At 43.2% G+C, this 57,671-nt stretch carries 57 protein-coding genes, 3 pseudogenes and 1 riboswitch (1 of these 61 running past the window's edge); of the genes and pseudogenes, 34 read left to right on the top strand and 26 right to left on the bottom strand.

Going from position 1 to position 57,671, the window contains the following annotated elements; all coding sequences use genetic code 11:
* On the top strand, window positions 1-173 hold the end of the coding sequence (locus B3Q46_RS09355) for a multidrug effflux MFS transporter (protein WP_034705661.1). The gene continues 1,039 nt to the left of window position 1, outside the view; the window shows 173 of its 1,212 coding nt (coding positions 1,040-1,212); its start codon lies beyond the left edge, outside the window; the stop codon is at window positions 171-173.
* A gap of 79 nt (window positions 174-252) precedes the next feature.
* On the opposite strand, the gene B3Q46_RS09350 is transcribed toward B3Q46_RS09355, so the two are convergent.
* Window positions 253-960, bottom strand: coding sequence for a nitroreductase (locus B3Q46_RS09350; protein WP_286714947.1), 708 nt, complete (start codon window positions 958-960; stop codon window positions 253-255).
* Between the two features lie 927 nt (window positions 961-1,887).
* On the opposite strand from B3Q46_RS09350, the gene gltS reads away from it, so the two are divergent.
* Window positions 1,888-3,126 carry a sodium/glutamate symporter gene (gene gltS, locus B3Q46_RS09345; RefSeq protein ID WP_034701739.1) on the top strand — a complete coding sequence of 413 codons (1,239 nt, stop codon included), beginning with the start codon at window positions 1,888-1,890 and terminating at the stop codon, window positions 3,124-3,126.
* Window positions 3,127-3,168: 42 nt separating this feature from the next.
* Window positions 3,169-4,644 (top strand): alanine/glycine:cation symporter family protein, encoded by a 1,476-nt coding sequence (locus tag B3Q46_RS09340; RefSeq protein ID WP_034701735.1) that lies wholly within the window; start codon window positions 3,169-3,171, stop codon window positions 4,642-4,644.
* Between the two features lie 78 nt (window positions 4,645-4,722).
* Here B3Q46_RS09340 and chrA read toward each other — a convergent pair whose 3' ends face one another.
* The gene (gene chrA, locus B3Q46_RS09335) at window positions 4,723-5,910 is read right to left on the bottom strand and encodes a chromate efflux transporter (RefSeq protein ID WP_104425858.1); all 1,188 of its coding nucleotides are present in this window, start codon (window positions 5,908-5,910) and stop codon (window positions 4,723-4,725) included.
* Window positions 5,911-6,031: 121 nt separating this feature from the next.
* Between chrA and B3Q46_RS09330 the strand changes: the two genes are divergently transcribed.
* The 7 genes and pseudogenes from B3Q46_RS09330 (at window position 6,032) to B3Q46_RS09300 (ending at window position 11,960) form a co-directional block, all read left to right on the top strand.
* Window positions 6,032-7,027, top strand: coding sequence for a patatin-like phospholipase family protein (locus tag B3Q46_RS09330; protein ID WP_034701728.1), 996 nt, complete (start codon window positions 6,032-6,034; stop codon window positions 7,025-7,027).
* Between the two features lie 333 nt (window positions 7,028-7,360).
* Window positions 7,361-7,537, top strand: a complete 177-nt coding sequence (locus tag B3Q46_RS09325; protein WP_171069899.1) for a hypothetical protein — start codon at window positions 7,361-7,363, stop codon at window positions 7,535-7,537.
* Between the two features lie 316 nt (window positions 7,538-7,853).
* On the top strand, window positions 7,854-8,375 hold the full coding sequence (locus tag B3Q46_RS09320) for an acyl-CoA thioesterase (protein WP_004784949.1): 522 nt from the start codon (window positions 7,854-7,856) through the stop codon (window positions 8,373-8,375).
* Window positions 8,376-8,517: 142 nt separating this feature from the next.
* A complete protein-coding gene (locus B3Q46_RS09315; protein ID WP_034581092.1) occupies window positions 8,518-9,081 on the top strand; it encodes a TetR/AcrR family transcriptional regulator in 564 nt (187 codons plus the stop codon).
* Window positions 9,082-9,121: 40 nt separating this feature from the next.
* A pseudogene (locus B3Q46_RS09310) lies at window positions 9,122-10,324 on the top strand (MFS transporter).
* A 1-nt stretch (window position 10,325) separates the two neighbouring features.
* A complete protein-coding gene (locus B3Q46_RS09305) occupies window positions 10,326-11,222 on the top strand; it encodes a LysR substrate-binding domain-containing protein (RefSeq protein ID WP_104425859.1) in 897 nt (298 codons plus the stop codon).
* A 123-nt stretch (window positions 11,223-11,345) separates the two neighbouring features.
* A complete protein-coding gene (locus B3Q46_RS09300) occupies window positions 11,346-11,960 on the top strand; it encodes a glutathione S-transferase family protein (protein ID WP_034701754.1) in 615 nt (204 codons plus the stop codon).
* Window positions 11,961-12,021: 61 nt separating this feature from the next.
* Here the strand turns inward: B3Q46_RS09300 and B3Q46_RS09295 are convergent.
* Together B3Q46_RS09295 and B3Q46_RS09290 are read right to left on the bottom strand one after the other, a co-directional pair.
* Window positions 12,022-13,626 (bottom strand): annotated as a pseudogene (locus B3Q46_RS09295) (bifunctional 3-(3-hydroxy-phenyl)propionate/3-hydroxycinnamic acid hydroxylase).
* A gap of 327 nt (window positions 13,627-13,953) precedes the next feature.
* Entirely contained in the window at window positions 13,954-14,208 is a 255-nt protein-coding gene (locus tag B3Q46_RS09290) for a hypothetical protein (protein WP_104425860.1), read from the bottom strand.
* A 390-nt stretch (window positions 14,209-14,598) separates the two neighbouring features.
* On the opposite strand from B3Q46_RS09290, the gene B3Q46_RS09285 reads away from it, so the two are divergent.
* The 5 genes from B3Q46_RS09285 (at window position 14,599) to B3Q46_RS09265 (ending at window position 19,371) form a co-directional block, all read left to right on the top strand.
* On the top strand, window positions 14,599-15,603 hold the full coding sequence (locus tag B3Q46_RS09285; RefSeq protein ID WP_034701718.1) for a CobW family GTP-binding protein: 1,005 nt from the start codon (window positions 14,599-14,601) through the stop codon (window positions 15,601-15,603).
* A 100-nt stretch (window positions 15,604-15,703) separates the two neighbouring features.
* On the top strand, window positions 15,704-16,234 hold the full coding sequence (locus B3Q46_RS09280) for a YaeQ family protein (RefSeq protein WP_034701715.1): 531 nt from the start codon (window positions 15,704-15,706) through the stop codon (window positions 16,232-16,234).
* 87 nt (window positions 16,235-16,321) lie between these two features.
* Window positions 16,322-16,945: an MgtC/SapB family protein gene (locus tag B3Q46_RS09275; RefSeq protein WP_034701713.1), complete on the top strand. Its 624-nt coding sequence runs from the start codon at window positions 16,322-16,324 to the stop codon at window positions 16,943-16,945.
* A gap of 79 nt (window positions 16,946-17,024) precedes the next feature.
* A complete protein-coding gene (locus B3Q46_RS09270; protein WP_004814829.1) occupies window positions 17,025-17,363 on the top strand; it encodes an FKBP-type peptidyl-prolyl cis-trans isomerase in 339 nt (112 codons plus the stop codon).
* Between the two features lie 172 nt (window positions 17,364-17,535).
* Window positions 17,536-19,371 (top strand): sensor domain-containing diguanylate cyclase, encoded by a 1,836-nt coding sequence (locus B3Q46_RS09265; protein ID WP_034701701.1) that lies wholly within the window; start codon window positions 17,536-17,538, stop codon window positions 19,369-19,371.
* Window positions 19,372-19,384: 13 nt separating this feature from the next.
* Here the strand turns inward: B3Q46_RS09265 and B3Q46_RS09260 are convergent, their stop codons facing one another.
* Window positions 19,385-19,831, bottom strand: a complete 447-nt coding sequence (locus B3Q46_RS09260) for a GNAT family N-acetyltransferase (RefSeq protein WP_034701751.1) — start codon at window positions 19,829-19,831, stop codon at window positions 19,385-19,387.
* A gap of 391 nt (window positions 19,832-20,222) precedes the next feature.
* On the opposite strand from B3Q46_RS09260, the gene B3Q46_RS09255 reads away from it, so the two are divergent.
* Entirely contained in the window at window positions 20,223-20,708 is a 486-nt protein-coding gene (locus tag B3Q46_RS09255) for a hypothetical protein (protein WP_034701748.1), read from the top strand.
* Window positions 20,709-20,742: 34 nt separating this feature from the next.
* Here B3Q46_RS09255 and B3Q46_RS09250 read toward each other — a convergent pair whose 3' ends face one another.
* The gene (locus B3Q46_RS09250) at window positions 20,743-21,624 is read right to left on the bottom strand and encodes an alpha/beta fold hydrolase (protein ID WP_034701698.1); all 882 of its coding nucleotides are present in this window, start codon (window positions 21,622-21,624) and stop codon (window positions 20,743-20,745) included.
* A gap of 157 nt (window positions 21,625-21,781) precedes the next feature.
* On the opposite strand from B3Q46_RS09250, the gene B3Q46_RS09245 reads away from it, so the two are divergent.
* Together B3Q46_RS09245 and B3Q46_RS09240 are read left to right on the top strand one after the other, a co-directional pair.
* Window positions 21,782-22,054 (top strand): hypothetical protein, encoded by a 273-nt coding sequence (locus B3Q46_RS09245; RefSeq protein WP_034701695.1) that lies wholly within the window; start codon window positions 21,782-21,784, stop codon window positions 22,052-22,054.
* Between the two features lie 138 nt (window positions 22,055-22,192).
* The gene (locus B3Q46_RS09240) at window positions 22,193-22,690 is read left to right on the top strand and encodes a DUF2505 family protein (RefSeq protein ID WP_005236909.1); all 498 of its coding nucleotides are present in this window, start codon (window positions 22,193-22,195) and stop codon (window positions 22,688-22,690) included.
* A gap of 48 nt (window positions 22,691-22,738) precedes the next feature.
* Here B3Q46_RS09240 and B3Q46_RS09235 read toward each other — a convergent pair whose 3' ends face one another.
* A complete protein-coding gene (locus B3Q46_RS09235) occupies window positions 22,739-24,022 on the bottom strand; it encodes an MFS transporter (RefSeq protein WP_034701692.1) in 1,284 nt (427 codons plus the stop codon).
* Window positions 24,023-24,339: 317 nt separating this feature from the next.
* Between B3Q46_RS09235 and def the strand changes: the two genes are divergently transcribed.
* On the top strand, window positions 24,340-24,828 hold the full coding sequence (gene def, locus B3Q46_RS09230) for a peptide deformylase (protein ID WP_034701745.1): 489 nt from the start codon (window positions 24,340-24,342) through the stop codon (window positions 24,826-24,828).
* On the opposite strand, the gene B3Q46_RS09225 is transcribed toward def, so the two are convergent.
* The 8 genes from B3Q46_RS09225 to sdsA all read right to left on the bottom strand — a co-directional run bounded on the left by B3Q46_RS09225 (window position 24,829) and on the right by sdsA (window position 35,490).
* On the bottom strand, window positions 24,829-25,266 hold the full coding sequence (locus B3Q46_RS09225) for a YbjQ family protein (protein ID WP_034701689.1): 438 nt from the start codon (window positions 25,264-25,266) through the stop codon (window positions 24,829-24,831).
* Between the two features lie 3 nt (window positions 25,267-25,269).
* Window positions 25,270-25,626 (bottom strand): YbjQ family protein, encoded by a 357-nt coding sequence (locus B3Q46_RS09220; RefSeq protein WP_034701686.1) that lies wholly within the window; start codon window positions 25,624-25,626, stop codon window positions 25,270-25,272.
* 106 nt (window positions 25,627-25,732) lie between these two features.
* Window positions 25,733-27,199, bottom strand: a complete 1,467-nt coding sequence (gene adeK / locus B3Q46_RS09215; RefSeq protein WP_034701683.1) for a multidrug efflux RND transporter AdeIJK outer membrane channel subunit AdeK — start codon at window positions 27,197-27,199, stop codon at window positions 25,733-25,735.
* The gene (locus B3Q46_RS09210; RefSeq protein ID WP_005236901.1) at window positions 27,199-30,375 is read right to left on the bottom strand and encodes an efflux RND transporter permease subunit; all 3,177 of its coding nucleotides are present in this window, start codon (window positions 30,373-30,375) and stop codon (window positions 27,199-27,201) included. The genes adeK and B3Q46_RS09210 overlap by 1 nt, the downstream gene beginning before the upstream one ends.
* 13 nt (window positions 30,376-30,388) lie before the next feature.
* Complete coding sequence (locus B3Q46_RS09205) at window positions 30,389-31,657, bottom strand: efflux RND transporter periplasmic adaptor subunit (protein ID WP_034170140.1); 1,269 nt, start codon at window positions 31,655-31,657, stop codon at window positions 30,389-30,391.
* Between the two features lie 35 nt (window positions 31,658-31,692).
* Entirely contained in the window at window positions 31,693-32,295 is a 603-nt protein-coding gene (locus B3Q46_RS09200) for a phosphatase PAP2 family protein (protein ID WP_034701676.1), read from the bottom strand.
* A gap of 159 nt (window positions 32,296-32,454) precedes the next feature.
* Entirely contained in the window at window positions 32,455-34,497 is a 2,043-nt protein-coding gene (locus B3Q46_RS09195; protein ID WP_286714927.1) for a site-specific recombinase, read from the bottom strand.
* A 15-nt stretch (window positions 34,498-34,512) separates the two neighbouring features.
* On the bottom strand, window positions 34,513-35,490 hold the full coding sequence (sdsA, locus tag B3Q46_RS09190; protein WP_004784900.1) for an All-trans-nonaprenyl-diphosphate synthase: 978 nt from the start codon (window positions 35,488-35,490) through the stop codon (window positions 34,513-34,515).
* A gap of 445 nt (window positions 35,491-35,935) precedes the next feature.
* Here sdsA and rplU point away from each other — a divergent pair, with 445 nt between their 5' ends.
* From rplU to B3Q46_RS09150, 8 genes and pseudogenes are all read left to right on the top strand, one after another.
* Window positions 35,936-36,247, top strand: a complete 312-nt coding sequence (rplU, locus tag B3Q46_RS09185) for a 50S ribosomal protein L21 (protein WP_004784898.1) — start codon at window positions 35,936-35,938, stop codon at window positions 36,245-36,247.
* Window positions 36,248-36,266: 19 nt separating this feature from the next.
* Window positions 36,267-36,521 carry a 50S ribosomal protein L27 gene (rpmA, locus tag B3Q46_RS09180; protein ID WP_004784896.1) on the top strand — a complete coding sequence of 85 codons (255 nt, stop codon included), beginning with the start codon at window positions 36,267-36,269 and terminating at the stop codon, window positions 36,519-36,521.
* Between the two features lie 247 nt (window positions 36,522-36,768).
* Window positions 36,769-37,461, top strand: a complete 693-nt coding sequence (gene lolA, locus B3Q46_RS09175; RefSeq protein ID WP_004784895.1) for an outer membrane lipoprotein chaperone LolA — start codon at window positions 36,769-36,771, stop codon at window positions 37,459-37,461.
* Window positions 37,462-37,627: 166 nt separating this feature from the next.
* Window positions 37,628-38,389, top strand: coding sequence for a hypothetical protein (locus B3Q46_RS09170; protein WP_004784893.1), 762 nt, complete (start codon window positions 37,628-37,630; stop codon window positions 38,387-38,389).
* A gap of 100 nt (window positions 38,390-38,489) precedes the next feature.
* Window positions 38,490-39,761, top strand: a complete 1,272-nt coding sequence (gene serS, locus B3Q46_RS09165; protein ID WP_004784891.1) for a serine--tRNA ligase — start codon at window positions 38,490-38,492, stop codon at window positions 39,759-39,761.
* A 73-nt stretch (window positions 39,762-39,834) separates the two neighbouring features.
* Window positions 39,835-41,208: a siroheme synthase CysG gene (gene cysG, locus B3Q46_RS09160; protein ID WP_004784888.1), complete on the top strand. Its 1,374-nt coding sequence runs from the start codon at window positions 39,835-39,837 to the stop codon at window positions 41,206-41,208.
* Window positions 41,209-41,242: 34 nt separating this feature from the next.
* Window positions 41,243-41,719: a tRNA (cytidine(34)-2'-O)-methyltransferase gene (locus B3Q46_RS09155; RefSeq protein WP_004784885.1), complete on the top strand. Its 477-nt coding sequence runs from the start codon at window positions 41,243-41,245 to the stop codon at window positions 41,717-41,719.
* Between the two features lie 164 nt (window positions 41,720-41,883).
* Window positions 41,884-42,273 (top strand): annotated as a pseudogene (locus tag B3Q46_RS09150) (hypothetical protein).
* A gap of 69 nt (window positions 42,274-42,342) precedes the next feature.
* On the opposite strand, the gene B3Q46_RS09145 reads toward B3Q46_RS09150, so the two are convergent.
* The 6 genes from B3Q46_RS09145 to rpoD all read right to left on the bottom strand — a co-directional run bounded on the left by B3Q46_RS09145 (window position 42,343) and on the right by rpoD (window position 48,894).
* On the bottom strand, window positions 42,343-43,731 hold the full coding sequence (locus B3Q46_RS09145; RefSeq protein ID WP_004784881.1) for an APC family permease: 1,389 nt from the start codon (window positions 43,729-43,731) through the stop codon (window positions 42,343-42,345).
* A gap of 264 nt (window positions 43,732-43,995) precedes the next feature.
* The gene (locus tag B3Q46_RS09140) at window positions 43,996-45,180 is read right to left on the bottom strand and encodes an iron-containing alcohol dehydrogenase (protein WP_004784880.1); all 1,185 of its coding nucleotides are present in this window, start codon (window positions 45,178-45,180) and stop codon (window positions 43,996-43,998) included.
* A 1-nt stretch (window position 45,181) separates the two neighbouring features.
* Window positions 45,182-45,715, bottom strand: coding sequence for a hypothetical protein (locus B3Q46_RS09135; protein ID WP_004784877.1), 534 nt, complete (start codon window positions 45,713-45,715; stop codon window positions 45,182-45,184).
* Between the two features lie 74 nt (window positions 45,716-45,789).
* Window positions 45,790-46,449, bottom strand: a complete 660-nt coding sequence (gene lipB, locus B3Q46_RS09130) for a lipoyl(octanoyl) transferase LipB (RefSeq protein WP_004784876.1) — start codon at window positions 46,447-46,449, stop codon at window positions 45,790-45,792.
* Window positions 46,450-46,612: 163 nt separating this feature from the next.
* Window positions 46,613-46,900 (bottom strand): YbeD family protein, encoded by a 288-nt coding sequence (locus B3Q46_RS09125; RefSeq protein WP_004784874.1) that lies wholly within the window; start codon window positions 46,898-46,900, stop codon window positions 46,613-46,615.
* Between the two features lie 107 nt (window positions 46,901-47,007).
* Complete coding sequence (gene rpoD / locus B3Q46_RS09120) at window positions 47,008-48,894, bottom strand: RNA polymerase sigma factor RpoD (protein ID WP_004784872.1); 1,887 nt, start codon at window positions 48,892-48,894, stop codon at window positions 47,008-47,010.
* Between the two features lie 374 nt (window positions 48,895-49,268).
* Between rpoD and B3Q46_RS09115 the strand changes: the two genes are divergently transcribed.
* Together B3Q46_RS09115 and B3Q46_RS09110 are read left to right on the top strand one after the other, a co-directional pair.
* The gene (locus B3Q46_RS09115) at window positions 49,269-49,475 is read left to right on the top strand and encodes a PA3496 family putative envelope integrity protein (RefSeq protein ID WP_004784869.1); all 207 of its coding nucleotides are present in this window, start codon (window positions 49,269-49,271) and stop codon (window positions 49,473-49,475) included.
* A gap of 71 nt (window positions 49,476-49,546) precedes the next feature.
* Complete coding sequence (locus B3Q46_RS09110) at window positions 49,547-50,071, top strand: YecA family protein (RefSeq protein WP_004784868.1); 525 nt, start codon at window positions 49,547-49,549, stop codon at window positions 50,069-50,071.
* Between the two features lie 87 nt (window positions 50,072-50,158).
* On the opposite strand, the gene B3Q46_RS09105 is transcribed toward B3Q46_RS09110, so the two are convergent.
* From B3Q46_RS09105 to B3Q46_RS09090, 4 genes are all read right to left on the bottom strand, one after another.
* Window positions 50,159-50,587 carry an ABZJ_00895 family protein gene (locus tag B3Q46_RS09105; RefSeq protein WP_004784865.1) on the bottom strand — a complete coding sequence of 143 codons (429 nt, stop codon included), beginning with the start codon at window positions 50,585-50,587 and terminating at the stop codon, window positions 50,159-50,161.
* 29 nt (window positions 50,588-50,616) lie between these two features.
* Window positions 50,617-51,234, bottom strand: coding sequence for a DedA family protein (locus B3Q46_RS09100; protein ID WP_004784864.1), 618 nt, complete (start codon window positions 51,232-51,234; stop codon window positions 50,617-50,619).
* A gap of 88 nt (window positions 51,235-51,322) precedes the next feature.
* Entirely contained in the window at window positions 51,323-51,601 is a 279-nt protein-coding gene (locus B3Q46_RS09095; protein WP_004784859.1) for a hypothetical protein, read from the bottom strand.
* A 206-nt stretch (window positions 51,602-51,807) separates the two neighbouring features.
* A complete protein-coding gene (locus tag B3Q46_RS09090) occupies window positions 51,808-52,740 on the bottom strand; it encodes a rhodanese-related sulfurtransferase (RefSeq protein ID WP_004784858.1) in 933 nt (310 codons plus the stop codon).
* Between the two features lie 56 nt (window positions 52,741-52,796).
* Between B3Q46_RS09090 and B3Q46_RS09085 the strand changes: the two genes are divergently transcribed.
* From B3Q46_RS09085 to B3Q46_RS09075, 3 genes are read left to right on the top strand one after another with little or no spacing between them, the layout of a single operon-like run.
* Complete coding sequence (locus B3Q46_RS09085) at window positions 52,797-52,925, top strand: hypothetical protein (protein WP_262477638.1); 129 nt, start codon at window positions 52,797-52,799, stop codon at window positions 52,923-52,925.
* Window positions 52,926-52,928: 3 nt separating this feature from the next.
* Window positions 52,929-53,417: a DUF1289 domain-containing protein gene (locus tag B3Q46_RS09080; protein ID WP_004784856.1), complete on the top strand. Its 489-nt coding sequence runs from the start codon at window positions 52,929-52,931 to the stop codon at window positions 53,415-53,417.
* Window positions 53,418-53,460: 43 nt separating this feature from the next.
* On the top strand, window positions 53,461-54,072 hold the full coding sequence (locus B3Q46_RS09075; protein WP_004784853.1) for a LysE family translocator: 612 nt from the start codon (window positions 53,461-53,463) through the stop codon (window positions 54,070-54,072).
* 57 nt (window positions 54,073-54,129) lie between these two features.
* On the opposite strand, the gene ribB is transcribed toward B3Q46_RS09075, so the two are convergent.
* A complete protein-coding gene (ribB, locus tag B3Q46_RS09070; RefSeq protein WP_004784851.1) occupies window positions 54,130-54,789 on the bottom strand; it encodes a 3,4-dihydroxy-2-butanone-4-phosphate synthase in 660 nt (219 codons plus the stop codon).
* A 106-nt stretch (window positions 54,790-54,895) separates the two neighbouring features.
* Window positions 54,896-55,054, bottom strand: a riboswitch (FMN riboswitch).
* A gap of 171 nt (window positions 55,055-55,225) precedes the next feature.
* On the opposite strand from ribB, the gene B3Q46_RS09065 reads away from it, so the two are divergent.
* Window positions 55,226-57,031 (top strand): DUF2157 domain-containing protein, encoded by a 1,806-nt coding sequence (locus tag B3Q46_RS09065; RefSeq protein ID WP_004784848.1) that lies wholly within the window; start codon window positions 55,226-55,228, stop codon window positions 57,029-57,031.
* Window positions 57,028-57,591 (top strand): GDYXXLXY domain-containing protein, encoded by a 564-nt coding sequence (locus tag B3Q46_RS09060; protein WP_004784847.1) that lies wholly within the window; start codon window positions 57,028-57,030, stop codon window positions 57,589-57,591. The genes B3Q46_RS09065 and B3Q46_RS09060 overlap by 4 nt, the downstream gene beginning before the upstream one ends.
* Window positions 57,592-57,671 lie beyond the last annotated feature (80 nt).

Below are 57,671 nucleotides of genomic sequence, written 5' to 3'. Positions count from 1 at the left end.
CCAGTGCGATTATGGGCAGTATGCAATTTGCCTGCGGTTTGTTGGGCGGAGTTTTACTGAACTTTATGCTGTGGGATGCTTTATTCAATATGGCCTTGGTAATGGCGATCTTTGTGGTTATAGCCTTTAGATCTGTATTGAAATTAGAACTGCCTAGAGTTAAGCAGAGATAAGGAGCTGCAAGAACTCTATATCTCTGTCAGATGATCCAAGCAGCTCAAAGTTGATGCTTGAATCATGGCTTATCTAATTTTATTCTTCTACAAAAACGGCAAATTCCTCTACCGGGACACGTGGGGTGATAAAGGTATTTACGATATGGTCTGGATCTGCATAGCCTAGTGACATGCCACAGACCAGCTCTTCATCATCACCTGTGTCCAGTACATCCAGCACGATGCTATGAAAATGATTCCAGGCAGCCTGCGGACAGGTATCCAGACCACGCGCCTTGGCAGCCAGCATCACGTTTTGAATCATCATGGAAATATCCATTTTTGAACCTACGCCTAAATCTTTATGTAAGGTAAAGAATAGCCCCACTGGTGCATCAAATAATTCAAAATTACGCAGGTTCTGGCGTGCCATTTTCTCTTTTTCGCCTTTCTGGATATTCAGCAAACCATATAAGCCCCAGCCATTTTCACGGCGTCGGTCGATATAAGGAGAGAACCATTGCTCGGGATAATAGGCAAAGGTTTCTTTATATTGTGCGGCTAGTACCGGATTTTGATAAAGCTCCATTTGCGCCTGACAGACACGCTGCACCAGCTCATCGCGCTTTTTTCCGGTTAGCACATATACTTTCCATGGCTGGGTATTGGTTCCTGAAGGGGCGCGGCTAGCCACAGTCAAAATGTCTTTGAGCATGTCGGTACTGACCGGCGTATCTAGAAAAGCACGAACTGAATGACGGGAAGTAATGGTTTGATCTACAGCATGAACGAGGTTTTGATCCATTTTAATTTCCAATCTCATATCCTTAATGATGGTGAAATGACTATAAACCAAACAAACCTTGTCGGGCAGGGGGTAATTTTAGTTTCACAGTGAATTGGGATGATTAATAGAAATCACATGAATGAGAATGTATTTAGGAGATATAGGAGCTATATAAATAGCCTAAGAAATTTATTGAATGCTTAAACAAAACTGCCTATAAAAATGAAACCAATACTTTAGATGCTGATATCTTGAGCAATTAACATCGATGGCTGTAACTATACAGAAAGTTAAGAGCAAAATAGAATGATTAAAATTCAATCTTAAAAATAAAATTAAATATCCGTTTTTAGATTCAATTAATATTTTATTTCGATTAGAATTTAGGGGTAGTAAACTATAAAAAATAATAAGTTATACTTATTTTTTATATATTTGCTAACTATAGTTAATAAAAAACAATAAAACTTTATACAAAGAAACAGCATAATGTGCGACTTTTCAGTTGAATACATGCATTTTGAGGAAATAATGAAGATTGCATGGTCAAGCTCTATTTGAAATATCTTATTGCAAATGACTTGATGAACTCAGTTAGGTTAAAAGCACTCATGTAGCAATTCATGCTGGTTGAGAAGTAAAAAATATAGGTTGGATGTTATCGCTATAAGTTGCACGCTGAGATGAATTTACGCATCTGGCGTAGCTTATGCAATCAGCAAAAGGCCGTTTTTCGCTTTTATAAATCTCTCACTGAATATGATCATCACGATGATATTCATAAGTTTGAAACAGATGCGGAATGCTTTGTTGATTCTAAAGGCGATAGATGAATGAAAAAGATGACAATTACATGGGGTTATGTAAGGTTTTTTTCTGTAAAAATGAATCGCAACACGACTTTTAGAATGACGAAAATTCAGGACCATCTTGGACAAAAAAATTATGGATTTTACTTTTAACGCATTTTATACCCTGATCGCTGCAGTAATTGTTCTATTACTGGGTCGGTTTTTGGTGGATAAAATCGATTTTCTAAAACGTTACAACATTCCTGAACCTGTTGCAGGTGGTCTGGTTGCAGCGGTTATCTCTCTGCTGGTTCATTCGTTCTGGGGCTATAGCATTACCACGAGCGCGGAACTGCAAACCAGTTTTATGCTGATTTTCTTTGCCTCGATCGGTCTGAGTGCGAACTTCGCCAAATTGCGTGAAGGTGGGATCGGACTGGTGATCTTCCTGGTTGCCATCTCGACATTTATTGCACTACAAAATGCGGTTGGTATGGGACTAGCAAGCTTGTTAGGTATTGATCCTCTGATTGGTCTGATTGCCGGCTCGATTACGCTGACTGGTGGACATGGTACTGCTGGTGCCTGGGGTGAAATTCTTGAAGTTGAGCACGGTATTCAGGGGGCTTTGGCACTCGGTATGGCAAGTGCGACCTTTGGTCTGATTATTGGTGGAATTATCGGTGGGCCTTTGGCGAAACTGTTGATTAACCGTCATAATCTTGCTGTGGCCCGTACCGATCAGCAAATCGAAAAACGTGACAACACGCCAATGGACAGCACGACAGATGAATATGTGCAATTTGAATATCCACATCGTGTTCGTCTGATCACCGCCGATAATGCCATTACCACGCTTGGTTTGTTTGCAGGCTGTCTGGCATTTGCGGAGCTGATGACTGGCTTCAGTAAAGATACAGTATTTGAACTGCCAACATTTGTATGGGCACTGGCAGGCGGCGTGATTCTGCGTAACGTGCTGGAAGGCATCCTGAAAATCCAGATTTTCGACCGTGCGATTGATGTGTTTGGTAATGCTTCATTGTCACTTTATCTGGCCATGGCGCTGCTGTCATTAAAACTATGGCAACTGGCGGATCTGGCAGGACCATTGATGGTGATTCTCGGTGCACAGACCTTGACCATGGCTTTATATGCAGCATTTGTGACTTTCCGGGTGATGGGCAAAAACTACGATGCCGCAGTACTTGCCGCAGGTCACTGTGGTTTCGGGATGGGTGCAACCCCAACGGCTGTCGCCAATATGCAGGCGATTACCAATATGTATGGCGCTTCGCATAAAGCCTTCCTGATCGTTCCATTATGTGGTGCTTTCTTCGTTGACTTGATTAATGCCACGATCATCCAGATGATCTTGAAATTTTTCGTCTAATTTTAGGCTTGATAATGAGTCATAAGCTCATAAGGATATGACATGAATGATCAGCTAAATGAAACCTTACTGGGCTGGGTCAATGCCTTAAATGGTCCACTCTGGGACTTTTTAGTGGTATTCCTGGTCGCAGTCGGTATTTTGTATACGATCATGACCGGTGCCGTACAAATCCGTTTGTTCTTGCACAGTATGAAAGTCATGAAACGTAGTCGTGGCAAGGTCGAAGACGATCATGGTATTACGCCGTTTCAGGCTTTTGTTACAGGTCTGGCTAGCCGGGTTGGTGTGGGTAATGTCGCTGGTGTCGCCATTGCGATTGCTGTCGGTGGTCCAGGTGCTGTGTTCTGGATGTGGTTTACTGCATTTCTGGGAATGAGTTCTGCTTTTGTAGAATCGTCATTAGCCCAGTTATTTAAAGTTCGGGATAACAAGAACCAGCAATTCCGCGGTGGACCAGCGTATTACATTACTCAGGGTCTTAAGCAAAAATGGCTGGGAATTGTATTTGCGATTGCGCTGATTACGACCTACGGTTTTGTGTTTAATGCCGTACAGGCCAATGCGATTACTGCTGCAACCTCACATGCCTGGGGCTGGAATGAAGCCAATCTGATGTTGCCATTAGGCGGCTTCGATCTGGAAATTTCCTGGATTGGTCTGGTCTTGGTCTTGATTACGGCCATGATTATTTTTGGCGGGATCAAGCGGATTGCCAAAGTTGCTGAAGGGGTAGTGCCTTTCATGGCAGTTCTTTACCTAGCTGTTGCTTTATATATCGCCGTCATCAATTACGATATGTTGCCGTCTATTTTCCAGCTGATCTTTAGCAAAGCATTTGAGTTTGAAGCAGCGGCTGGCGGTTTCTTCGGTGCCATGATCTCGATGGCCATGATGATGGGGATTAAGCGCGGTTTATTCTCGAACGAAGCGGGGATGGGTTCAGCACCGAATGCGGCAGCTGCCTCTGACGTGAAACATCCGGTGAATCAGGGTCTGGTTCAAATGCTTGGCGTATTTGTAGATACCTTCGTCGTATGTTCATGTACCGCTATCATTATTTTAGTCTCTGGCCTATATGAAAATGCCGGTTTTGAAGGTGTAACCTTGACCCAGATGGCGCTTGAAAGCCAGATTGGTGCTTGGGGTGATGACTTCCTGGCCTTGATCTTATTCCTGTTCGCCTATTCTTCTATTATTGGTAACTATGCCTATGCAGAAGGAAATATTCAGTTCATCAATAATAACAGTAAGGTCATGTTTACTTTCCGATTGCTGGTATTGTTTATGGTGTATTTCGGCTCGATTGCCAGTGTGCCATTGATTTGGAATATGGCGGATCTGTTCATGGGTGTCATGGCTAGTATCAACCTGATTGCGATTGTGCTGCTGATGCCATTTATTTTGATGCTGCTCAAGGACTATACCGGTCAGCTGAAACGTGGCATCGAGCAACCAGAGTTTAAACTCGATGATCATCCGAAATTTAAAGATAAAGTTAAATCAGATATCTGGTAAGACTTGAGAAAAAGCCCCGACTGGTTCGGGGCTTTTTTATGGGTTTAATAGTTAGAATGACATAAAATTCAGATAGCTTTAATATAGGATAAAGCCAGCAATCAGGCTGAACCAGACTGGTAATTTCGAGCGTAACAGTAAAATCATTACGATGACAAAAACCAGATCAGACCAGGAACGAAAATATGCCTGAGAGAGATCAATCAGCAAATATAAAAGCAGTCCGACGACTGCCGCATTAATCCCGCTCACTGCCTGAAAAATAATACGTTGCTGCATTAACCATGACCAATAAGGCAAAGTAGCAAAAATCAGAAAAAATGAAGGCAGGAAAATGGCGCAGGTTGCTAAAAGTGCATTAATCCAGGCTGAACCTGTCCAAGGCAACAGGGCACCGACATAGCTGGCAAAACTAAATAATGGACCCGGCATCAATTGAGCAAATGCATAACCTAGATCGAAAGATTGTGACGAAAGCAAATTGGTCGCAACAAAGTCCTGATGCAGCAAAGGCAGAATGACATGTCCGCCACCAAAGACCAATGAGCCAGTTTGATAAAAATCAGCAAAAAACGCGAGTTCAGGCCAAGAACCAGATTTGACTAGTATAGGAATCAGGAAAAAGGGCAGTATAAATGCGATGAACCAGTAAGGTGAATGACGTGGCTGAATATAGCTTGAGTGAATGATAGATGAATTTGAAGCAGGCTTATTTTCCTGAGGAGAATTAGAAAATTTTGCCATTACAAGGCCAAAAACTGCCCCTAAAATAATGACTAATAGCTGATTCAAACTGATACTAATGAAGCTCAGGATCAGGACTGAAATCAAGACCAGTACATACTGCCAGATGCTCTTGCAGAAACTGTTAAGCATTTGCCAGAATGCCCAGACGATTACAGAAAAAACGATCAATTGAATGCTATGAAAGCTGTTTGAGTTTAGAATATGGAAATAGTGCTGACCGAGTACTGCGATCAAGCTCATCAGAAGCGTTGAAGGCAGAGTAAACCCAAGCCAAGCCACGAATGCCCCAGCATAACCTCTTTGCAGATAGCCGATTGAGAGGCCCACCTGACTGCTGCTGGGGCCGGGCAAAAGCTGCGCTAATGCAACCAGCTGGCCATATTGTGTCGCATTTAACCACTGTAACTGGTCGACAAATTTACGGTGAAAAAACACCAGATGCGCCGCCGGTCCACCGAATGCCATACAGCCCAGTTGCAGGAAAGTGAGAAAGATCCGGTACAGTGATGATGTATTCATACAGTGGCTGAAAATTGAAAGATATTAATGCAACTGTATGACAGTTTTACGAAATTCTACAGATTATTTAAGCATGTGTTTATACACTATGCTGCTTTAACAAAATGAGGACGTGCTCTGCATGCAGAAATATGTACTGAGTATATTGGCGATGACAATGGTAGGTCTGAGCGGCTGCCAAACGACATCCGGTTTTAATCCATCTAACTCTAATCATATTAAATCTGCCAGTTCAGTAGCAGAAGCCCAAGCACGTCCAAACCAGATCAATTTCCGCAAGATCAAGCAAACAGAAAACCGTCCGGTGATTGCACTGGTTCTTGGCAGTGGCGGTGCGCGTGGCTATGCGCATATCGGTGCAATTGAAGTATTGGAACAGGCAGGCATACAACCAGACTTTATTGTGGGAACCAGTGCCGGCAGTATTGTCGGCTCCATTTATGCCAGTGGTAAACCGGCGATTGAACTGCGTAATATTGCGTTAAGCATGAAAGCGACTGACGTCCGCGACATCAAGCTGGACCCTAAAGGTTTTTTTGATGGCAAAAAAGTCGAAAATTATGTGAATTTGCAAGTGGATCAAACGCCTTTGCAAGCCATGAAAATCCCGATGTTTGTGGTAGCCACAGCCTTGAAAGAGGGCAAGCGGGTAGTCTTCAATTATGGTAATACCGGTCAGGCAGTACGTGCATCCGTTTCTATTCCAAGCATGTTTATTCCGACTGTCATCCAGAAAAAAGAATATGTGGATGGAGGGCTGGTCAGTCCGGTGCCAGTTAAAGTAGCTCGTGAGTTGGGCGCTGATATTGTGATTGCTGTCGATATTTTGGCGCAGCCAATCCATACTGAAACCACCAATGTCTGGGGCCTATTCAACCAGAATATTAATATCATGCAGCAACGTTTAGCTTCTGAGGAGCTACAATACGCCGATGTGGTAATTCAGCCAGACTTACGCGAAAAAGGTCATATTTTTGATGTGCGTGGCAGGGAATTGACCATGGACGCTGGCATCGAGGCGGCTAAACTCAAGCTACCAGAAATTGCTCAGGCCTATCAGAAGCATAATTACAGTCAGGGTCATCAGATTCCATTGCTCTTGGCCCAGCAACAATAATTTGCTCTAAGATTTTTAATAAAATATTTATTTTTCATAAAGATGTATAAAAATATTTACCTCTTTTCTCATGTAGATGAAAAGCGGCTCATTTTTGCTCATCGTTTTTAGAGATGAGCTGATGTTTTCTACCTATTGAAAGTCACTTAAAGCCCGAGTTTCAATTGGAAATAAATATTTGAATTATAAAAATATAGTGATTTTATAAATATATTTTAAGGCTATTTTTTGATTTTAACAAAATTATTCACAGACTTAAGTTAAACAACTTTTCAAAAGCTTAGAAGATCATGACAGAATAAAAATTGATAGATTAATAAATGTAAAAGCCATATGAATCACATCGAAATTGGCCAGCAAGTCACATTAGCTCAGTTTGAAAATACAATTTTTACTGTAACTAAAGGTCATCCCGATGGTTCTTTTACCGTTGAAACTATATTGCATGGCCAGCAGACTTTAAGTTATGAAAATGTGGCGCGAGAAATGTTGAGACAAGTGCCTGCTTAATTCGAGGTTATTTTTTGTTAATGCATGCAGTTCTCTTAAACCGAGTTCTGCATGCTTAATAAATAATCTCTTAATTGCAGTGCATTGATTCAAGAAAATAATTTACTAGATAAATTCCTGTTTATTTTATAGTTACTGAAAATAACTTTCTGATGATTTTTATGGATCTTCAGAGGAATATCTTTTTTTTTGTATGGAGAAAAATTTCATATCAAGAATTATGATGTTTTATTTGCCGAATTGAACATTTTATTTAGACCAAAAAAGCTATAATAATGGTCTATATCATTGTCATTCAAAGAGTTCAGAGAAAACGATGGCCCCTTTAGATCAAATTGCAACAGCATCGGATGACCAGTCAGAGTTAACGATGTCGGTTCTTATGACGCCAGATATGGCGAACTTTTCAGGAAATGTACATGGTGGAACAATTCTGAAATTATTGGACCAGGTTGCTTATGCTTGTGCGAGTCGCTATTCGGGTAGTTATGTCGTAACCCTGTCTGTAGACAAAGTAAATTTCAAAGAACCGATTCATGTCGGTGAGCTGGTGACTTTCCTGGCAAGTGTGAACCATGTAGGTCGTACTTCCATGGAAATTGGCATTCGTGTAGAAGCACAAAATATTCAGAAACGTACTGTACGCCATACCAATAGTTGCTACTTTACCATGGTCGCTGTTGATGAAAATGGTAAGCCTAAACAGATTCCACCGCTGAATCTGGACAATGACTGGAAACGTTGCCGTTTTGAAGCGGCTGAACAACGTAAAGTTGCCCGTCTGCAGGAAAACCATCATCCTTCATGCAGCATCTATAAAAAATCAGCGCATAGTTAAGTACTAAACTTAATTCGCTTATTAAAGAGGCCTTCAATGTGAGGCCTTTTTTTTGCCTAGAAAATCATTCAACTCTGGTTTAAGCTTCTTTTTTTAATCTAATATGAAACGATACGTATCGTTTCGTTTTTTGGTTTTAAGCATGAGTGAAGAAGAAAAATGTTCACGGCGTCAGCACAGTATTCTGCAGGCAGTTTCGGATGCACTGGCAGAAGGTGAATATCATCAGCTAACTATAGAAGATGTGGCTGCACGGGCAGGGGTTGGCAAATCTACGATTTACCGCTGGTGGAAACATAAATCTGAATTGGTACTAGATGCTTTCAAGCAGCGTACAGCAGGGGTATTTGAACTGGATGCTTCACAGAGCCTGCGTAGTAATCTGGTTCAACAGCTAACTTTGCTAGTTCAGGCGCTTAATCATCCGGTAGGCCGTGCTTTGCTGGTCGTTATGGCCAATCATCGGGAGCTGGCTGCAGACTTTTTTCAGCAATATCTATTACCACGTCGAAAACAAACCCATCAATTGATTCAACAGGCCATTCAACGTGGAGAATTACGTGCGGATTATCCTTTTGATCTGATGCTGGACACTTTATATGGGCCGATTCATTACCAGATCATTTTCTTCAACCGCATGCCGGATGATCAATATATCCAGAATCTGGTAGATATGGCCTTAAGCCCAGCTTTGATTTCTCCCTGAGTTTAGTCAATTCTTAAATTTGCTTTAAAAGTTGCGTGTTATGTCTGCTAGTCCTGAGCGCTTATGGAATCGCTCCTTTGTTCTGTGTTTATTGAACAATCTGTTCCTGTTTATCTATTACTTTGCCTTACTGACCATTCTGCCGGTTTATATCATGAAAGATCTGGGCGGATCAGTCAAAGAAGCAGGTTTGGCTTTGACCCTGTTCTTAGTTTCCTCCATCGCTGTTCGACTTTTTCTGGCATGATTATCGAGAAACTCGGCAAGAAATTGGCAATGCGTGGAGCCGGAGTTATTTTTGCCTTGTTTGCCTTTAGTTATCTGCTGGTCGATAGCATGTGGTCATTATTGGCAGTACGTTTCTTACATGGAATTTGGTTCAGTATTCTAACGATGGTCACCGTTCCTGTCGCGAATGAGTTTATTCCGGAATCTCGTAAAGGTGAGGGCATGGGCTATTTTGTCATGTCCACCAATCTGGGCGTGGTATTTGGTCCATTACTGGCCTTAACCGTGGTTCAGTTCACCAGCTTTAAAGTGCTGTTTGGCTTGCTTGCTGTGATTATCTCTATCGGCTTGATCTTTTCCTTCATGCTGAAAATTACCGAATTAGCAAAACCTCAGATCAAAATAGCTGAAAAATCAAAATTCAGCCTGCATGACATTATTGAAGTCAAAGTGCTGGCGGTCAGTTTTGTGGCTCTACTCACTGCTTTTGCTTACTCCAGCATTATGAGTTTTATCACGCCCTTTAGTGAAACCAAGCAACTACTAGCTTATACCGGCATCTTCTTTATTGTTTTTGCTGCCTCAATGTTGTTAGTACGGCCTTGGGTGGGCAAAATTTACGACCGTAAAGGGCCAAGTGCAGTTATCTATCCTTCTTTTATTTTCTTTGCAATTGGCATGATGATCGTCAGTGTCATGTCCGGTCAGTGGACTATGTGGCTGTCTGCAGTATTTATTGGAATTGGTTAGGGTTCATTATTTCCATGTTTACAAACGCTAGCGATTTCAATCTGTCGAAAAACAGCGTATGGGCCATGTAATTTCTACCTTTTTTAGCCTGTTTGATATTGGACTGGCAGTGGGTTCAGTAGTGATGGGTATGATCATTGCACAATACGGTTTTGAAAAAACCTATATGTTCTGTGCAGTGATGGTGATTTTCACTTTATTAATCTACCGTCAATATGTGGCCAGGAAGCGACCTTCGATTTCAGCATCTTTACTGGAAGAATAAAATGGAATTAAGACATTTACGCTATTTTGTTACAGTGGCTGAAGAGCTGAATTTCACCCGGGCAGCTGAAAAACTGAATACTGTTCAGCCTTCACTCAGTCAGCAGATTAAGGATTTGGAGCGGGAAGTGGATGCGCAATTGCTGGAGCGGAATAACCGCAAGGTTGAGCTGACCGAGGCTGGAAAGGCTTTTTTAAAGGAAGCTCTGTTGAGCTTAGAACATGCAGAACGTGCCGTGCAGGCAGCCCGTCAGATCGCACATGTACATAAGGGTCAGCTGAATATTGGCTTTGTGCCGGTCGCGGAAATGAAAATTTTTCCTTATATCATGCCGAATATCCGTGCACATTTTCCTGAACTGAAAGCACTGTTTCATAGCCTGACTGATGCAGAACAGTTTAACGCGCTGAGACAGGGTAGTATTGATATTGCCTTTACCTGTTATAGGGATCAGTCGGGTGAGTTTGAATCCGTTCAGATTTTTGATGAGCCACTGACGCTGATTGTGCCGAAAAATTCTCCGGTCGCAGAGATGCCTTATGTCAGCATCAAGAAGTTTGAAAATCAGGACTTTGTGATTAGTGATGAACAGGCCTCACCACAGCTGCATAAGATTATTGATGATTTCTTTAGGCAGGCGAAACTGAACGTGAATGTGGTGCAGTATTCCACCAATATTCTGCTGAATGTCAATCTGGTGGGCATGGGGGTTGGCTGGAGTCTGGTACCCGCTTATGTGATTCCTTTACTCGGCGATAATATTGTGGTGAAGAAAACGCTGGAACCTTTACCGATGATTGCTCTCTATGTCAGTTACCGTAAAAATAACCAGCATCCTGCGATTGAGCTGATTCTGAAAGTGCTCAAAGAAAAGTTTTGTGTAGATCTCTTTAAGTAAATTATTGATCTTCCATAAATGAAATGTGCTACAGAAATGATCTGTAGCACATGCTTTTTAATTGCAAAAGAAAGTCGCTTTATACTGAAATTCAAAAAATAAGAAATCGGTTGAAGCAGAATGATGAAGCTCTATAACAACCCTCAGTCACGCGGCATGACCTTGCTGCCCATACTTAAAGAACTGCAGATTGAAGATCAGCTTGAGCAGGTGGAAGTTCCTTTTAAAGATATGCATCAACCTGAATATCTTCAGATCAATCCGATGGGTAAAGTTCCGTGTCTGGTTGATCAAGGCGTCGTAATTTCAGAAATGGCGGCTATTATCATCTATCTGGCAGATAAGTATCAGGACAAAGGATTGGCACCCGCTTTAGATGATCCCAAACGTGGTGCTTACTTAAAATGGATCTTTTTCTGTCATGGGCCACTCACTGAATATATCGATGTAAAAAATTTACTAGTACCCCAAGAACAGATTGAAAAGGTCCGAACCAGTTTAAGTTTTGGTAACGAAGCCGCGGTATTTGATTTTCTTCAACGAGGCTTGTCGCAGGCCAAGCCTTATCTTTTAGGTAAAAAAGTTTCTGCTGCAGATTTATATGTGGCCTATTGTCTGATCTTCGCAATTAGTACAAAAATTTTGCCGCCGTTGGAAGAATTTAAACCTTTCCTACAGCAGATGGCGCGTCGTGATTCTCTCAAAGATATTTCATGGTTTGAGCAATACCGAACTTAGCTTCTATGTTCATCTATAAATAGGAAACCACGCCGTAACGTGGTTTTTTGACTGAGGTCAATTATTTGACATGGAGCTTGTTAAATAGCGCCTGACTTGTGCTTTCCATAGATTGAGGAATTGCTAGGGCAGCCACGAAGCGGTCTGGACGCAGGATGACGATAGAGTCTTTGGTCTTACCGAACCAGGTACGAATGTCCGTACCGATATCACCAATGGTGATCACATCTTCATATTGCTTACGATGTTGATTAGACAATTGAACTGCAGAAATGACTTGGATAAATCTTACGCCAAGTTTTTTCCACTGTTGTATCGTTTGCTTGCTTAAACCCCATTTCGGATTTACACCCTAGGCAATGATGGCGAAGTCATTGCCAATCACTTCATCGAGTAATATATTTTCACCAGACTCCAGTTTCACCTGCGGCTGAATAAACATCTTGCCGACTGGAGAGTCTTTCTGAGTATTGGCCAGCAGGGCACCATCATGATACTTCGGCATTGGCTTAAAGCGCATTTCCAGCAGGTACTGTTTGATTGGCTTGATATAGTTCAATGCGTAAGCAATACCGTCACGAACAAAGCCTTGCCATTTTTTTGGTGGCGCAAGAACGTGGCCTGCCATCACTGAAAGATCGATCATCGCTTTGGCATGATCCTTACGTTCTACTTGGTAAAAGTCCAGTAATTCATGACTTGCTTTACTCTGGATCACCAATGCAACTTTCCAGGCCAGGTTAAAGGCATCACGCATACCGCTGTTATAGCCTTGGCTTTGCCATACCGGCATGATGTGTGCAGCATCACCAGCAAGCAGAATACGGTCAGCACGGAACTTATCTGCAATACGTGCATTGTGGGTATAGACACGTTGACGAATCACTTCGATTCCATCGGTATTTGGTAAAACTTTAGATAGTAGTTTGGCAATATTTTCCGGTTTGCTGAGGTCTTCCTGAGTTTCGCCTGGCATGACCATGAACTCGAAGCGGCGAATGCCATGCGGCAGGATAGCCGATACATACGGACGTACCGGGTCACAGCATAGATAAATATGTGGGGTTGCCAATGGGTCATTATCGATATCAATCACGATCCACTGGTTCGGTGCAGTTTCACCTTCAAATGGAATATTGAGGGTACGACGTACATAAGAGTTTCCACCATCACAAGCAATCAGGTACTGAGCATGTATAACTTCTTCGCCACCGTCTTTAGTTAGAACCTTTAAAGTTGCACCCTCAGCATCCTGGCTGAAATGAGTCAAATGACGCGAGAAAAGTACTTCAGTTTTTTTATATTGTTTGAGGCCTTGCAGCAGAACATTATCTACTTGTGGCTGAATGAAAGCATTACGGCGGGAGAAACCAAATTCACGAGTCAGTGGCTGAATGTCTACGAAGCAACGGCCTTTGGGTGTCAGGAAGCGCATGGCATGATTAGGTGTGGTATGCGGCAAGACCTGATCAACCAGTCCCAAAGATTGAATAGTACGCAAGGATTCATCATCAATGCCGATGGCATGCGGATAATCGATCAGACTATCTAGCTGTTCAACTACAGTGACCTGTACGCCCTGTTTGCTCAGGTAGTTTGCAATCGTTAAGCCTACCGGGCCAGCACCCAAAATCGCCACTTCAGTGGTGTAATTTGTATTGCTCATAGCGAATGTCCATTCAATCCATTCAGGATTGAGACTATTAAGGAACAATCAATAGCGCTAAACAAGCTAGTCCATAGTAGGTCATGTCTATCAAAAAGATTTGGTTGAAAAGATTTTAATTTTAATAAATTATTGATAATAAATGATAATATTTAAATCTATTCATAAGATGAATGAATCCTATGATCATTTTTGGCTATAGTGAACAGCCTATAACATATAAAAAAGCTGAATCACGCAGTTGCATGATTCAGCCTCAGTCTACATCCGGCAGCATAGATCGAACCTACTGGAGATTTACTGCACGAGATGTTGCTTTAAACCTGATTAACGAGTCGATGTCGACTTAGTCGTTTTTTTACCATCTTTGTCTTCTGTAGCAGCTTCAGACGCAGCAGGCTGGTCAGCAGGTCCAGCCGTGGTTACATTCGGATTTGGGTTATTCGTTGCAGGAAGTTCCTGAGTTGTTACAGTGACTTTCTGTTCCTCAGTGGTCTTCGTGTCAGTGGTATTGTTTGCTGCAAAACTTGTAGTTGCGGCTGCAGTAAGCGTTGTTGCAAGTAAGATTTGTGCATATTTCATGTTGAGCATCCTTTTTATTACATTTATAAACTGCCGAATGACCATCACATCAATCCGGCAGGAATTCATCCTAAGCATGAAAATTTTACGGAGCAAAGTAATTAACAAAAGCCGCACGAAGCTGTTAACCAAGCAAATACAATCATTGGAAATTTGTTTTCTTCTGTTAAATGTATAGGAAATTTTTAGCTGGAAATGTGTGTAAATATTTCAAATATAGCGTTTAAGTGCACCAGTTAAGGGCTAAAAAGTACTTACTACAAACTGTTATTTTTATTTGCACTGAGATAAATAGGATTTACTCATCCAAAAAATGAACACTTTTGCAAGAGTCCAGTGCTCTATAATAGTCAGGTTTACTACTTCTAATTCTATCTTTGAGAATCAATTTTGAAAGTTCTTGCCGCTCAGCAGCCTATTCCTGTACACATCATTTCCGGATTTTTAGGTGCCGGTAAAACCACTTTATTAAAATATTTACTGAGCCAGAAACCGGAGCAGGAAGTCTGGGCTGTGCTGATGAATGAATTTGGTCAGATTGGCGTCGACCAGCAATTACTACCTCAGGATCAGGGCTATGCAGTGAAAGAATTGCTGGGTGGCTGTTTATGTTGTAGCAGTCAGTTGCCGATGCAGATTGCTTTATCCCGGCTATTGTCAGAAACCAAACCGGACCGGCTATTTATTGAACCTACAGGACTCGGACATCCCGGACAACTGCTGGAACAGCTCACTGAACCACATTGGCAGAGTCATTTAAAGATGCAATCTTTGGTTACCGTGGTGGATGGCTCACGTTTACATGATCGGGACTGGACGCATCAGAACCTGTATGCGGATCAGCTGAAAGTTGCCAATATTGTGGTCATTTCCCATGCTGATTTGATGACTGAAACTGATCATGCTGCTTTAACTGAACTCAAGTCTGAGTATCAGCCATATGCCCAGCACTGGCTGATGATAGAAAACGGAAAGCTGGATATTGAGCAAATCAAACAGGATTATCAGGGTATTCCACGGCAGATCCAGCCACTGCTCAAGCAACAGCGCCAAATATCTGGAGAGGTGCTGGCTGTCGTACATCAGTTGCCTTATCATTATGTTGAAAGTGCACAAGGCTATCAGGTGGCAGGTTGGAAATTGCCGAAACGCTGGCAGTTTGATTTTTATAATCTGCTGGATTTGCTTTGTGAGCAGCAGGACTGGCTCAGAATCAAAGGGATTTTCAATACCAATCAGGGCTGGAAAAGCTTTAATTTCAATCCTGAACAGTTTAATTATCAGTCTGCCGAAGAAGGTATTGATAACCGGGTAGAAGTGATTTACCAGACCTCACGTGACTGGCTGGAATTTGAAACTGCTTTAATGCAATGCCGGATTGAGCAGGAAAAATAGCTTCGAATCTGTGTATAGAAAATAGCTAGATAAGACGAAATCTGTCCAGCAAAAAATCAATAAATCTTATATGCTAGGCGCCAAATTTGAGGATTGTGTTATGGCGCTTAAAGCAACGATTTACAAGGCTGACCTGAATATTGCCGATATGGATAACCATCGTTATGAAGACTATCAGTTAACGATGGCATTGCATCCTTCGGAAACTATTGAACGTCTAATGGTGCGTGTTTTGGCTTATGCACGTTTTGCTGGCGAGGCGCTTGAATTTACCAAAGACCTGTTTGAGACTGATGAGCCAGCGTTGTGGGAAAAAGACCTGACTGGCCAATTATTGAAATGGATCGAAGTGGGTTGTCCTGACGAAGATAAAGTCAAGAAAGCCAGTGCGCGTTGCAAACAGGTCGCAGTAGTCGCTTATGGTTCTTCAGTTGATGAATGGTATAAACGTAATTCCAAGTTAAAAACGCTGTCAAATGTTGAGGTCTGGAAAATTTCAACCGCCAGCACTGAAGCGGTACAACAGTTATGTGAACGTACCATGCAGCTGCAACTAAATATCATGGATGGTGAATGGACCCTGATCGGTGATCAGGCCCAAGCTGTAATTGAGTGGGAACAGTTACAATAACAACTCACAAGGATGCAAGTTTCGACTTGTGTCCTCGCCCCAATATTTCGTATATCTGGAGAGAATAATAAGTTCCAGGGACGAAGCATGTATCATGAACTTTATGATTTGCTGTTAGCAGTCGTGATTGGTGCGGTTATTGGAGCGGAACGGGAATATCATAGTAAATCTGCCGGACTGCGCACCATGATCATGGTCAGTCTGAGTTCCTGTCTATTTACTATTATTTCCTTAAAAATCGGCGTCGCCAACCCAGACCGTCTGGCAGCCAATGTCTTAACTGGCCTGGGTTTTCTGGGAGCCGGAGTGATTTTAAAAGATGATAACCGGATTTCTGGGATTACCACTGCAACCACAATCTGGATGACAGCTGCACTGGGCATGGCAGTTGGTGCTGGCTATGAACTGTTAAGTGTCTGGGCAACGGTGATCGTGCTGACCGTACTGGTTCTACTGGTCTATGTACAACGTGGGATTGAGCATCTGAATCAAGAACGTAATTATGAAATTGTCTGTCCTTTTGAGCAGCATGAGCCGGATCATTATGAAAAACTGTTTAAACAATACAAATTAAAAGTCATCCATTCCAGCCAGCAAAAAATCGACCGGCGGATCACAGGCCGCTGGATCCTGATGGGTTCGGCTAAAAATCACCAGAAATTAACCCAGTATTTATTACAGGATAAGAAGATTCAGGAACTCAGCTTTTGATCCATTGGAGCTAAAGTCTGAGGAATTTGGCTCAATCGTGTTTATACTAGGGCTATTTGCAAAATGAAGGATATTGACGATGACCAAAGAACTAGAAATTATTGACCTGGTGGTGGGTGAAGGTAAAGAAGCGGTAAAAGGTGCACTGATTACCACGCATTACACTGGCTGGCTGGAAGATGGAACCAAGTTTGATTCATCGCTGGATCGTGGTAATTATTTTGAGACGGTCATCGGCACTGGTCGTGTGATTAAAGGCTGGGATCAAGGTATCATCGGCATGAAAGTGGGGGGCAAACGTAAGCTGATCGTACCTGCCCATCTGGCTTATGGTGAACGTAAAATGGGGAACATTATCCCGGCAAATTCCAACCTGATTTTTGAAATCGAACTGTATGACGTTAAAACACGTGACTGATATTATGTGACTTTCTGAACAGTACAATATGTCAGGAATTCAGCAGCAGGATAGCTCGTCGGTTATCCTGCTTTTTATATGAAAAATCATTGGCAATATCCAACATTCCACGTACATTAGAATTAATAACAGTAGCTACAGGATGGCCTTTTTGCTCAGGTTTAGGGGGATTATGCTGATATTGGCATCGTGGTTGATGCTGATATTTTTGATGGGGACTACACGGATCGTGTGGGCTCAATATGATGCTGCTCCAGAATCTTATTTCCTGGCTCATCAGAATGAGGTCACCGAACTAAAATTTGATGAAGACAGTACCACCTTGTTGCAAGGCAAATGGCAGTTCTATCCACGTCAGTTCATTGAGCAACCAGATCCTGAACTCGAATCACAAGTAGTTGAACTTCCAGCTTCATTCAAGAGTCTCACCGGAACCAATGCCACTTATGGCACTTTTATTAGCCATTTTAAAATTCCCAAAAAATTTATCGGACAACGTTTAGCGATTCAGATTCCGAGTCAGTATGGTGCTTATAGCATTTATTTAAATGGGGATATCTTGCTGCGTTTTGGTAAAATCAGTAAAACCCCGACAGGGCAGGTGACTGAAAAGGCACCTAAGATCGCATCTTTTGTGCCACAGAATGAATATTTTACCTTAAGTATTCAGGTTTCCAACTATACTAATTTACATGGCGGACTAGAAAAGCCTCTGAAAATTGGCCCCTCTGCGACCATTAACCGACAGTTTATGTTGCAAATGCTGAGTATTGCTTTGGTCTGTGGCACAGTGCTGGGTGTAGGACTATTTACCATTTTATTTTCCCTGTTTCGCGGATCTGTGGAGCGAAATAGCCGCAGTGTATTTATTTTTGGCTTATTTATTATTTTTTTGGCACTGCATAATCTTTTTTCTGCGCCACATCCATACGCCATTGTAAGTAAAATCAGTTGGTTATGGGGCGCTCGTCTAGAATATCTGTTCACTTTTCTGGCAATCTTATTCTTCCTGAGCTACATGTACCTGTTTAAGCCACGTTATATCCGACGTTCAATTTATTACGTAGGTGCGGGATTACTGATTTTTAATATCGCAGTAACCTTGTTTAGCACACCAGAAGTTTTTGAGCGTCTGGCTTTGTATAGCGTTATCTATGGTCTGGTGATACTGGGTAATTTTATTTACGGGTTTTATGTGACACTTTCTCAAGGAGATGAATATTCGTTCACTAACCTGTTTGCCATCATCTTTCTGTGTGTGACCTTTCTTAATGATTATCTGGTATTACTGAATGTAATTGAGAGCGTGCATCTGTCATTTATTTCGACCAGCCTGTATGTCTTGATCATTATGTTTCAACAATCTCGTAATTATGCCCATCAAACCTACCATACCGAGCGACTGAATAATAAATTAATGATCTTGAACAGTTCACTGGATCAGAAAGTCAAAGCACGTACCGAGCAATTACGTGAACTGAATGCCAAACTCGAACATCAGGTGAATATTGATGCTTTGACGGGTGCCTTTAACCGTCGTGCTTTAAATGACCAAATCCAGCAGCAGTTTTTATACTGTCAGCAACATCCACACAGTACACTGATTTTTGCCATGCTCGATGTCGACTATTTTAAAAATTACAATGACTATTATGGGCACTTAAAAGGAGATGAAATTTTACAGAATCTGGTCAAGGTCATTCAGACGGTACTCCCTGAATCCGCGTATTTAGCCCGTTATGGTGGAGAAGAATTTGCGATTCTACTCACTGATGTACCTGTTCAGGCAGCCTTAGAGTTTCTGGAAAAAGTCTTGCACAAGATTCGCGAACAGCAATTTGAACACTTAAATCGAACAGATGATAAATCTTATGTCACGGTCAGCATGGGTATTTCCTGGATGGATCAAACACATCCCTATCCAGATATTCATGCACTGATGAAAGCGGCAGATGTGCAGTTATACGCGGCTAAGCAAGCAGGGCGAGATCAACTTAAAATGGCATGAAAAATTTTTAATTTTAAAAAGCGTATTTATATAAATGATAATTTTCTTCATTTTCCGATTGATGATTCGGTGAGAAAAATCCATTTTTTTGATAATAACTTAAAGCTGTTTGAGTCGATTGGACTTTAATTTTATGGATATTTTTACGCACTAAGGATTTGTGCATCTGATCAAAAAGCTGGGTGCCAAACCCGAGTCGCTGGAAACGTGCAGCCACATAGTGCATCAGGATTTCTCCAGTGTCACTGACCAGCAAAAAGCCGACAATCTGATCATTTAAAATATACACCCAGCAGTCGTTATAAAGCATTTCCACAATCAGCTGGGCGTGATTAAACTGCTCCAGCCAGCGTTGGATCACGCTGTCTTCACGTTGATGATCCAAAATACAGGATTGAATACTGTCGTGGATGACCTGAATTATTTGAGGTATATCTTGAATCTTCCCTTCACGAATCATAATTTTATTCATTTACTCGACCATAAAGAGGGACCTTTTATTTGAAGGAAAATGCTCAAAAAAACAAATACCAATCGTGTAGCTTTTTGAGTGCATTTGCTAAAGAATCCAGAGTTGATGATCGATTCTGTAGTGATTTGTCTGATTTATTTATCCTGATCAATATTGGCTTTCTGGATTCATTCTAATTTTTAACAAGATTTTAGATCCTTATTTCAAATTGAATACTGGGAAATAAGGCTCAACCGAAGAAAAAAATCCAAGAAGATCTAAAAAAATCCTTAAGTTTGCTGTACAAAAAATAGACTTGTGTTAAGTTGGAAGAAGATCGCCAAATCAAGAATTGGCAGACCGTGATAAAAATAAAATTAACTACACGAGATGATCAATGATTCTTAAATTCCTGATTTTTTCATGTCTAGCCCTGATACTGTATGCGACCTGGTTTATCGGCATGAAAATCTATAAAACCCAGCGGTATGTAAAGAGTAAACGTGTCGAAAAAGAGGATCCGATTTCCAGCAGTACTGAAGAGAGTCAACCTGAGTCTCAGGAAACATTGCATGTGGTCGATGCCTATGAGCTGGAACTGTTTGATGATGTGGCGCAATTATTTTTCCAACATCAGGTTCAGATTCAGGATCGCAATGAAGCAGAGCAGTTACAGCAGGAACTGCTCCGTAAGATGCCGATGCATACCGGTACACAAATCCGTCAGATGGATTTAGGCGAATGGTCAATTTTCTGGAATTTTTATGATCAGTCACTGGAATATTATGTCGGCCGTTATGGGGTATTTTATGCCCATGTCGACCGTTTCGGCGAGGAACACCGTCAGGAAATCAGAACCGATATTCAACAGGCACGTTATGCTTAAGCAGCTAAATGCTTAAATACCCTAGAGACTAAAATCAAGCTGCATTTTTGAGTTGATGTAATTCACTGAACTTGGCGAGCACTTCATCCCAGAGCTGTTCTGCGCCCTGACGGAAATAACCCATATGTCCAATGTGTTTGAGTCCATAATCGGTCGCCTGAATATCAATATAATGCAACGAGGCCTGACGGTAATGTTGTATAAAGGCTTGTCTGGATTTAGGTAAGGCCCAGGCATCATCGAGTGCGGCTACGGCATAAATAGGTGTTTTTACCGCGGCATAATGGGCATGTAGGTCTTTCAGTTCAGGATCGGCAAAGAAATAGGTTGGATTTTTGCACCATTTGCGCCACTGACGATAGACATCACGCGGTAAGTCGGCGCCCATATTTAAACGACTCCATGGCAAATAGCCTGTCACCGCTACCATCGGTGGAAAAACAATATTCCAGATTACCTGAACCTTGATTCTTTCAGTTAAAGGCATATAACCATGCCAGCCAGCACCGGTGCCAAAGCAGTACATTGCTTCAATGCGATCATGATATTTACTTAATCCCAAAGCCTGCCCGCCATAGGAGTGGCCAATCATATAAATATCCAGACCGGTTTTGCTCAGATAATCAATCGCAGCGCTGAGATCATATTGTCCCCAGTCTAAATAGGACATTTTAAAATTCTTTAAACGTTTGGGTGCAGAATCAGCCACCCCACGATAATCAAAAGTCAGTACCTGAAAACCTGCTCGTGCTGCATATTCGGCAAAGCGCCGGTAAAAAGCTTGGGGGACACCCGTTGCGCAGGCGATGACAATATTGGCTTTGGCATATTCACTGCGGTAAAGCTTGCCGGTTAAGGTATAGCCATCTTCTGCCAGAAACTGCACGGTTTCGACCTGAACTTTTCCTTGTTGCATGCTGGATATCCTTATACGTGGATTGAATGAGGGGAGGTGAATCTATATTATTTTTAATCTGATCTAAGCCATGATGTCAAAACTCACGAGTCGTAAATGACATCTATGCTTACCTATATGGCATGTAATCGCCTCATACAAAAGGAAGGGCTGCCTCATGCTGATTGATTTTCATCAGGCACAATTACAGAAATTTATGGCTTTAGCGACTCAGGTTGAAGCTGAACCGGAACACTATTTACAGTTTGATTCCGTTTCTGATTTTTATAAGGCCAGCTGGTTAAAGAAATTTCCTGCGGGTACGGTCTGGTATGCTTCCGGCCTAGATGATGGGGCAGAAGAATTTCATGCGGTCATTAAGTATCGTGAAGTTCAGCTTTTACTCAGTTGTGGACCCTGTATATCTGCGAAAATTGCCTGGAAATATTGACCTCAACGCCAATTTTTCTCAATAAAAAAATAATGACATCCGATGTAAAATTGACTTAAATAGCTTATCTTCTCTGTCAGATGATTCATTTGACTTAATTTGAGTCCATAACCCCTAATAAAAATAAGGAAAATAGATATGGCCCACCAGTTTACCGTAAACGCAATTATTCGCGGTGTTTCGATTGATGAGTTTAAACGTCTGGCAAATGACATCAGTTTGCATGAAGCGGTTTGTCATCGGATCCCTGCTCAAAATATGGAAATTCTGGTTTCAGAAAAGCAGGGACATCTGTATACTCTGAAGCGTGCCTACAATCTGGATGTCAAAATCCCAGATATTGCCAAGAAACTGCTGAAAGATGCGTTTCGCTTGCAGCGTACCGATGTTAGCAATCTAGAAGAAATGACTTCAGTCGTGGAACTAGGTGCCAATCTGCCGATTGAAGCTAAATGTCAGCGTGCCGTTACAGGTGATGAACAGCAGATTCAGTTCCAGTTGAACTGGACGGTGAATGTGAAAGTGCCTTTGGTCGGTGGCATGCTGGAAAAACATGCTGAAGGCGAAATCCGCAAGTTCAGTGAAATCGAGATCAGCATTGTAGAAGATGAGCTACGCAAGAATCTGAAAGCTTAAGCTCGTATTTTCACGCTTAGAAAAAGAGCCTGTGAGTCAGGCTCTTTTTTATTTTAGGCTGTTTTTTTCAAATTTGCTGCGGTAAAGCAGGGCAGTGAAGAGAGTCACTAGACAAACGGTCCAGATATAGTACAGGGCACCAATATTGCTATATAGGCTCAACCATTGCACCAGTGGCAAGGTGATTCCACCTGCAATCGCATAGGCCAGATTATAGGAAAATGAAATTCCGCTGAAACGGATTTGTGCCGGGAACATTTTCACCATGCTATAAGAAACCATGCCCACGGTTCCTGAGCTTAGACCGAGCAACATGTAAAGCATGAACACCGTTGACGCTTCAACATGACCCAGACTGTGATAAAAAATCCCAGCCATTGCCGCGACAAAAATAGAGCCAAGTAAAATGACCTTGCCTGCACCGAAACGGTCAGCCAGTACACCAGCAATAATGCAACCGAGCATTTGCATTAGGATTGCAGCACTTTGCATCTTGAATGCATCAGCACGTTCGAAGCCAAAACTGGCCACCAGTAAATTTGGCATCGCCAGAATCAACACCACTACACAGCCGGTCAGGAACCAGGTAAATAACATCCCGATGCCTACAGCAGTTTTGTGGCTTAACAGCACTTGCTTGACCGGTAATTCTTTCGCCAGTTCTTTTTTCGCCTGCATGGCTTTAAAAACTGGAGTTTCTTTCAAATAACTACGTAGGTACAGTGCCACAAAACCAAAAATCCCACCTAGAATGAAGGGAACGCGCCAAGCCCAGTCTTTGATTTCCGCTTCAGTGAACTGTAAGGAAATAAACAGCGACATTAGGGCACCGAGTAGAATTCCGAGTGATAGGCCTGCGGTCAGCAAGCCATTGGCAATCCCAATTCGGCCTTCAGGCACATGCTCAGACACAAAGGTCCAGGCAGCCGGAATTTCACCGCCAATCGCAATACCTTGAACAACACGCATCAATAGCAGCAGCAATGGTGCAGCATAACCAATACTTTCAAAGGTCGGCATGATTCCGATCATGAGGGTCGGTAGCGCCATCAACAAGATGGATAAACTGAACAGACGTTTACGACCGATCAAATCCCCAAAATGTGCCATTACCACACCGCCGAGTGGGCGAAAGAAATAACCTGCAGCAAAGATACCATAGGTATTCAGCATGGCCCAGAACGGACTTAGGGTACTTGGAAAGAACAGCTCAGAGATCAATTTGGCGTAGAACACATAAATGACAAAATCATAGAATTCCAGTGCGCCACCTAGGGACGATAGTCCGAGGGTGCGTTTGTCAGCACGGCTCAGATAGGGTTGTGCATTCATGTAGTCGTTCCATTATTTAATATCCATGACTTGATTACTGATTTTAAAGAAGGGTTATTTTCTTGAATAATCAATCTTTCTTTGTTCAATCTAAACTAAAATTTATTAAAATTTAAATGAATAAAATTATTTGGAATGTTTTGATTAATTATTTTCCTTTCAAGTGAAGTTTTTAAGGTAACAATAAGTTGGAGTTCACAATATTACTTAAAACACAGCTTATCTTTTTTAGACGTATTTATTCATTTTAGTATGATGTTCATTCTGTAATTTTCCTTCTAAGATAGAGTTAGATGAAAAAATTACAGGATAGCGTGATGACAAATACCTTAGCAGTGGCACAGCAAGGTGAGGCCGTTTTAACCCTAATTGCCAGTCCGGTCACACAGGCTGAATTTGACAGTGACTGGTTGCGGCAATTTAACAGCACCTTGATGGAAACCATGCAGCACCGTCAGGGCGTGGGCATTGCAGCACCGCAGGTTTATGTCTCTAAACGCATTATTATTGTCGCATCACGGCCCAATTTACGTTATCCGGATGCGCCGTATATGGATGCTGTGACCATGATCAATCCGGAGATTATCAGTGCCTCAGCTACGCAAGTATTGGGTGAGGAAGGCTGTTTAAGTGTGCCCGAGCAAAGAGGGAGGGTAGCTCGAGCAGAAGAGGTTGAGGTGCGTTATTTTACCTTAGAGGGAAATGAAGTGGTTCAGTCGTTTAAAGGCTTTCCGGCACGAATTGTACAGCACGAAATTGACCACTTGAATGGAATTTTATTTGTAGAAAAGCTTTCAGAAGCATAATTACTTGGCCTGAATTGCGGTGCCATAAGCGAAGACTTCAACCATACCGCCTTGCATGCCAAGTTCGGTAGTACTGAGACGGATTCCCATAATCTGGTCAGCACCCATTTTTTCTGCTTCCAGTTTTAATCGTATTATAGCTTCACGTCGTGCCCGTTCAACGACACTCTCATAACTGGTCAAACGACCACCTAGCATGTTTTGCACATTAGCAATCGCATATTTAAAGTAATCATGTGAAATCACCACATTGCTGCTGATCATATGACCGGGGAGTGTAGATTCGATGAAGCGGCTATTATTGACCCGGATATAAGCCAAACGCTGTTCCTGTTCATCCAGATATTGCAGATGCTTGCGCTCGTTAAAGCGACCAAAACCGAAACCCACGCTGAACAGAATGGCAAAAATGACAATCTGTATAATCAATCCGTCCATGCATTAGTTCGCCTGTGGAAATGGATCAGGCAGTTTAGGCATGACTGGATCAACGATGACTGCTGTGCCATAAACAAAGAGTTCAGAAGCACCTTGGGCAATATTTGAGGTAGAAAAACGAATACCCACAATCGCATTGGCGCCCATACTGCGGGCTTTTTCAATCATCCGGTTCATGGCTTCCTGACGGGATTCTTCCAGTAATTCGGTATAAGCGGTCAACTCACCACCGACAATATTTTTTAGACCGGCCAGAAAATCACGTCCAACATGCTTACTGCGTACAGTACTGCCATAGACCACATCGATTTGCTGGCGAATAGTATGTCCCGGTACAGATTCCAGATTGCTCAATAACATGCAGATATCTTCTTAATCAGTCATATAATCATGAAGATAGAAAATCTCCTTTAAAAAAGCAATAAAAAAGCCCACCGAAGTGAGCTTTTCTGAAAAGGAGTTAGGCTTATTTTGTCTCTTTCGCACGACGCTGTTCGGTCACAGACGGGCGATACGGTACAGTGTCTGAGGTATTAACTTTCAAACCACCACCAAGACTCTTGTACAGTTCAACCTGGCTGTTCAGATTCGCCTGTTCAAGTAATAACAAACCTTGTTCTGCTGCATATGAAGCACGTTGTGCATCCAGTACAGTCAGATAACTGTCAATACCGGCACGGAAACGTGCCAGAGACAGACGGTAAGTGGTATTAGTTGCATCGACCAGACGGCGTTGAGCAGCAATACGGTCACCAATATTCTGACGTACCGCTAGGGCATCATTCACTTCACGGAATGCAGTCTGAATTGATTTTTCGTAATCTGACAGCGCAATTTGTTGATCTGTTTCGGAAATACGGATATTCGCCTGACGTGTACCCCAATCGAAGATTGGAATATCCAGACTTGGGCCTACAGACCACGCAAAACTGCCAGACTTGAACAGATCACCCAGATCCGCAGATGCAAAACCTGCCGAACCCGTCAGACTGATCGTTGGATACAGACGCGCACGGGCAGCACCAATATTGGCACCTGCCGCAGACAGACGATATTCAGCTGCACGTACATCCGGACGGTTAATCAGCAGATCACTTGGTAAGCCTGCACCTAGTGCTGCATTAGAGGTAATGCGGGTAACACGCTGTGCCGGTAACAGGTTGGCCGGTACGGGTTGACCTACAAGCAGATTTAGCAGGTTTTGTGCCTGAGCCACCTGGGTGCGATAGTTGGCAACATCATTACGTGCAGTTTCAACAGAAATCTGTGCCTGACGTACCGGAAGTTCGCTATCGATACCCACATCAAAACGTTTTTTGTTCAGGTTATAAGATTCAAGCTGGGCTTTCAGCGTTTGCTCAGCCAACGCTAGATTGGCATTGGCAAATGAGTAACTCAGCCATGCTTGGGCCACCTGACCGATCAGGGAAATCTGAGTCGCATCACGCGCACTTTGAGTCGCCAGATAAGTATCCAGTGCATTGTCACGCAAGCTGCGCACACGACCCCAGAAATCCAGCTCAAATGCAGTTACGCCTAGACCGACATTATAAGTCGTCACAGCGCCACGGCTTTGCGGGTTGTTACTGCCAGTGTCCTGACGTAACACGCTGCCGCTCGCACCAATGGTTGGCAGACGGTCATTTTCAGAAATCTGATAAGCCTGTTGGGCACGCTGAATGTTTAATGCGGCAGTACGCAAATCACGGTTATTGATCAATGCCAGGTCCAGTACCTGTAACAGGCGCTGGTCAGCAAAGAATTCTTTATAACCCTGTTCTGCTACAGAAGTACCTGAAGCATTGGTATAACTGCTTGGGATATTTGCCTCTGCAACGGGCTCTGGGCCACGCATGCTTTGACATGCAGTCAAAGCAAGCGCGAGGGCAGATACCGCAATGCTACGACCTGTAATAGACCATATATTTTGCATTACGACTTGTACTCCTGATTTTGTTGTTTTGGTTTGTATTTAAAGATACTTCGAATCCATACGTAGAATACAGGAATAAAGAAGATACCTAAAAGAGTCGAACTGATTACACCACCAAGGACACCATAACCGACGGAGTGCTGGCTACCCGCACCGGCACCTGAAGCAAGTGCTAGTGGAAGTACACCAAAACCGAAGGCAAGGGTGGTCATGATAATTGGACGTAAACGCATTTTTGCTGCATGCAGGGTCGCATCAAACAACTCTTCGCCTTGTTCCTGCAGCTCTTTGGCGAATTCCACAATCAAGATTGCGTTTTTCGCAGAAAGACCAATTACGGCAATAATCGCTACCTGGAAGTAGATGTTATTCGACAGATTCGGGTCTTTAAACAGAATCATACCGCCAAAGGTCAATAGTAATGCACCCACGATGCCTAATGGTACAACCAGAAGAACCGAGAATGGAATTGACCAGCTTTCATACAATGCAGCCAGACACAGGAACACGATCAACAGTGAAAGCGCGTACAAGAATGGTGCCTGTGCGCCAGACTCACGTTCTTCCAGAGACAGACCAGTCCATTCATAGTCGAAACCTTGCATGCCCATTTCAGGAAGCTTGGCAATGATTTCTTCCATCGCACGCATTGCATCACCTGAGCTCACGCCCGGTGCCGGTGTACCCTGAATGTTCATTGCAGATACGCCGTTATAGCGTTCTAGACGAGGCGAACCATAGGTCCATTCACCCGTTGCGAATGCCGAGAACGGTACCATTTCGCCACGGTTGTTACGAACATACCACTGGTTCAGGTCTTCCGGCATCATACGAGAGCTGGCTTCACCCTGAACGTACACTTTTTTCACACGACCACGGTCAAGGAAGTCGTTGATGTACGAACCACCCCACGCCATGCTCATGGTACTGTTAATTTCAGAGATGCTGACACCTAAAGCACCGGCTTGTGCATGATCGACAATCACACGGTACTGCGGGTTATCTTCCTGACCATTTGGACGGACACCTGCAAGACGTTTGTCTTGTGCAGCCAGGCCCAGAACAGTATTACGCGCTGCCAAAAGTTGCTCATGGCTTTGACCACTTGCTGCTTTTAACTGCATGTTAAAGCCGGCAGATACACCCAGTTCAGGCATTGCTGGCAATTGTAATGGCATGATGTAAGACGCATCTTTCACAATCATGTTCAGTGCCATACCACGCTGGATAATTGCACCGACCTGTGATTCTGGTGTGGTACGTTCAGACCAGTCTTTCAGTTTGATAAATGCCAGACCAGCGTTTTGACCTACACCTGTGAATGAGAAACCAGCCACACTGAAGACAGATTGGACATGATCTTTTTCATTTTCCAGGAAGTAGCCTGTCATGGTATTGATGACTTTATCGGTACGTTCCAAGGTTGCATTTGGTGGCAACTGTACCAGCGTCATTACGACACCTTGGTCCTCATCAGGTAAGAATGAAGAAGGTAGTTTCTGGAAGATCAGCACAATAATCCCGATCACCACCGCATAGATGATACCGGAGAAAATCTTGTGGTGTGTCATACGATTGACGCCGCCTTGATATTTCACAGAAACACGGTCAAAGCTATGATTAAACCAGCGGAAGAATCGTGCAGCCGGATTGTTACTTTGCGGCTTGTTCGGATCATGCTGTTTCAGAATGGTTGCACACAGAGCAGGGGTAAAGGTTAAGGCCACCACCAGCGACAGAACCATCGCTGTGACCAGCGTGATTGAGAACTGGCGATAGATAACACCTGTAGAACCACCAAAGAATGCCATTGGTACGAATACTGCAGACAGTACAGAGGTAATACCGATCAGCGCACCAGAGATCTGTTTCATCGACTTTTCAGTCGCCGACACAGGATCCAGATGCTCTTCAGCCATGACACGTTCAACGTTCTCGACCACAACGATCGCATCATCGACGAGCAGACCAATCGCGAGAACCATCGCGAACATGGTCAAGGTGTTGATCGAGAAGCCGAAGATATTAATGATTGCAAAAGTACCCAGTACAACTACTGGAACGGCCATGGTTGGAATAATCGTTGCGCGCCAGTTCTGCAAGAACAGGAACATTACGATGAAGACCAGAATGACTGCTTCAATGAGAGTATGAACCACCGATTCAATCGATAACTGAATGAATGGTGTGGTATCAAATGCCAGTGTATCCACCATCCCTTGAGGATAGTTAGGACGTAACTGTTTTAAACGTTCTTCAACTGCTTCAGCGGTATCCAGTGCATTGGCACCGGTTGCAAGTTTAATCGCAACACCGCCAGCCGGTTTACCATTAAATTTAGAATCAAACTGGTAGTTGTCTGCACCAAGTTCTACACGTGCGACATCGCCCAGGCGGACTTGAGCACCTGAAGTGGTATTTTTCAGGAAGATGTTTTCGAACTGTTCAGGTGTTTGCAGCAGACTTTGCGCATTCACTGTCGCATTCAGTACCTGTCCTTCAATTTGTGGCGCACCACCTAATTGACCGACAGCCACCTGAGCGTTCTGGGTACGGATTGCCTGAGCCACATCACTTGGAGTCACTTGCAGACTAGCCATTTTGGCTGGATCCAGCCAGATACGCATTGCATAAGAACCACCAAAGACCTGAACTTCACCAACCCCGGCCACACGGCTTAAAGGTTCAGAAATGTTTGAGTTTACATAGTCTTTAATGTCATCTGCAGTCAGGCTGCCATCAGGAGAATAGAAAGCTAATACCTGAAGGAAGCTGGCACCAGATTTGGTCACACGTACACCCTGACGTTGTACATCATCAGGTAACAGTGCAGTTGCAGACTGTAATTTGTTTTGTACCTGAACCTGTGCAATATCAGGATCGACACCTTGTTCAAAGTTTAAGGCGATGGATGCCTGACCGTTACCGGCACTGTTCGAGGAAATATAACGCAAGCCATCCAGACCGTTCATCTGCTGCTCGATGATCTGCGTTACTGTATTTTCTACAGTCGCTGCAGATGCACCCGGATAAGTCGCAGAAATGGTGACTGTTGGTGGCGCGATCGTCGGATACTGAGCAATTGGCATTTTGCTGATGGTTAAAATACCCGCCAGCATAATTACCAATGCAATCACCCATGCAAAAATCGGGCGATGGATAAAGAATTTAGCCATGAACCATTACTCCTTATGCATTTGCAGCAGGTTTTTGTTCAGGTTGTTTCTTTGCATCATCTGCCTTTTTTGCATCTGCTGCAGGTTGTTGCGCAGCAGGAGCAGCACCTTGTGGGGCAGCTGCTTGAGGTTGATAGGGTTTAGGCACCACTTGCTGTTCAGGTTTTACCTTGGCAATACCATCAACAATCACTTTATCACCCGGATTTAGACCTTCGGTTACGATCCAGTTACTACCTTGAGTACCGACTGTCGTTACTGGACGTGGAGTTACTTTATTGTCAGCACCCACCAGCATCGCCATGGCCTGACCAGTAGGCGTACGGGTTAACGCCGCTTGTGGAATCAGGAAAGCATTTGGAATTTCGCCTTGCACGATTTGCGCTGTGGCAAACATACCTGGCAGAAGTAAATGGTTTTTGTTCGGGAATACTGCACGTAAAGTCACAGTACCTGTTTCAGGGTTCACGCTGGCATCCGAGAATGCAAGACGGCCTTCGACAGGGTAGATGCTGCCATCTTCAAGCTTTAACTTCACTTTGGTGTTGTTTGAGCTGTTGAGGTTGCCTTTGCTTAGCTGTTGACGCAGGCGTAGCAGTTCAGCACTTGACTGGTTGATATCTACATAGATTGGATCTAGACGCTGAATTGTAACCAGTGGTTCTGTCTGATTTGCAGTCACTAACGCACCCGCCGTAATCGAAGAACGGTTGGTTTGACCAGAAATCGGTGCACGTACGGTTGAATAGCCCAGGTTGATTTCAGCATTACGTAAAGTTGCACGGTTTGCATTCAAATCAGCTTCAGCCAGTTTGACCTGTGCTGCGATGTCATCGTATTCCTGTTTAGAAATGGCATTGGTACCGACCAGTTGACGGTAACGACCTTCTTTAACACGCAATACACCTAAATTCGCTTCAGCACGGGCAATCGCAGCACGAGCATTATCGACAGTAGTACGGTTAGTGCTTGAATCGATTTCATAAAGCGCCTGACCTTCACGGACATAGCTACCTTCAGTGAATAAGCGTTTAAGCACCACACCACTAGCCTGTGGACGTACTTCAGAAATCTCAAATGCTGTTGTACGACCTGAGAGCTCTACAGACTGCTCGACACTTTGTGGCTGTGCAACAAGAATACCGACTTCAGTCGGTGGCATTTGCTGCTGAGCACCAGCTTGCTGGCCCTCTTTAGGATCTTTGCTACAACCAACAAGTGCAAGACTTGTTGCTAATGCGCAAGCAGTCAGGGCGGGAGCCCAAAGCTTTGCAGACATCATTGTTCCACCTCAATTGGATTCTTATCTAAATTTTTTTATTTGTGAGCCGTGCAATATCTGATCCAGACCATATACCACAACGAAATCCAAATAAAACTTATACTCCAGCCGGATATGACATCTGAAGGAAAATGTACACCTAGATAAACTCTTGAAATACCCATAATCAGCATCCATGCACCTGCACCCATCCAGATGATGGTATGTCGGGGATGTTGCCGATATATGAACACTGCCAGACAGCCGAGACAGGCTGCATAGACGCTATGGGCACTCGGGAAGGAGCTTCCATAGCTTTCAACCAGATGAAAAGACTCTGCTGGTCGAGGTCGGGCAATACTGAATTTTAAAAGCCAGCCTAGGAGAATTCCTCCGATAATTCCGATACATATAAAAATTACGCTTGCATGCTTTTTATACCACAGTAGAAAAATACACCATAGTGTGGATAAAAATAATACAAATGGCATGCCACCTATCACTGATAAGGACTGATTAATTTGATTTAAAAATTCTGTGCGATAGCCGCTAATCCATTCAATTGCAAGCACATCCAACTGGCTTAAAGTTGCAATATCAAGAAATAACACACTGAAAATTAAAAATAAAATTCCGACAATAAGTAACAAGTAATGCATGCCAAAAATCCTTGTCCTTTTAACCGTTATTCAGCCGGTTAACTGTCTGCGCTAAAGTGTACTTGTCAGTACACTTTTTTTCAAGAGTGCGTATTTTATGCAAATTCCATTTTTTACTTATGGGATTTTGTACCTAAATGCCCAAATATTCTCGCAATTTTACAGTTTTGTGTATGTATGATTTTCGTCAATTTCAATAGATTGCTTCGGCGGCCAGAAAAACTCACTTGGGCGAGTCAGGAAATGGGTCATGACCAGTTTAGCGAGCGGTTTCCACTGTTCGAAACGCACCCGTCGTGCGCGTAATGCCACAATAATGGTCAGGCTGAAACTTACAAAAAGGTTAGTCAGACCAATCAGCAGAACACCCAGGAAAGAGATGATAATGAGTCCAATATCTGGACCATTAATATTGATTAGTCCTTGGATAAAGTTGGCAGACGCAAAGGCAATATGACGAATATCTAAAGGCAAGCCGAGAATGAAACCGATGGTACCCATACTGCCCAACATAACCCCAAAAATAAAATTACCCGCCAGTGCACCCAGATTACGTTCAATATAGTCAGCAAATCGATGCAAACGTTCTTGTCCCATCAGTTGTGACAGGCGCACATGAGCTCTTAGACGAGGACCGACCTTCCGATACACTGCCATATTATCGAAATAACCGGCTAATAGGCCTGACAGGAATAAACATACTCCAGCCACTGCTGCATGAGGAATCGCTAAAGAAGTAAATGGATTCAGGTCATATAAGGTTTTGGCTGCTTTGGCATGTGTCATTAATGGCTCATGTAGGGCAAATTCCCACATCAGGGCAATCAGTGCTGCAACCGGAATTGCGATTGAAATATTCCCAAGAATCGCGACAAACTGGGTCCGAATGATATTCACAATCAGTGCAGCCAGTTCAGCAATCTGGGCAGTTTTCGAACCCTTACGCTGTTGTACGGTAGAAGCCAGTGCAGCTGCAGTCATCGCTGGCTGTTTGGTTGCAACGGTAAAGTGCAGCACATGAATGAGCATAAAACCGAGCGAATAGTTCATGCTATAGCTAAAGGCTTGCATTAAAGGTGCCATCGTGACACGCGCCATTAAGACTTTCAGCGAGGCCATAAAGGCAATGATGATACCGGCACCGGCTGCCGATTTGTACATGGCCAAAAAGCCTTGCTTGTCGGTACTTACGTAATGTTCACCAGTCTTACTGGCATTTTCAGTTACCTGTAAAGCCAGGAGTTCACTATTGGTAGTCAGTAAGGCACGCACACTGCGTTCGCTATAAATCGCTTCGGTAATATCTGCGATAAACAGACCAATGGACTGATAACGCAGATCATCGTCATCCAGCACCATATTCAACAGGATTTCAATCCGTTCCAGACACTGTTCCAGCAAGGCCAGCATATAGGTCAGGCTGACACTGACCCCAATCCGTTTGGTAGAGCGGCGAATTTTGGCGACAACATCGTGACACTGCTCCAGCATGACCAGAGCTTGAGAAGCATCTGGCGGCGTAATCGCATCTACCAGTTCTACAGTGTTATAGCGTTTTTTATATTCCTGGATAAATTCAATAATCTCACGGTTTTGCACCAGAAAAGGTGATTCATATTCCATGAGCTCAGGCTGGGCATTAATAAATTCAGGATGCAGGCCGATCCCACTCACCCGGTAGGACAGAATCGTTAGTGCTTTAATGATCTGATCTTTGATTCGGGTTTTTTCTACCTGATTGGAATGACCCTGATTTACAACAGCAAAAAGTCGCTGCCAATCCGCTTCATCAAAATAATCCAGCCAGTATTTATCGGTACGCAAATAGAAAATCTTGCGGAACAATTCCTGAAGCTGTAAATGATCTGGAATCACCGGCAGGATATGCGCCCCGATCCGCTGATTCAGCTGGTTCCAGAAACCATCCAGAGAAAGAATCCCGGTATCGGAAAACAGACTGGCTTGTTTATAGCGGTTGATAATTCTTAAAGTGAAACTTTGTAAGGTTAAGACTGCATTGGGAGTGAGCAGTAAAGCCCGGATAAATGCATTAAATTTTGTTTCGATTTCTTCTGTATTTCTGCTGTCTTCTGGGCGTATACGTTCTACAAGTTGGATGAGCAGATTCTCATCCAGCACCGCTTGTGGTTGTTCAAGCTGATGCTGCATGCTTTGAAAAATATCAAGAAAATTAATATGCATAGGCGAGATAAGCGGCTATTGAATCCGGTGAAGAGCCAGTTTGGCCAGATTAACGAGGGCCTGACGATACTCTGAATCGGGTAGTGCATTCAAGGCTTGAATTGCAATTTCTGTTTCTTCGGTTGCACGCTGGCGGCAATAATCCAAGGCGCCAGAATCATTTACAATCTTGATGACTTCTGCCAAATGATCTGTTCCGCCCGTTGCAATACTGCGACGGATAATTTCATGCGATTCCCCAGTTGTATTCTTCATGGCAGCAATCAATGGCAGGGTAGGTTTACCTTCCATCAGGTCATCACCGATGTTTTTACCTAGGGTTTCAGCATCAGAGGTATAGTCCAGAATGTCATCAATAATCTGGAAGGCATTACCGAAGTGACCAGCGAATTTACGTAATGGTTCGCGGAATTCAGTCTTGTCGGAAAGAATAGCGGCACCTTCGGTCGCCAACTCAAACAGGCGAGAAGTCTTGCCATGAATAATACTTAAATAAGTTTCTTCTGAGGTTTCTGGCTGATGTTGCGATTGTAGTTGCAGAACTTCGCCTTCGGCAATTTCGCAGGTACCCGTAGAGAAGTCTTTGAGCAGGGTCATATTGTTAAGGTCGACCAGTAAATCAAAGGCACGCGAAATCAGGAAGTCACCCACTAGCACAGCTGTCTGATTGTTCCATGTGGCATTGGCAGTTGGACGGCCACGACGCAAACCTGACTCATCGACGACATCATCATGAACTAGAGTTGCCGTATGCAACATTTCGATAATGGCTGCCAGTTTGCGATGCTGTTCCAATTCTACGGCACCACAGGCTTTCGCTGCCAACAGGCACATGATTGGGCGCATGCGCTTGCCGCCAGCTTCAACCACATGCTTGCTGACCGCCATCACCAGCGCTACTTTTGAGGTAATTCCTTCGTTAATGAATGTGTCCATCGCAGCAAAGTCGTTAGCAACAGGAGCGAGAATATCTTGCTTAAAGTCGATGGCCATGTGAAAGAAAACCTCTAGTTTGGTAAATCGCAGCGGGTAGTTTAACAATTTATAACATGAGTGAAAGCTAAGAAAAGCACAAACTCCACTAAAAATCAGCTTTTTATAGCACTTCTTTGAGTTTAGCCTAAATTTTGACATTTAAAAAATGAACAATATCTTTCCGCTAAAGTTTTTTTCTAAACATTCTCAGGCAGCCGGAAAACTCGGAATTGAGTATCCTTTTTTTGGCCATTATATCCAATATTAATCTTTGATTTTGAATGAATAATTTAATGATTTATAGGCTTTATAATGGAGTTCATGATTATTTCCTTAAAATGGCTTGTTGTTTCTTATAATATCCCTTAAAATCTTTGCCCTTGTATAACCCCCAGTGGCGCGCGTTTTAAGATCGATATATTCCTTTATCGGCACGTCGACACGGGCATGTTTGGAGTACATTATGTACGCAGTAATCCAAAGCGGTGGTAAACAGCACCGTGTAGTTGAGGGTGAAACCCTTAAAGTTGAATTATTGAAAGCTGAAACTGGTTCAACAATTACGTTTGATGACGTACTTATGCTTGTAAACGGTGATAGCATTCAAATCGGTGCTCCAGTTGTAGCTGGCGCTAAAGTAACTGCAGAAGTAGTTAGCCATGGTCGTCACGACAAAATCCGCATCATCAAAATGCGTCGTCGTAAGCACTACCGTAAACAACAAGGTCACCGTCAATGGTTCACTGAGTTGAAAATTACTGGTATCTCAGGCTAATTACTAGGAGTAAATAGACATGGCAACTAAAAAAGCCGGTGGTTCGACTAAGAACGGTCGTGATTCGAATCCTAAGATGTTAGGTGTTAAAGTTTACGGTGGCCAAACTGTAACTGCAGGTAACATCATCGTTCGTCAACGTGGTACTGAATTCCACGCTGGTCAAAACGTAGGTATGGGCCGTGACCATACATTATTTGCTACTGCTGATGGCGTAGTAAAATTCGAAGTGAAAGGTCAATTTGGCCGTCGCTACGTATCTGTTGAAGCATAATTTGCTGAGATAGAAAAAAGACCCACAGTTTCTGTGGGTTTTTTTATGCGTGAAGGTTTATCGGCTTATAAAGCTGTGACAGCGAATGTAAATATCACTATTGAATCTTCATAATGATGAATAAAAGTAGGAATTCTGCATTAATAACAATACAAAACTTCTTATTTTCTATCATCTTAGTTTGAGAAATTGGTTTAAGATGAGTCATTAGATAAATAGCGATATGCAAATACAAAAAGGTGAGATTATGAGTATGCTTCGTAAAACTGTATGTGCCATAACAATCGGTACGGCGACACTGGCACCTGTCATGAGCACGACTGTATTTGCCGCAACTGCAGCGACGGAGCAGCAAGCTACTGCGAATCTGGTGAAACAGCTCAGCAATATCCGTAGCTTAACTGCAAATTTTGAACAAACGACTAAAGTCACGAATCCGAAAGCGACCCAGAAAAAAGGCTTGACTGCGCAGCACATGAACCAGACCTTTAAAGGTGTGATGAAAGTGGCGCGTCCGGGTAAATTCTACTGGGAAACTTCAAGCCCGTCGAAACAGACTATTGCTACTACTGGTAAAACCGTATGGATCTATGATCCAGACTTGCAGCAAGCAGTGCGTCAGAGTCTAGACGATCAAGTGGCAAATACACCGGCATTATTATTGTCCGGCAATACTAGCCAGATTATGCAATCTTATCGCGTAACTCAGCCGAATAAAGCTAAAACCTATTACACGCTTTATCCGAAAAATACCGATGGGGTTTTTGAAAGCCTGACTATCAGTTTTGGTGCGAACAAAGCGCCTAGCTTGATGATTTTGCAAGATTCATTAGGCCAGACTACCAATATTAAATTCAGTAATGTCAAACTGAATACCACGATTCCGGCATCTACATTTAACTTTACCCCGCCAAAAGGCACAGACATTATTGATCAATAAACATCAAGATCAACTCAACAAAAAAGCAATCTTCGGGTTGCTTTTTTTTGTTCCTGATCGAGATGGATCTGGAGTCATTACAAGGTTGGCGTATATCTAGAAGTTCGGGTGTTTTAGAATAAACAAAAGTTGAGTCAATGAAATTGCAAAATTTTAGGAGCTCAGGATGAAAATGACTTCATGTAAAATAGGCTGGATCGGTTGTATCTTGTGTCTGAATCTCGGGCTATTTGCCTGTCAGCCTCAAACCTCTTCAGTCACTACATCCGCGCAATCAGAAGACACAGGAGAAATCCAATCCAAAATAGTTCCAGTTAAAGATGCCAATCAGGTCGTGTGTGAAATCGAAGGTTGTGTGCGCTTTGATTTGCAGACTGTAGATACCAATATGAGTTGGATTGATCAATACTTCATGGAGCGTATTCAGCGTACTGAGCCGGTCGCTTTTAGCAAAGTGACCAGTAATAAAATTAAAGCAAAGGATCAGCCAAAATTTATTGATCAACGTTCCATTCAGGTGAATTACCTGAATCAGCATGCGCATCTGGCCACTTTTATATTTAAAACTGCCCATCAGCCTGAACGTGCAGCACAGCCCCAATCTCATACTGAATATGTCAATCTGGATCTAAAACAAAAGAAACGTCTAGCTCTTCATCAGGTTATGTGCGGTAATACAGATGAAAAACTGAAACAGACTCTATATCAAGCAAATAAAGACTGGCTGGATCGTTATCAAATCACCCAGCAGAAACTAGCACTGAGTGATAATTATTATTTTGACAGTCAGGGCTTGGTACTGGTTTATCCGGCAGGCGAGTTGAACAAGACAATCAGTGATATGGCAGAATTAAAAGTACCTTATACAGCATTAAGAGAGATCATCCGGCCTGAATATTTATCGCTTTTGCCTCAAACAAGCCTTTAAATATTGCGCTAATAAACTCCAGCCGGTAGGTCAGTCACTGTATTTTTTGACGTTAAGAGCTTACACTATAGCCAGTTTTTTTCTTATCCAAAGATTGGCTATGATCGACCCGAAATTACTTAGAAATAATATTGAGGCTGTAAATTTAGCCTTGGCAAAACGTGGTGTTCAACTGAATGTTGAGGAGTGGGCATCATTAGAAGCTCGACGTAAAGAGATTCAATCCAAAACTGAATCCTTGCAAGCTGAGCGTAATGCCGGTGCCAAGCAAGTGGGTCAGATCAAAAAAGCAGGTGGCGATGCCTCTGAAATCATGGCACGCATGTCTTCAATTGGTGATGAAATCAAGGCTGCTGAAGCTGCACTGGCTGAGCTGCAAGCTGAACTAGAAGAAAAATCACTGTCTATTCCAAACCTGCCAGATGAATCTGTACCTGAAGGTAAAGATGAAAATGACAATGTGGAAGTCCTGAAATGGGGTACACCACGCGAATTTGACTTTGAAATCAAAGACCATACTGACCTGGGCGAAATGATGGGTGGTCTGGAATTTGAAACTGCGACCAAATTGACTGGTTCACGGTTTAGCGTTCTGAAAGGTCCTTTAGCGCGTCTGCAACGTGCCATCACTCAGTTCATGCTGGATACGCATACCACTAAAAATGGCTATACCGAAGCCTATGTACCTTATTTGGTGAATGCAGATTCTTTACGTGGTACAGGTCAGTTACCGAAATTTGAAGAAGACCTGTTCAAGCTGCAAGGTGAGAAAGAATTCTACCTGATCCCTACGGCTGAAGTACCTGTAACCAACTTCGTGCGTGATGAAATCATCGATGCCGACCGTCTGCCACTGAAATATGCAGCACATACCCCATGTTTCCGTAGTGAAGCCGGTTCATATGGCCGTGATACCCGTGGTCTGATCCGTCAACACCAGTTCGACAAAGTTGAGATGGTTCAGATTGTAAAACCTGAAGACTCTATGCAGGCACTGGAAGAGTTAACTGGTCATGCAGAAGGTATTTTGCAAGCATTAGGTCTGCCATACCGTAAAATCATTCTGTGTGGCGGTGATATGGGCTTTGGTGCATGCAAAACTTATGACCTTGAAGTCTGGGTGCCAAGTCAAAATACGTATCGTGAGATTTCATCTTGCTCAAATATGTGGGATTTCCAGGCACGCCGTATGAAAGCGCGTTACCGTGCTGACCAGAAAAAAACTGAATTCGTACATACGCTGAATGGTTCAGGTCTGGCTGTAGGTCGTACTTTACTGGCGGTCATGGAAAACTATCAACGTGCTGATGGTTCAATTGAGATCCCTGAAGTACTGCGTCCGTATATGGGTGGTGCAACTTACATCGACTAAATGTCGGTGTATGCACCAAAATGTGCATGAAAATTGCTTAGACAGTCAGATTTAAAACTTTTTGAGGTATTTTGTGGATATCTTTCCAATCTCGTTAAAGTTGCAACAGCAACCTTGTCTGATTGTCGGTGGTGGACATATTGCATACCGTAAAGCGGTATTGCTACAGAAAGCAGGGGCAGTCATTTCGGTGGTTGCACCTGAGATCGAAGCGAGTCTGCTTGAGATTGTTCAAGCGACCGCCGGTCAATATGTTCAGGCACCTTTCAATTCTGAAATTCCTCTACGTTCCTACCGTCTGGTGATTGCAGCGACCAATGATGCTGGAGTCAACCGTCAGGTGTTTGAAGACTGTGAAGCTGAAAATGTGCTGGTCAACAGTGTTGATGATCCACCACATTGCCGTTTCATGGTGCCAGCAATTATCGACCGCTCACCACTGGTTATTTCAGTCGCGAGTAACGGTACTTCACCAGTATTGTCTCGTCAGATCCGCACTCAGCTTGAAGCTACCATTCCGCATGGTATGGGTAAACTGGCTGAGTTCTCTGGTAAGTGGCGTAGTGCAGTTAAAGCCAAGATCACTAATCCCGATGAACGCCGTATCTTCTGGGAAGATTTATATGCCAGTCCTTTGAAAGAACAGGTATTTAATGAAAATCTGGCTGAAGCCGACCGTTTGATTGAACAAGCCTTAAATGAATGGCAAAAGCCAAAAGGTGAGGTTTATCTGGTCGGTGCCGGACCGGGTGATCCGGAGTTATTGACGCTAAAAGCCTTACGCTTGATGCAGCAGGCCGATGTGGTGATCTATGACCGTTTGGTCTCTGCACCGATTATGGATCTCTGTCGCCGTGATGCAGAAAAGATCTATGTCGGTAAGGCGAGGTCCAATCATGCGGTGCCACAAGAAGGGATTAATGCCTTACTGGTGAAATATGCCAGCGAAGGCAAGCGAGTCTGTCGTCTAAAAGGCGGTGATCCGTTTATCTTTGGTCGTGGCGGTGAAGAGATTGAAGAGCTGTTTGCTGCTGGCGTGGCCTTTCAGGTCGTGCCTGGCATTACCGCAGCTTCAGGCTGTTCAGCTTATGCTGGTATTCCGCTCACTCATCGTGATTATGCACAAAGCGTGCGTTTCCTGACAGGTCATTTAAAAGAAGGTTCTCCTGAACTGCCTTGGAATGAACTGGTTTATGAAAACCAGACACTGGTACTTTATATGGGACTGGTGGGACTGGAAAAAATCTGTGCACAATTGATTGAGCATGGTCAGCGTCCAGATATGCCAGTGGCCTTGGTCTCAAAAGGCACCACACCAGAGCAAAAAGTGGTGGTGGGAACGCTCCAAGATATTGCATCGAAAGTGAATGAGCACCATATTCAGGCACCAACCTTGACCATTATTGGTGAAGTGGTGCGTTTACGTGAAAAATTGAAGTGGTCCTAAATGGCCACTAAACTCCCAAAAGTAGAGAAAAGCTGTGATCCATGTTGTTTTATATGAACCTGAAATTCCTGCCAATACAGGTAATATTATTCGCCTATGCGCAAATACGGGAGCACAGTTACATTTGGTCAAGCCCCTTGGCTTTGAACTGGATGATAAAAAACTAAGACGTGCCGGTCTCGATTATCATGAATATGCCAATATGCAGATTTGGGAAAATATTGAAGAGTGTCTGGCCGATCTGGCTACTAAGGGCGTAGGTGTGGATGCGGTTTATCCGCTGACCACCAAAGGTTTTGAAACCCCGCATACCTCAGATCTAAATCGTTCTGTAGCCTTGTTGATGGGATCAGAAACTCGTGGCTTGCCAGAGCATGTACGTATGATGTTCCCAAAAGAGCACTGGATTCGTCTGCCAATGGCCGAGAATTCACGCAGCTTGAATCTGTCCAATGCAACAGCTGTGATTGTCTATGAAGCTTGGCGTCAACAGGGTTTTAAACCGCTTTAAGTTCATCGTACCGATTTAAACAGCTGCCTAAAGGCAGCTTTTTTATTTTATGTAACAGATACAGGTACATGTTTGGTCTTTCAGGTAATCTTGTAGATAAGCTGTTGAGAATGTAGAAAAAAGGATGGTTTTTAGCAAGCTGTAGTACGTTATTGCTGGCCAGCATGATGACACAGGCTCAAGAAGCGCCACAGCAATCAGTATCATCACAAGATACAGCTCAGCCCATTACTCAGGAATAAATCCGCCAAGGGCTGGCAGCGATGCAACGGCGCTTAAATAGCCGCATTGAGCAATGGGGCAAAATCCTTAGCCGTGATGATTTCGAGTGGACTTGGCGTGGACGTCAGATGAAACCAGCCAAACGTCAGGAAGTTTGTGATATTTTTCAGGGCGTGGTGAATGAAATGTATCAAATGGCGGTAAAGAACAAGGCTCGACTCAGTCCGGAAGATCAGAAACTATTATCCAATCATGATCTGTTTATTGAAAAATTGGGCTTTCAAAATAACCGGGTCAATACCCAGATGGGTTTTGACTGTCGCCTACAATAAGCCCAGTCCATTATCCAAGAAAATAAAAAAAGGCGCATAAAGCGCCTTTTTAAGTATGAACAATATCGATTATTCAAACTCGTTATGTTGTGGAGCAGGGTGCTTAAAGCCCTTGGTTTTATAACCCAGGTACAAAATACCGAACATCGCCCACCATAAACCGTATTTCAGTGCAGTTTCTTCAATTTCCAGCCACATCGCAAAGATACTGATAAAACCAAGCATCGGGATGACCACAAAGCTAAAAATGTCTTTTGCGGTTTTAGTACGACCATCACGCAGTGCATAACGTGAAATCACTGACAGGTTTACGAATGTAAACGCAGTCAAGGCACCGAAACTAATCATTGAAATCACGATATCCAGATCCATGAAGCCAGCAGTTAAGGCCACTGCACCTACAATCAGAATGTTGTAGTTTGGCGTATAGCTTTTCGGACTGATATGACCAAAGATTTTCTTGTTGATCACGCCATCACGACCCATGACATACATTAGACGTGATACACCTGCGTGAGCAGAAATACCAGACGCCATTACGGTAATGATCGCAAAAGTCAGCACATAAGACTGGAACAGTGAGCCACCGACAAGAAGTAGGATTTCTGGCTGAGTTTCAGCAATATTCTTGAAGTAAGAACCCGGTGTAGAAGGGAAGTACAACTGCATGAAGTAAGTACTGATAATGAAAATCACACCAGCGATTAAAGCAGTCAAGAAAATCGCTTTAGGCAAGGTGTTTTCAGTATCTTTGGTTTCTTCTGCCAGAGAACTTAAAGAGTCAAAACCAGTGAATGAGAAGCACAGTAAGGTCGCACCAGTAATCAAGGCGCCAACTGAAGTCAGTTCATTCCAGAACGGTTCAAGACTCCAAAGCTGGTAACGCTGTTCAGCTGTAATCGGACCATCAGCATTGAAACCGGCCTGCAGTTTGGTAAATACCATCCAGGTAAAGATACCGATCACCAATAACTGTACCAGTACGATCAAACTGTTAAAGTTCGCCACGAAGCGTGCACCACGCAGGTTTACCCCGGTCATAAAGGCAGTCAGTACGATTACCCAGACCCAATGGTTCACATCAGGAAACAGTGCTTCAAGATAGATCACTGCCAGGATGATGTTCACCATTGGGGATAACAGATAATCCAGCCAAGAAGACCAGCCCACCATAAAGCCAATATTCGGATGAATCGATTTTTGGGCATAGGTATAAGCCGAACCCGAAGAAGGGTAACGGCGAATCATGTGACCATAGCTGATCGATGTAAACAAAATTGCAATCAGGGCAATGATGTAAGAAGTAGGAACATGCAAATGACTTTCTTCAGATACCAAACCAAAAGTATCAAATAAGGTCATTGGTTGAATGTAAGCTAAACCAATAATAATGATGTGCCAGAGCCCTAGCGTTTTTTGCAGTTTAGCTGCCGATTGAGTCCCAGAGAAATTTGTCAACGGCGTTATCCTCTTAATCGTTGATCAAGGATCAGTCATATTTAATAAGGATCGTTTGAGACGAACGATCCCCCCTACAATTTTCTATAAAAGCGCGCCAATCTACTTTAAAATTACGGCTTTTACTAGCTATTTTTTGAATTTAGGCCTGCACGAAATGTGCCATTCGAAGCAAAAAACAGCGATTTCCTGCAAGATAAAAGCCCGATGTCTAAAAAAACATCAGGCTTAAATTTTTCGCTATATTGGCTTATTTTTCAGTAATTACCAAGCCTTTTTTAAGATAGATTTCAGATCTTCCAAACTGGCTTCTTTCGGGTTGTAAATGATGGAACCATCATTTAATGCTTTTTCAGTAACTTCATCCAGCTGTGCTTCAGAAATCTTACCTGTTTCACTTAATGTGCGCGGTAATTTGGTCAAGCTATAGATTCGATCACGCATGGTTAAAATTGTAGCAATGGTCTTGTCTGCACGTAGGTGTGCTGGCGTCTGTGCATAGATATCCGCACCCGCTAATGGTAGTAGCAGCTCGGCAATCTTGTCACCATTGACTTCCTTGTTATATTCCAGCACATAAGGCAGGAACAGGTTCATACATAGGCCATGCGGCAAATGCGCGACTGCACCTAGAGCATGTCCAAGCGAGTGCACCAGGCCCACCATTGAATTGGAGAAGGCAATACCAGCCATAGTAGAGGCTTGAGCCAGCTCCAGACGACCTTGAGCATCAGCTGGGTTGTCGAGTACATTAAACAGGTTGGCACTGACCTTTTTCACTGCAGCTGTGGCATAGGCATCGGAAATTGGATTGGCTGCCATACACGTGTAGGCTTCTACAGCATGTGTCATCGCATCCATGGCTGTCATGGCAGTCAGATGCGGTGGCAGGGTCTGGGTCATACGTGGATCCAGAATCGCAGCATGCGGCATTAGGTAATAGGATGCGAATGGCATTTTCAAATTCTTTTCAGTATCCGATACCACAGCAACCATCGTCACTTCAGAACCAGTTCCTGAAGTCGTAGGAATTACGAAAAATGGCTTCAGCGGTTTAGGCAGATTATGCGCACCAGAATATTTGAGTAAGTCGTCACCACCTTCAGAGACTAGAATATTGGTCGCTTTTGAAGTATCAATCACTGAACCGCCGCCAACAGCAATAATGGCATCGCAATCATGATCACGATAAAGCTGTGCTGCGCTACGCACTGTACCTAAACTAGAATCTGGCGGTACATCATCAAAAATCGCTGCAATTTTGGCATCGGTCGATTCAAAAGCAGCTTCAATCGGCGCCAGCAGGTTATTGGCACGTACCCCTTTATCAGTAATGATCAGTGGACGTTTAGCACCTAAAGTGGCCAGTTCAAAAGGAATGTGTTCTAACGCGGCATGACCAGCAATCACTTTGACTGGACAGAAAAATTCATAATAAGGTTTTGCCATGTTATACACTCCGTTTCAAATAAGATTGAGCGACTTTTAAGTAGATGCTGCTCGCTTCCATGATTTTATCTTTGAGTCTCAGATTATTCGGGTATTCTTTTACTGCCAGTTGCGCCACCATTTTCGGCAAGATCAGCGCTTCCATTTTATTCAGGCAACGTACCAGACGGATCGCATAGGAAATATCACCATTGGCAATCATGCGGTCATTGGCAAAGGCCTGAGACGTGCTTTCCTGAAAGGAAAACACCAGAAAGGCATGATGCAGATGCTTAAAGGTAATGGTCAGGTCTGGCTTGATGCTGCTGTCTTTGACCAGTTCCAGCTGATGTTGTTCCGTGACCCGGGCAACGAAGGCCGGGCCATGCGGAAAAACATTCATTGAAAGCCTGAAATTGGCGGGAAACTGGGCAACTTCCTGTTTGATTTCTGGGTCTACCTGACTTGCCATGACCAGGCCACGGCCAATGATATCCATCATCAGTTTGACATAGGCAAGCTGCAAAGCGGGTTTTACGGATTTTGTCGCAATCACGTGATGATCCCTATCTTGATATTATTTGTTTAGAGTAATTACTCTAATTTATTTATTGTTAAAATGCAAAGGCTTTATCTTTGCTCGACGTTCACCTGATTAAAGTAACCGCTGCTGCTTAAAGTTTCAATAATTTCAACACATAAGTCATTAAACTTTGGCGGATTGCTGACGAGGTCATTAATTCGCACCATTTCCAGACCTGCATAGCCGCAAGGGTTAATGGTATGGAAACCAGTCAGGTCGCAATCAATATTTAAAGACAGGCCATGATAGCTACGGCCTTTACGAATCTTGAAGCCGAGAGAACCAATTTTACGCTCATTCACATAGACGCCCGGAGCATCGGGTTTGGCATAGGCTTCAATGCCATGATTTTTTAGGAGCTGGATCATCAGGTTTTCAGCATACGACACCAATCTACGGACATTCCAACCCAGACGATTCAGGTCAAACATAAAGTATGCGACGAGCTGACCAGGACCATGCCAAGTGACTTGACCACCACGGTCGGTTTGAATGACAGGAATATCAGTTGGAATCAGGATATGTTCCGGTTTGCCTGCCTGACCTTGGGTCAGTACATCATGGTGCTGCAAAATCCATAACTCATCAGGCGTATTTTCATCACGGTTTTCCGTGAAGCTTTTCATTTCCAGAAAACGGTCTTCGTAGGGAGTCAGGTTATTATATTGACGGATAATCAGGGAGGGTTTTTGAACCGCAGCTGTCACAGTGTGCGTCCTTAGAAAATTAAATCATACTGAAAATAATTATAATGATTTCAGCAATGGATAGGGGAGGGATTCGTAGTAATTGTTGGTGAGCTGGTCACACATATAAAAAACACGCCCGAAAGCGTGTCTTTTAATTTGCCAAGGTTGGAGCAGAATAATCTTAAAGTGCAGTCTTGATCAGTGGGCAAGCTGCAAGATCAGCATATACGGCATGAACCTGTTCCAGTTCAAGGAAACGTAGCTGAGCAGTGATCGAATGATATTTACCAGTACGAGATGGAGTGATGCTTACGCTATCGCCATCAAAGTCAGGGAAATGTTTGGTAAAAATCTCAACAACTGCATTCAGCAGTTCTTCACCTGCAAGGCCAATGAGTTTGATTGGGTAATCCATTGGAAAAACCCAAAGATCTTCGCGGAGTTCACGAGATGGTGTACGGTCTAACATGTAGTTCCCCTATTCGAAACGCCTGCGTAGCGCAGGCGTTTGGGTGTATTGCAATACAAAATGGAGGCGAGAGATGAAATTTCAAGTCTCCAAAATTGTATTAAATCTTAGTCATTTTCCAGGAATGAACGCAGATGTTCAGAACGGGAAGGGTGACGTAACTTACGTAGAGCTTTCGCTTCGATCTGACGGATACGTTCGCGGGTTACATCGAACTGTTTACCGACTTCTTCCAAAGTATGATCCGTTGGCATGTCGATACCGAAACGCATTTTCAGGACTTTCGCTTCACGTTCAGTCAGGTTTTCCAGTACTTCGCGAGTCGCTTCTTTCAGGCCTTCTGAAGTAGCAGCATCCACTGGTGAGGTGATGTTGCTGTCTTCAATGAAGTCACCCAAATGCGAATCTTCATCATCGCCGATTGGTGTTTCCATCGAAATCGGTTCTTTAGCGATTTTCAGTACTTTACGAACCTTCACTTCGTCCATTTCCAGACGTTCGCCCAGTTCTTCCGGTGTCGGTTCACGGCCCATTTCCTGAAGCAATTGACGAGATACACGGTTGATCTTGTTAATCGTTTCAATCATGTGCACTGGAATACGAATGGTACGTGCCTGATCCGCGATTGAACGGGTAATCGCCTGACGAATCCACCAAGTGGCATAAGTCGAGAACTTATAACCACGACGGTATTCAAACTTGTCTACCGCTTTCATCAGACCGATGTTGCCTTCCTGAATCAGATCCAGGAACTGCAAGCCACGGTTGGTATATTTCTTCGCAATCGAAATGACCAGACGCAAGTTTGCTTCAACCATTTCTTTCTTGGCACGACGTGCTTTCGCTTCACCGACTGCCATACGTTTGGCAATGTCTTTGATGTCACGAACTTTAAGATCAAGGTCTTTTTCGATATCTGCGATTTTTTGCTGGAAGGCCAATACGTCAGGACGTACTTTTTCCAGATAAGCTTTCTGATCAGCAGTCGCTTTCGCAATTTGCTCATCTAACCAGGCTGGATTCGATTCCTGACCCGGGAAAGTAGTACGGAACTGGGTACGGTCCATACGGCCACGACGGACGGCATAACGCATCACTTCACGTTCTGCACCACGGATCTGGTCATGTGTACCACGAATCATTTCAGAAATGATATCGAACAAACGCGGGGTGAACTTGAACATCATGAACACAGTTGCAAGCGCTTGAAGTGCTTCTTCTGCTTCTTTGCTGTTACGGCCGTGTTTTTCCAGTACCGCTTTGGTATTTTTCCAGGCATCTGAAAGTTCGGCAAAACGAACTTTGGCAATTTCTGGATCTGGGCCTGAGTCACCTTCAGAATCGTCATCGCTATCAGACTCTTCATCTTCCTCGTCATCATCCAGTTTTACATCTTTGGTTGACTTGGTCGTTGCTTCTTCGTCTTCTTCGATTTCAGCGACTTCTTCCAGTACTTCTGGAATTTCTTCATCTGATTCAGGGTCTAAATAACCTGACAGAATGTCAGCAAGGCGGCGTTCGCCAGCTTCATAATCTTTGTATTCTTGTAGTACAACTTCTACAGCATTCGGCCAGTAAGCAATAGAGTGAAGAACGTCTCGGATACCTTCTTCAATGCGTTTTGCAATGCTAATTTCGCCTTCACGCGTTAAAAGTTCAACGGTACCCATTTCACGCATGTACATACGTACAGGGTCAGTCGTACGACCTGGTTCGTTTTCTACAGATGCAAGTACAGCCGCAGCTTCTTCTTCTGCAACTTCATCGGCAGCTTCTGCAGTATCCTCGAACATTGCATCATCAGATTCAGGCGCACGATCATGGACAGGAATACCCACATCATTCAGCATTTGAATGATGTCTTCAATCTGTTCGCTTTCTGTGATGGAGTCCGGGAGATGATCGTTAACCTCAGCGAAGGTTAAGTAACCTTGTTCTTTGCCTCGGCTAATCAGAGCCGCTACTTGAGAAGTAGGGGAAGTCATATCGCTCATCTTTGCTTACTCTTCGTTGAATCTGTGGCAGTGAAAAACCGTGCATGATAGCACAATTCACCTGAAATAGTTTTTGGAATTGATCAGTCAAGCATGATTTTATAAATATGTTTGAATAACAATTGAATATCGATATTGGGTCTAAGTTTATCTTTTCAAGTGTATTTCCCAATCTAATTTTAGAAACGTCCCTCATCCATGGGATAAAAAGCGTTCACTATCTAACCAGCTAATAAATACACAATTATGCTGTAGAAAAACAAGAGCTAACTAGTATAAACATACAAAATATATAAATAAAACTTGACAAGTTTTTAAAGGCAAGATAAATAGCGCCTAGACCCATTTACATTTTTCACTACGAGGTAGTTTTAGTGTCTTCGACAGATTTTGAACTAGATGATAGCTACGGTGATGATGATGTTAATTTCGATGAGGCATCGAGTAAGCTAAGTGCGAAAGAGTCGTTGGAAAAACGTCGTTTAATTGATGATCTGCTCTCGCAACGCCGCCTGGAACGCGAACTCAAAGATTTTGATTATGACTTCGACGATGATGACGACTTTGACGACGAAGATTAACGAATTCAGATTTAGCATAGCCTGAATAAATGCTATGCTAATCCTTTCGGTTTTCTAAGTTTGGATGTTAAATGAGTGCTTTAGATTTAGACCTGTTGAGTGAATATCTGGATGGCGACCAAAATGAGTATGGTCTGGATTTTGCGGCAACTCATGGTTTCTTATGTGCTATCGCAGTAGGCCCGCAATTTGACAAATGGATGGATGAGCTTTTTGAAGGCAACCAGAAAAAAGTGCCTGCAGAAATCATCAATCAGGTTAAAGCATGGTTAGAGTCAATCCGTCAAAGCTTGGCCAATGAAGAAGGGATCACTTTCCCATTTGAAATTGAAGAAGCAGATACCGAATCAAGTCTAGGTGACTGGAGTGTGGGCTTTGTAGATGCCATGTTCCTGAACGAAGAAGCCTGGTTTACAGAAGAATTTGAAGAACAGTTGGTCGATTTAACGCTGCCAATTATGGTATTCAGTGGCATCGATGAAGAAGATCCGCAAATGGAATCTTTCCGTCGCAATGGTCAGTTAATGGATGAGCTTGCAGAAGAGATTCCAGAAAACTTGAATGAATTATATCTGATGTACCACACACCAGAATAAGTCATGCCCCGCCATGAAAAAGCACCGTCAGGTGCTTTTTTTAGCTCAGGTGTTTTGTACAACGTTTGGACTAGTTAATTACCTAGTCTAAGGTTTATGATCGGCACCCGTACGCTTGCTCAAGCTATAACGCGCATAGCCATTATAGGCGATATGGAACAGCAAGGCATGTAAGGCAATACTTGTAGCCACCAGGAACGAGTTTGGCCCGCGTCCTGTATAAGCCATTCTTCTATAGATTTCCTCCGTCTGTGGATGCAGCCAGATCACTATAAACAAAAAGATAAATCCAAAGGTCATGGCAATAATCGTGGAACCCCAGACCAGTCTGCTTTTCTCTTCCTGGGTGGGTAGTCGGAGTTCTTTTTTCACAAAGTATCGGGCGCTGAGAAAGGCGGAGGCAATCAGGGCAGGAATCATCAGAATGGCGCCCAGATTGAATACATAGATGAGTATGCCGACTATTAAGACCAGAGTCAGATAAACGGTGGCAAAATATTTAAGATAATGCGACATCGTTTTAGCCTCCTTATGCTGGGGTCTCTTCAGGATGGGCGATTTTTACGTTGATGTCTACGGTATAAAACCCAGCCCACGATGATCACGACAATCGCAATAATCACATAACTGACCTGACTAAAGATTTTGTGCATCAATTCCTGATTTTCACCAAAATAAAAACCGACACAGGCCAGGAACGTGGTCCAGATAACAGTACCTAGTCCACTATAGAACATGAATTTCCAGAAAGGCATATGGCTCATGCCGGCCGGGATACTGATGAGGGAACGTACTGCCGGAACCATCCGGCCAAAGAATACAATCCGGTGTCCATACTGCTCGAACCATTCCAGAGATTTTTTCACGTCTTTAGATTTGATAAACAAGAATTTTCCATATCGGTCTATGAATCTGAAAATACTGTCGTGGTTAAATTTGTAGCCAATCCAATAGAGCAATGCCGCTGCCAATAACGAACCGATACTGCCTGCAATAATGACTCCAACCAGCAGTAATTCTCCCTGAGAAGCGGAATAGCCGGCAGAAGGCATAATAATTTCAGAGGGGATCGGGGGAAAGACATTGTCAAGAAACATGAGCAGGGCAATGCCCCAGTAGCCCAGCTGTTCCATGACAGAAATAATCCATTCAGTCAGATTCATAGAATTGGCAAAATAAAGAATACTGCTTGTATCCTAAGCAGTATTTTTAAGAGGGTAAAGTTAAGTTATATAAATGGCCAAGTGCGGATTAACTATGGGTTAAGGTATAAATGTAAACTTTACGTAAGCTGTAAGCCAGGCAAACTGGCAGAGCACTGAGCAGTAAATAATGTGCTGCTGTAGCCTCAATATGGTAGCCGATAAACAGGGCAAGAATGGCACCAATGATAGTTCCCAAGATCACAATAAACAGATGTGATTCTGCTTCCAGCTCATCTGTCATTTGGGTAATACGTTCCAGTTTTGTATTTTCTTTAGGTTGGAATCTAACAATATTATCTGAATCCCGAGCAAGTGAATTGGCCATTTTGTTTTCCTTTTCATTTAAAAAATTAATTAATAATGAAAGACTTATGGTAACAAAGTAATGTGATATAAAGACTATCAAGCTTGGCTGTAAAAATATGCTGTTCTTGGTAAGGGATTGGTAAGTTTTTTATTGCAGATGTAATGCTTATGTAAATAAAAAGCCCTTCGAAGAGGGCTTAGATATTTTTGGTTACAAAACTGGAGTTAGAGACGTTTACGTTTTGCAGCCAGAATTTGCGATTGACGCATACGGAAACCTTCTTTTTGTTTCTCGGTGGTTTTATCGATGCAGTACACACAAGATACGCCGTGTTCATAACTTGGCAGCGCTGCTTCTTCAGGTGTTAATGGCCAGCCACACGCATGACATTTGGTATTTTGACCTTCTTCCACACCATGTGTAACCGCAGTACGGCCATCAAATACGAAACATTCACCTTCCCACAGACTTTCTTCAGCTGGGGTTTCTTCCAGGTATTTCAGAATACCGCCTTTCAGGTGATATACCTCTTTAAAGCCTTCCTGAAGCAATAAAGAAGTTGATTTTTCACAGCGAATACCACCGGTACAGAACATGGCAATTTTCTTGTCCTTGTGCTGTTCCAGATTCTTTTTCACGTATTCAGGGAATTCACGGAAAGTTTCAGTTTTCGGATCGATTGCGCCTTTAAAGGTACCGGCTTTATATTCGTAATCATTACGAGTATCCACCAGAATCACATCATCACGTGCAATCAGCTCATTCCATTCTTTAGGATCAAGATAATGGCCAACCAGATCACGTGGCTTAACCGGCACACCTAAAGTCACAATCTCTTTTTTCAGCTTGATCTTCATTTTACGGAATGGTTTGTCAGAGCTATGCGACTCTTTATATTCCATTTCGTTGAAGCCTTCATCCAGCAGGAACTGGTGTACTTTATCGATGGCTTCACGGTTACCCGCAACGGTACCGTTAATGCCTTCACCTGCCACAATTAGAGTACCGCAAAGGTTGATGGTTTTTACCAAGTCTAAAAGACGTTGTTGCAGACCCTCAGGGTCTTGAACTTCTTTGAATTGATAAAGTGCGGCAACAACCCAACCAGTCGTCGCTTGCTGTTCTACAGGTGCAAGCTGTTCTACAGTAGCGTTCATGGAATACTCCAACGTAGCATGATAATTTGAAAGGCGCATATTTTAACGTGATTTGAATGAATAAGCGAGTAAAAGGCCGGGTTTTAACGGACTTCAAATCGATAGGGAGAACATGTATAGTCATGCCGACCCAGGATTTTGATGCAATGATGCAGATGCTGGAAGTTGCAGCACAGTTGGAGTAAGTTTTGAGTTCGGATCGTCGTATTGCATCTTTGACCCCTTGCGCAGGGCGTTGCTCAACCGTATTTGGTGATGCGGTCTGTCGTGGTTGCCGCCGTTTTAATCATGAAGTGATTCACTGGAACAGTTATAACGCAGATCAACATACTGCGGTCTGGCAGCGGCTGGATGCACAGCTAGATCAGATTTTGGTCCCGATGCTGCCGATGGCAAACCTGGCCAAAGTGGAAACATTTGTCCTGTCTAAACGGGTGCGTCTGCGTGAAGATGCGACTAAGGGCCGTAAGCTTTACCATGCCTTGAAACTCTGTGAAAAGAACCGTCATTTTACTGATGAAAGCGGTTTAGGCATTCATTACAAACAGGTACGTCCGCTTTGGGATGAATTCGAGCGTCGGGTACTGGCACTCGCCAAAGCCAGTTATGACTTGGCCTTTTTACGGGCGGATGGGATGAGCCAGCACCTGATTCAGATGCAGGAAGAGGACGAATAAGTCCTCTTTTTTATTAAAAAATCATGATAGCTGAGGAAATGGCGTGAATATCAGTGAATATGCTCTCTATTGTCTGGCCGTCGTCATCATGATTGCCACACCTGGGCCTGTTATGCTACTAGTTGCCAGTACTGGACTGAAAGGTGGCTATAAACATGCTTTACAGACCATTTTCGGGACGAATTTTGCTTCTCTGGTATTGATCACCTTATCTATTTTTAGCTTAAAAGGCTTATTAGTCATTAATGAAAACTGGCTGAATGGCATCAAGCTGCTTGGCTGTTTATATATTGCCTGGCTAGGAATCCAGATTTTCCGGGAAGTCTGGAAAGGGCAGGGTCCAACCAGTTCACAAGGTTTGCAACCAGTACAGGGAGGATTTCGAACCGGTTTTCTGGTGGGGATCTCCAATCCCAAAGATATTATTTTCTTTGCTGCATTTTTCCCGCAGTTCATCGGCATTACTCCAAACTTAGATTCCAGTTTAGTAATTCTAACGATCAGCTGGATTGTTCTGGATTTTTTGACCCTATCATTAGTTTATTTAGGCTTTCAACGCTTTGCTAAATCCAAGCTGTATCCTTATTTGCTTGGTTTGTGCGGTTTGATTTTATTGGTAGTCGCAGTCTATGGAATATTATCTGTACTCATCTAAAAATATTTATATAAAATAAAAATCCCGGCTTAAGCCGGGATTTTTTATCTTTACGCCTTAGACATTGTGCTGCTGGCGGTAATGCACCAGTTCATCAATGGTGATCACGGTCAGCTGATGTGTCTGTGCATAAGACAATACCTGAATGCCAGAAGCCATAGTGCCATCTGGGTTAGTCAGTTCACACAGAACACCGGCAGGTCTTAAACCCGCCAGACGTGCAAGATCAATCGTACCTTCGGTATGACCACGACGGGTCAGCACACCGCCTTCACGGGCACGTAAAGGGAAGACATGACCTGGACGATTCAGATCACTGGCGACAGCACCGTCTTTAATGGCTGCTTTAATCGTAGTGGTACGGTCTTTGGCAGATACACCAGTCGTCACACCTTCCGCAGCTTCAATCGTTACAGTAAAGGCAGTTTTAAACTGGCTAGAGTTATCCTGCACCATTGGCGGCAGTTCTAGATGATTGGCCAGTTCATCAGTCAGGCACAGGCAGACAATACCGGAACCATCGCGAATCATGCGTGCCATGGTTTCTACAGTCAAAGTCTCTGCAGCAACAATGAGGTCGGCTTCATTCTCGCGGTCAAAGTCATCCATCACCAGAACAGGTCTGCCTTGGCGGATGTCTTCGAGTGCTTGTTGGATGCGCTGTTCAGCGGGAGCTAAAGCGGAAAAGAAAATTTCGGGTTGAATTAAACTTGACATTGAAACGCTCACGTAAAGTAAAAGTACGATTGAACATTTCAGGACATAGTGAAAATAGGCTTATAGCAAAACAGTTTCATGCCAGGCATAAAACAGGATGTACTGCTTTCGTCTTCTTTCATCCGGACTATACCGTCGGCTCTGGATTTACACCAGATCTGCAGATCAATTGAAATTGACCGCTCGTGGGCTGATTCAGAAATAGAAAGATTTACTACCCTGAAATTACCACCGGTGGGGAATCTCACCCCGCCCTGAAGCGATGTGGGATCATTATAGTCCTGGTTTTTAAAAGATGGTATAGTTTGGCCAGTCACGAATTTGCAGAATTTCAGATAAGCAAAACAGATTATTTGAATTACTACAGCCTTTTAGCAAAAAACTGGAAACATGTTATGTTGCTATTAAGAATAGAAATTGATCAATCATTCAGACAATGAAGAAAACCGAGCTGATCCATAATAATCCATTTTCTCCCTTGCTGTTTTGTGATGCAAAGGTTTTGCGTTATCTCAATATTTTGGGCGTTGCGCTGATTGCAGTCAGTTTGCTGTATTTAATGGCTGCGAACTGGTGGATGCTACCGAATCAGGTTCAACTTGCAATTCCAATGCTGGTTTTAGTCTGTAGTGCAATAGCCAGTATTTACTTTAATCAGCGGGAATGGATCAGACAGAGTCTGGATACCTTGTCTGGCCTGATGCTGGGCTTAAGTCTGGCTGTGATTGGGCAGATCTATCAGACTGGTGCCGATAGTTATCAGTTATTTCTGCTCTGGGCTGTATTACTCTTGCCGTGGCTATATCGATCCAATATCGGTATTTTTGCCATGCTTTGTGTGGTCACTCAGCTGGCATTGTATTTTTACTTTAAACAAAGTTTCTGGATGATACGGGCAGAAGGGTTGTATCTACTGACTTTGAATCTACTTACAGCCATTAGTTTTGCCTTTGTCATACGTTATTACCCGTTGCTGCGATATCTGTTTATTGCATTCATCATCATGATTTCGATCAGCAGTATGATGCAGTTTACCCATCATTTTCAGCTGATCTATCTGGCTTCTTCAGTTGTTCTACCAGCAGGTGCTGCATTTTATTTTTATCGTAAGCATCAGGCATTAGAAACCATTTTATTGATTGCAGGCTTGGCTGCCAGTGTGAGCCTATGGCTGTTTGAACTGTTGGACGATCGGCTTACCAATTCAGCAGCTGGTTTATTTATCTTGGCAATGCTGATCTTTGGCTGGTTTGCGCTGATCAGTTTTGCGCTCAAGAAAATATTTCCTCAAACCAAATTCTCCGTCATTCCTTTGGCACTCGGTGCCTGGATTGCTGGGATTATTCTGGCAATCCTATTGCTGACCTATTGGAAAGCGGTTTCAATTGTTTTAGGTCTCATTTTTATTGGTATCGCTTGGAAATTATTAAGTCAAAAGAATTCCATATTTTTACGCCAGTTTGCCTATTGTCTTTGGGTTTGCGGGCAAGCTGCGGTATTAATTCATACGGAACTGCTCACCAATAGTCTGTTTATAGTGTGGCTGTTGCAATTAATGATGCTGGCTCTGACTGTGATCAAACGGATGCACTGGTTCATTCTGACCTTACAACTCTTGATAGCTCATGCTTTAGCAATTGTCGTTTTGGCATTAGAGAACTCTTTTAAGCATGATGATATTGTAATCACGCTTGCTCTAAGCTTGAACTATGTCATTTATATCGGGCTATTCCTAACCGCTAGATATTGGCAGTCCTCAATTTATCAGAAAAGTATTCTGCTCTGGATCATCGCTATGTTGACAGGTTCAGCCGTGGTTCAATCGGTGACTGGATTAGAGCACTGGCAGGGCATCGGGCAGATCAGCTTTGACCACGTTCTGCTGTTTTATGTTTTTCCGAGCTTATTACTACTGAGTTTTATTTGGCAAAACTGGCAGCAATTTAATGAAAAATGGCTTTGGTTAATTCCTGTATTTAGCATCTTACTTATTCTGTTGGGCTATTTTGAGATTTTTATCATTATGCTGCTTATGGCATGGGCAGTAGTTTATCAGCAACGACTTATACAGACACTTACCATTTTATTGCTGATCTTCTGGTTATGGATGCTGTATTACAATCTGGGTTTAAGCTTTCTGTTTAAAAGTATTAGTATCTTTGCTTCAGGGATACTGGTCTTGTTACTGACCTATATTTTAAAGGAGTCAAAACTACAACATGAGGAAGGAGAGGCAAGATGAAAAAGTTTCTTCCTTTGCATCTGGCTATTTTCAGTATCGCCTTATTTTGTGGATTGATTGCGCAACATGAATGGCATCTTCGAGATAGCCAAAGTATTTATGTAGAACTGGCACCAGCAGATCCGCGATCAATTCTGCAAGGCGATTATATGGCGCTGAATTATGATCTGCATTTTAGTGCACTAGCAGCGGAGAAGAGATTAGAACAATCAGAACCTAAAATCAGTATTCAAGATTTCGAAAATCAGTCCCGTGTACTAAGCTATGTACAGCTTGATGAGAAAGGAAGAGTTGTCAGATCCAGTTTTGATCGAAGTGCGTTAGATCAGCCACGCTCAGCGCAATTAATTCTGAAAAATCCGCAGAATACCTTTGAAGGCTTATATCCGGCTACCAACAGTTTTATGTTTGCCGAAGGACTTGAGCCTTGTTATCGCGATGCCAAATTCGCTGAATTAAAGCTAAAAGAAAATGGAGAAGCTTTGTTAGCCGACCTGGTAGATCAAAATCTTAAGTCCTTAAACTGTGAGAACCGAAAAAGCTGGTGGCAGGGGAATTAGTTTTATTTTAATCAACCCATAAAAAAAGCCCGCAAGAAGCGAGCTTTTTAGAATCTTGTAGTGTCCCGTCCTGAAATAAG

It is taken from the genome of Acinetobacter sp. UBA2581 (assembly GCF_002339435.1).
Classification (GTDB): Bacteria; Pseudomonadota; Gammaproteobacteria; order Pseudomonadales; family Moraxellaceae; genus Acinetobacter; species Acinetobacter variabilis.
Note: the sequence above shows the minus strand (reverse complement) of the source record. Positions and strands in the feature narration are given on the sequence as shown.

Coding starts and splice junctions, on each gene's coding strand:
- B3Q46_RS09205 (WP_034170140.1), bottom strand. CDS start 31,657: ATGATGTCTGCAAAGCTTTGGGCTCCCGCCCTGACTGCTTGCGCATTA.
- B3Q46_RS09065 (WP_004784848.1), top strand. CDS start 55,226: ATGAAGAAAACCGAGCTGATCCATAATAATCCATTTTCTCCCTTGCTG.
- B3Q46_RS09325 (WP_171069899.1), top strand. CDS start 7,361: ATGAATCACATCGAAATTGGCCAGCAAGTCACATTAGCTCAGTTTGAA.
- B3Q46_RS09250 (WP_034701698.1), bottom strand. CDS start 21,624: ATGCAACAAGGAAAAGTTCAGGTCGAAACCGTGCAGTTTCTGGCAGAA.
- B3Q46_RS09110 (WP_004784868.1), top strand. CDS start 49,547: ATGAGTGCTTTAGATTTAGACCTGTTGAGTGAATATCTGGATGGCGAC.
- B3Q46_RS09090 (WP_004784858.1), bottom strand. CDS start 52,740: ATGAACGCTACTGTAGAACAGCTTGCACCTGTAGAACAGCAAGCGACG.
- B3Q46_RS09275 (WP_034701713.1), top strand. CDS start 16,322: ATGTATCATGAACTTTATGATTTGCTGTTAGCAGTCGTGATTGGTGCG.
- B3Q46_RS09225 (WP_034701689.1), bottom strand. CDS start 25,266: ATGGACGGATTGATTATACAGATTGTCATTTTTGCCATTCTGTTCAGC.
- sdsA (WP_004784900.1), bottom strand. CDS start 35,490: ATGGCCATCGACTTTAAGCAAGATATTCTCGCTCCTGTTGCTAACGAC.
- B3Q46_RS09350 (WP_286714947.1), bottom strand. CDS start 960: ATGGATCAAAACCTCGTTCATGCTGTAGATCAAACCATTACTTCCCGT.
- B3Q46_RS09140 (WP_004784880.1), bottom strand. CDS start 45,180: ATGGCAAAACCTTATTATGAATTTTTCTGTCCAGTCAAAGTGATTGCT.
- def (WP_034701745.1), top strand. CDS start 24,340: ATGACAAATACCTTAGCAGTGGCACAGCAAGGTGAGGCCGTTTTAACC.
- B3Q46_RS09060 (WP_004784847.1), top strand. CDS start 57,028: ATGAAAAAGTTTCTTCCTTTGCATCTGGCTATTTTCAGTATCGCCTTA.
- B3Q46_RS09330 (WP_034701728.1), top strand. CDS start 6,032: ATGCAGAAATATGTACTGAGTATATTGGCGATGACAATGGTAGGTCTG.
- serS (WP_004784891.1), top strand. CDS start 38,490: ATGATCGACCCGAAATTACTTAGAAATAATATTGAGGCTGTAAATTTA.
- B3Q46_RS09315 (WP_034581092.1), top strand. CDS start 8,518: ATGAGTGAAGAAGAAAAATGTTCACGGCGTCAGCACAGTATTCTGCAG.
- B3Q46_RS09265 (WP_034701701.1), top strand. CDS start 17,536: ATGCTGATATTGGCATCGTGGTTGATGCTGATATTTTTGATGGGGACT.
- B3Q46_RS09085 (WP_262477638.1), top strand. CDS start 52,797: ATGAATAAGCGAGTAAAAGGCCGGGTTTTAACGGACTTCAAATCGATA.
- B3Q46_RS09280 (WP_034701715.1), top strand. CDS start 15,704: ATGGCGCTTAAAGCAACGATTTACAAGGCTGACCTGAATATTGCCGAT.
- B3Q46_RS09105 (WP_004784865.1), bottom strand. CDS start 50,587: ATGTCGCATTATCTTAAATATTTTGCCACCGTTTATCTGACTCTGGTC.
- B3Q46_RS09170 (WP_004784893.1), top strand. CDS start 37,628: ATGAAAATGACTTCATGTAAAATAGGCTGGATCGGTTGTATCTTGTGT.
- B3Q46_RS09245 (WP_034701695.1), top strand. CDS start 21,782: ATGCTGATTGATTTTCATCAGGCACAATTACAGAAATTTATGGCTTTA.
- B3Q46_RS09195 (WP_286714927.1), bottom strand. CDS start 34,497: ATGCATATTAATTTTCTTGATATTTTTCAAAGCATGCAGCATCAGCTT.
- B3Q46_RS09290 (WP_104425860.1), bottom strand. CDS start 14,208: ATGAAATATGCACAAATCTTACTTGCAACAACGCTTACTGCAGCCGCA.
- adeK (WP_034701683.1), bottom strand. CDS start 27,199: ATGCAAAATATATGGTCTATTACAGGTCGTAGCATTGCGGTATCTGCC.
- B3Q46_RS09200 (WP_034701676.1), bottom strand. CDS start 32,295: ATGCATTACTTGTTACTTATTGTCGGAATTTTATTTTTAATTTTCAGT.
- B3Q46_RS09340 (WP_034701735.1), top strand. CDS start 3,169: ATGAATGATCAGCTAAATGAAACCTTACTGGGCTGGGTCAATGCCTTA.
- B3Q46_RS09125 (WP_004784874.1), bottom strand. CDS start 46,900: ATGTTAGACCGTACACCATCTCGTGAACTCCGCGAAGATCTTTGGGTT.
- rplU (WP_004784898.1), top strand. CDS start 35,936: ATGTACGCAGTAATCCAAAGCGGTGGTAAACAGCACCGTGTAGTTGAG.
- ribB (WP_004784851.1), bottom strand. CDS start 54,789: ATGTCAAGTTTAATTCAACCCGAAATTTTCTTTTCCGCTTTAGCTCCC.
- B3Q46_RS09260 (WP_034701751.1), bottom strand. CDS start 19,831: ATGATTCGTGAAGGGAAGATTCAAGATATACCTCAAATAATTCAGGTC.
- B3Q46_RS09220 (WP_034701686.1), bottom strand. CDS start 25,626: ATGTTATTGAGCAATCTGGAATCTGTACCGGGACATACTATTCGCCAG.
- B3Q46_RS09305 (WP_104425859.1), top strand. CDS start 10,326: ATGGAATTAAGACATTTACGCTATTTTGTTACAGTGGCTGAAGAGCTG.
- B3Q46_RS09235 (WP_034701692.1), bottom strand. CDS start 24,022: ATGAATGCACAACCCTATCTGAGCCGTGCTGACAAACGCACCCTCGGA.
- lolA (WP_004784895.1), top strand. CDS start 36,769: ATGAGTATGCTTCGTAAAACTGTATGTGCCATAACAATCGGTACGGCG.
- gltS (WP_034701739.1), top strand. CDS start 1,888: ATGGATTTTACTTTTAACGCATTTTATACCCTGATCGCTGCAGTAATT.
- B3Q46_RS09210 (WP_005236901.1), bottom strand. CDS start 30,375: ATGGCTAAATTCTTTATCCATCGCCCGATTTTTGCATGGGTGATTGCA.
- chrA (WP_104425858.1), bottom strand. CDS start 5,910: ATGAATACATCATCACTGTACCGGATCTTTCTCACTTTCCTGCAACTG.
- rpmA (WP_004784896.1), top strand. CDS start 36,267: ATGGCAACTAAAAAAGCCGGTGGTTCGACTAAGAACGGTCGTGATTCG.
- B3Q46_RS09270 (WP_004814829.1), top strand. CDS start 17,025: ATGACCAAAGAACTAGAAATTATTGACCTGGTGGTGGGTGAAGGTAAA.
- B3Q46_RS09320 (WP_004784949.1), top strand. CDS start 7,854: ATGGCCCCTTTAGATCAAATTGCAACAGCATCGGATGACCAGTCAGAG.
- rpoD (WP_004784872.1), bottom strand. CDS start 48,894: ATGAGCGATATGACTTCCCCTACTTCTCAAGTAGCGGCTCTGATTAGC.
- B3Q46_RS09240 (WP_005236909.1), top strand. CDS start 22,193: ATGGCCCACCAGTTTACCGTAAACGCAATTATTCGCGGTGTTTCGATT.
- B3Q46_RS09100 (WP_004784864.1), bottom strand. CDS start 51,234: ATGAATCTGACTGAATGGATTATTTCTGTCATGGAACAGCTGGGCTAC.
- B3Q46_RS09300 (WP_034701754.1), top strand. CDS start 11,346: ATGAAGCTCTATAACAACCCTCAGTCACGCGGCATGACCTTGCTGCCC.
- B3Q46_RS09095 (WP_004784859.1), bottom strand. CDS start 51,601: ATGGCCAATTCACTTGCTCGGGATTCAGATAATATTGTTAGATTCCAA.